The sequence below is a fragment of the Luteimonas padinae genome, assembly GCF_014652935.1.
Lineage (GTDB): Bacteria > Pseudomonadota > Gammaproteobacteria > Xanthomonadales > Xanthomonadaceae > Luteimonas > Luteimonas padinae.
The window spans coordinates 113,705-169,189 of sequence record NZ_BMZT01000009.1; the positions used below are offsets into that span (position 1 = coordinate 113,705).

Sequence of the window (55,485 nt, forward strand, 5' to 3'; positions counted from 1 at the left end):
CGCGGGGCCCGGCGCAGGCGCGGGGCCCGGCGCGGGTGCAGGAGACGGCGTGCCGCCGCCCGCACCCGGGACGTGCACGACCTGGCCGGGATGGATGAGGTCGGGATTGCGGATCTGCGGGTTGGCCGAAAGCAGCGCGTCGAGTCCGACGTTGTTGCGTGCCGCGATGCCCGAAAGCGTGTCGCCGCTGCGCACNGTTGTTGCGTGCCGCGATGCCCGAAAGCGTGTCGCCGCTGCGCACGGTGACGTCATGCGTGGCGCCGGCGCCACCCGGCAGCTTCACCACCTGGCCCGGGTGGATCAGGTCGGGATTGCGGATCTGCGGATTGGCCGAAAGCAGCGCGTCGAGTCCGACGTTGTTGCGCGCCGCGATGCCCGAAAGCGTGTCGCCGCTGCGCACCGTGACTTCGCCGCCACCACCGCCACCGCCCGGCAGGTGCACCGTCTGGCCGGGGTAGATCAGGTCCGGATTGCGGATCTGCGGATTGGCCGCGAGCAGGTCGGCGACCGACAGCTGGTGGCGCGCCGCGATACCCGAGAGCGTGTCGCCGCTGCGCACCGTGACCGAACCGGCGGGCGACGACGATGACGGCGCGCCGGGGCCGTCGTTGCCGCCCGGGCCGGGCGAAGGCGCCGGCGAGGGCCCCGTAGGCGGCGGCGCGTCGCCGTCGATGCGCTGGCGCACGAACGACGTCGCCTCGCCCGCGGTGATGCGGCCGTCGCGGTTGACGTCCAGCGGCGCGTTCATGCGGTAGGCGGCGCTGCCCTGGCTGAACAGCGTCGAATCCGGGTCCGGGCGCGGGCTGCCGTAGAGCACGGTGGTGTAGACGCCCTCGAGCGTGTTGAGGTCGCCGGGATCGGAGCGGTTGTTGAAGTAGCGCTCGACGTACTGGAGCTGGTCCATCGCGCTCATCCGCGCCAGCGCGTCGGTGGACGTGCCCAGCTCGCTGGCGGTCCCGGGCATGAACTGGATCAGGCCGGTGGCGCCGCTGCCGGCGCCGTTGCGCACGCCGGGGCTGAAGCTGCCGCCGGTCTCGAAGCTCATCACCGCCATCAGGTACTCGGGCCGGGTGCCCAGGCGCTGCGCCATGGCCTCGACTTCGCGGATGAAGGCCGGCGTGACGTGGGCGTTGCCCTGCACGCCCTGGATGCGGTTGTAGTCGAAGCCGGAAGGACTGAGATGGTCTCCGGAGGCGTTCTGGACACTCTGGTTGCCGACAGGTGCGACCATCAGGAACTCCCGCTGTCATGCGGCAGGCGCCGCGCATGGCGCCATTACAGGCACGCGCGCCGGGTGTCGCCAGCTAGGTCGGACCCTAAGTGATGACGACCAGCGGCTTCATGCCGCGACCGTCGTCGCATTCATCCGTTGAAGTGCGGATCCACGCGCAGCGCACCCAGGTTGCGCTCGGCGAATCGCCTGGCCAGCTCGGGGGCGGCCTCGCGGATGGCGTCGTAGCTGTCGCGCGAACGCACGTCGGCGCGCAGCACCCAGCCGTCGCCCTCGCGGCTCAGCAGCAGGTCGGTACCCGGCAGGGTGGCGTCGGACATGCGCAGCAGGACGCGGCCATCGCCGTCGGCGCCCGTGGCGCTGCCGCCTGCCGCGAGCTTGCGCACATGGCGTTCGATCAGCTCGGCGACCGCGGTACTCGCGCCGGTGGGCGCAGGCATCGCGGCAGCCGTCTCTCCACCGCCGCGCAGTGCGTGCTGGGCCTGCCACAGCAGGGCCGGATCCAGCAGTTTGGCCTCGCCGTCGCCACCGTCCTGGCCGTGGCCACCGTGCTCGCGTTCGCCGTCGCGCGCGGCATGCACCGCGTCCTCGGTGGCGGTGCGCACCAGCCCGGCCTCGTCGCCCGCCGGTTCGCCGGCGGCCGCCTGTCCCTGCGCCAACTGTTGCTGCGCACCCTGGCGCGCGCCATCCAGCGCGCTGCGGAACCGGTCGGCCTGCGCCGGATCCGCGGGTGTGCGTTCGCGCGACTCGCCGGTGCCTTCGCGGGCGCGGGCGGCTTCCGAGGCCGATGACTGCGTGCGTTCGATGGACATGGTCTTCTCCCGTGTCGGCCGTCAGTGGCCGGCCAGATGGCGCGCCTGCAGCAGGTCCTCGGCGGCCCCTTCCTCCTGGCGTGCTTCGAGCATGGACTGTTCCCCGTTCCAGACCTCGCGCCGCTTCTGCAGCGCATCCAGGCGCGCCTTGGCGCGGAAAAACTCCGCGCGGGCCTCGGCCACGGCGGCTTCCGCGGCGCGCAGCGTCTCCTGGGCCTTGAACAGGCGCTGGCGCGCCGCCTCGGCCTGTTCGCCGAGCAGTTCGATGTGCGCCTCGCGCTGGGCCAGCGCGTTGGGCCACGGCACGCCCGGGGGCGGCGCATCAAGCAGGCGTCCACGCTGCTGCTTCTGCTCGAAATCCAGCGCGATGATCTCGCCCTCCAGCGCCAGGCAGGCGTCGCGGCAGGCCTGCGCTTCGCGCTGGCGCTCGAGCACGCGCTGGCGCGCAGCCTCGGTGCGGTGCTCGCGCAGACGGACCAGCGTGTGCAGCGGATAGCGCTTCACGGAAACAGCGCCTTCAGCGCGGCCGCCGACTGTTCGAACGGCACCAGCTCGTGCGCGGACTGCTGCAGCAGCTTGCGGATGGCGCCGATCTTCTCGATCGCGGCGTCGGCGTCGGGATCTGTGCCGCGCTTGTATTCGCCGAGCTGGATCAGCAGCTCGATGTCCTGGTACTTGGCGAGCAGCTTGCGCAGCTGGCCCGCGCCGCGCAGGTGGGTCTGGTCGACCACGCGCGGCATGGTGCGGCTGAGGCTCACCAGCACGTCGATCGCCGGGTAGTGGTAGGCGGCGGCGAGCTTGCGCGACAGCACGATGTGGCCGTCGAGGATCGAGCGCACCTCTTCCACGATCGGGTCGCCGCCGTCCTCGTCCTCGGCCAGCACGGTGTAGAAGGCGGTGATCGAGCCCTTGTCGTTGTTGCCGGCGCGCTCGAACAGCCGCGGCAGCGCGCTGAACACCGACGGCGGGAAGCCGCGCCGCGCCGGCGGCTCGCCCACCGCGAGGCCCACGTCACGCAGTGCGCGCGCGAAGCGCGTCACCGAGTCGACCAATAGCAGCACGCGCTTGCCCTGGTCGCGGAAATGCTCGGCGATGGCGGTGCCGACCCAGGCCGCGCGGCTGCGCTCCAGCGCCGGGCGGTCCGACGTAGCGACCACGATCACCGACTTGGCCAGCCCTTCCGGACCCAGGTTGTCGTGGATGAACTCGTTGACCTCGCGGCCGCGCTCGCCGACCAGCACGATCACGTTGACGTCCGCATCGCCGCCGCGCGCGAGCATGCCCAGCAGCGTGCTCTTGCCGCCGCCGGCGACGGCGAAGATGCCGATGCGCTGGCCTTCGCCGGCGGTCATGGTGGTGTCGATGGCGCGCACGCCGGTGGAGAACGGACGCTCGATCAGGCTGCGCGCCAGCGGATTGGGCGAGGCGGCGTAGATCGGCGCATCGACGGTGGCGCCGACCGGGCCAAGGTCGTCGATCGGTTCGCCATGCGCATCGAGGATGCGGCCGAGCAGGCCCGGCCCGACCCGCACCGCCGCCTGGCGCCCGCTGGCGTAGACCTCGGTGGTCGCGGACACGCCGTCGAGCGCGCCAAGTGGGGTCAGCAGCGTGAGCTGCTTCGACACGCCCACCACCTCGGCGGCCAGCCGGAACGTCGGATCGCCTTCGCCGCGAGGATTGCGCAGCTCGCACAGCTCACCGATCGAGGCCTTGAGCCCGGTCGCGCGGATGAGCGTGCCGTAGGCCTCGGCCACGCGGCCGACGCGCTCGATCGACTGCACCCTGGCCAGCGCATGCAGCAGCGGATCGGGGCCGGCGGCCGCATCCGCGAATGGCGCCGGCGAGGTGGCGCTCATGCCTGCCGCCCCGCATGGGCGGCACTGCCCGCGAGCGCGGTGCGGATGGCCTCGATCTGCTGGGCGACGCCGGCGCGGACCTCACCGGCCTCCGACACCACCACGCAGCTGGTGGGCTCCAGGCTGGGATCGTCCACCAGCTCGATCACGCCCACCGCCGGATGCGCCTGGCGCACCGCGCCCAGGCCCGCGCTGACGCTGTCGCGCACGCTGGGATGCACGCGGATCAGCAGGAACTGCTCGGCCTGCGCCGCCTCCACCGCCTGCATCACCAGCGGCGGCACCACGCTGCGGGCGTCGAAGCCGGGGGCGATGCGGTCGACGATCGCGCAGGCCAGCTCGGTGACGCGGCTGGACGCCTCGCCAAGCACGCGCGCACGGCGCTCGTTGAGCGCGGCCAGCTGTTCGGTCATCTGCAGCTCGGCCGCGGCGATGCCTTCGGCGAAACCCTGCGCATGGCCCTGCTCGCGGGCCCGGGCAAGGTCCGCGACCGCTTCCTCGTACAGGCCGTTGACGCGGTCGAGCAGCGCGTCGAGCTCGCCCAGCTTCGCCCACGCCACGGCCGGCACCACGCTCGCGCCGAGCGAGCGCGAGAACCGGCGCTGCTCGAACACGGCCACGCCGCCCGACGGGGCCGCGGCCGGCCGGGTGCTGGAGGCGTCGCTTCGGGTTTCGGCGTTCATCGTGTATCCGTCCGCGCGCTCATGCCGCGCGTGTTTCGTGGTGCGTGTAGACCCGCAGCACCGGCTTCTCCGGCAGGCGTGCAAGGGTGTCGTCGGCGGCGCCGGGCGGATGCAGCAGCCGGCACCAGTCGGCAAGCGCCGGATCGCGCCGGCGCGCCCAGGCCTGCAGTTCGGCGCGGCCCTGCCGGTCGAAGAGGTCGTGCAGCGGGGCCGGATCGTCGCCGGCCATCGCCGCGTCCAGCGCCTCCCGGAAGCCGGCCGTCGCGTCGCCGAGCCGGTCCGGCGGCAGCCTGCCGTCCCAGACCGACTGGTCGAGGGCCAGCAGGTAGCTGTTGCCCAACGTCGCCTTCAGGCGGCGCACCGGCTCCCGGCGCACCTCGGCGCGGATCGGTGGCGCGTGGGCGAGGATGCCGAGATCGCGGCACAGCGCGTCCACGCGCGCGCGGCGCCAGCGGCCGCGGATGGCCTCCGGGTCGCGCGACGGATCGGGCGCGAGCAGTGCCAGCGCCGGCCCGCCAGCAAGCCAGGCCGCAAGCAGGCGGCGGCCCAGCGCGCTGCCGCGCGCGCGCGCGGCCAGGTCGGGATCGAGCGGCGTTCCGGCATCGTCCAGCCACCCCGCGTCGACCTCGGCCAGCAGCGCCCGCAGCGACATGCCTCAGCCGTTCCAGACCTGGCCGGGTGCCTGCTTGTCCTGCGTCGCACCGCGCAGGCGGCCACGGAAGGCCACCAGCAATCCGAGCAGCACCACCACGCCGGCCGCGATCGCGAGCGCCACCGGGCTGATCGCCGACAGCGCCGGGCCCTGCGGCCGCTGCGCCGGCATCGCCGGGGCCTCGGCGAACTTGACCGTCACCTTGTTCAGATCGGTCAGGCCCTTCACCGAATCCTTCATCAGCAGTTTGATGTCGGTTTCGCGGTCGCGCATGCTGGCGCCCGGGGCCTCGAAGATCGCCACCGCCACCGTGGAATCCTGGCTGGTGCCACCGAGCGGGTCACGCTCGGCAAGGGTCACGTGCACGCGCGCGTCGACCACGCCCGGAAAGCGCGACAGGGTATCGGCGAGCTCCTGCTGCAGCGCGCACTGCTCGCGCCCGCGCTCCTCGGTGGAGGAGGACGCGAAGCCTTCCTTCTTGAACACGTCGCAGCCGTTGGCGAACTGCTCGCGCGGCAGCCCCTTCGCGGCCAGCACCTGCATCGCATAGGGGAAGTCGGACGTCGCGACGCGGATTTCCCAGCCCGTCTTCGACGGCGACGGGTTCTTGTCGGCGTCCACGCCGGCGGCGATGAGCGCGCCCATCACCTGGTTGGCCTGGACTTCGTCGAGCTGGCTGTACAGCGGCTTGCCGCCGCATGCGGCGAGCAGCGCGGCCGCCGCGAGCGCGGCAAATGCCGCGCGCGGCGACCGCGACCACGGGAGGAACTTCATGGACAGGCCCCCGCGGTCAGGACTGCTGCCGGAACAGCTGCTGGATGCCGTCCGAGGTCCGGTTGGCAACGTTCGACGTCAGTTCCGCCTGGAACAGGAACTGATGGCACTTCATCGTCATCTCCATCATCTGCCCGGGCGTGAGCTCGGCGATGTTGCCGCTCATGCTCCGCGACAGCGCGTTGATGTTGTCCGCGCCGGTGTTGAGGTTGTTGATGGCCTCGATCAGCGCCCGCGTGCCCTCGGAGGGCTGCGCCGGCGTGATGTCGGCGACCTGCGGAGTGCCGCCCACCTGCTGCGGGCCCGAGGCCCCGCCACTGCGCTCGAGCGCCGCGGCGAAATCACGGACGTCGTAGGGCGTGGCATGCGACAGCCCCCCCGTTCCCTGCGGGCCGGCCTGCCCGGCCATCGCCGGGTCCATGGCCGCCACCTGGATGGCTTCGATCATCTCGATCTCCTGTTGCGGCGCTTAGCCGCGCTTGCCCAGCGTCTCCAGCGCCTGGCCCACGCTGTTCTGCGAGGTCGAGGCGTTGTTCGACATGAACTGCATCTTGAGGCTGGCGGCGGTCAGCTGGACCATCGACGAAGGCTGGTCGTCGCCGGCGCCGATGTTGGCCGACATGTCGGTGATGACGGCCGCCTGCGAGTCGAGCGTCTGGCCCCAGGCGCGCGACATGGCTTCATACCAGCTGCCACGGTCGCCGGCGGACGAACCGCCGCGGATGCCGCCGGCGCCGCTGGTGGCCGCCGCGCCCGCGATGAACTGGCCAAGGCCCGGGGTTCCTGCTGCGATATTGGTCATGGTTCTCTCCTTTCCCTTCTGTGTTGTCTTCGGTGGTGTGTCCAGGTGCCCGCGCTCCCACGCGGTGCGTGCTACATCCGCAGCGGCGTGACGTCGCTGCGCACGTTCGAGAAATCCTTCGGCTCGTGCTCGTCCGCGCCCGCGGCCGGCGCGGGTTCGGGCTTCAGGCGCTCCAGGCTGCCGTCCGGACGCAGCGCGTGCGCCGCGCCCTCGGTGATCGACACCAGGGTGCCGATGCCCGGCAGTTCCGCGCCGACCTCGTAGCGGTCGCCCTTGCCCGACACCAGGTGCGGGTTGTCGCCGCGCACGATCGACGCGACGCGGATGCGCGCCGGCTTCGGCGGCGCGGCCGGTGCCTGCCGGCGCGCGGCGGCGGACGCGGACAGGTCGACCGGGATCACGCGGACAACGCCCTTGACCTCGCGCATCGCGCGCGAGAACGACGCGGCGCGCAGCGCGGCCTCGTCCTCGAAGGCACCGGTGACTTCGACGTCGCCGTTGCCCAGGTAGCGCGTGCGCGCGGTGATGCCCTGGCCACGCAGGATCTCGGCGACGTCGCCGGCGATGTCGTCGCCGGTGCGCAGCTCCAGTCGCGCGTCGATCTGCTCCTCGGCGATCCGGCGCGCGATGCGCTCGCGCGTGGCGGTATCGGCGACCGTGCCGGTCAGGACCAGCCGGCCCTGAGGATCCAGCGAGGCCCGGCCGTCGTCGATGCCGTATTCGGGCACCAGCTGCTGCAGCTGTGCGCGACCGTCGGGTGCCTCCTCTTTCTGCGGCATGACCGCGGCGAAGATCGCCAGCGAGGCCAGCGACAGCACCGCGATCGCGGCGATGGCCGGCAGCCGGCGGGTATAGGGCCGCGCGGCCCGCTCCGGCGCCGGGCGCGGGCCCAGGCCGCCGGGCACATGGCGCTCCCAGCCGGCATCGTCGGCGGCGCCGAAGGCGATCGCGGCCTCGCCGATGCCCACGCGCTGCACGCGGTCGAGCTCGACCGGATCGCCCGGATGGATCATCGCGGTGCCCACGTGCAGAGGCGCGTCCAGCGCGCGCAGCGAGAAGCGGCCGTCGAGGAAGCTCAGCAGGGCGTGGTGCGAGGCGACGCCGGCATCGGCCAGCACCATGTCGCAGTCCTCGCCGCTGCCGATCAGGATCATCTCGCCGCCGTCCAGCTCGCGCTCGGCGCCGGAATGCAGGCCCGACACGACGCGCAGCACGACGCCGCGGTCCATCCGTGCCTCCTCGTCTTCCCGGTCCTTGCCCATGCAACCCTCCGTTGATCGAATCCTGCGACTGCCTCGTTACCCTGCGGTGAAGCGCCCGTTCAGGCGTTCACCTGCCCGGCCTGCACGATGCGCAGGTCGGGCGCGAGCTCCTGGTACGACAGCACCGGCAGCTCGAAGAAATCGACTTCCATCAGCTTGCGCAGGTGCCTGCGCACATCCAGCGAACACAGCAGCACCGGCTTCACCCCGGGCGCCTGCCGCGCCAGGTGCGCGCGCACCTCGTTGCCGAGCCGCGCCGCCAGCTCCGGCGAGATCGCCAGCTGGCTCGCGCCCCCGGCCACGCGCACCGACTGCCGCAGCTTGTCCTCGAGCTCGGGATGGATCAGCAGCACGTGCAGCGTGCGCTCGGCATCGGCGTGGCGCTCGGCGATCTCGCGCTTGAGCGCGACGCGCACGTACTCGGTCAGCAGCACCACGTCCTTCTCGCGGCCACCGACGTCGGTGATCGCCTCGAACACGTCGCGCAGGTTGCGGATCGGCACGCCCTCCTCGGCGAGACGGCGCAGAACGTCGGCCACGCGCTGCGGCGCGACCACGCGCAGCATCTCCTTCACCAGGTCCGGGTAGTCGCGCTGCATGCGCGCGAACAGGTTGGCGGTTTCCTGAATGCCGATGAAGCCGCCGAGGCGGCGCTGCAGCGCGGTGCGCGCATGCAAGTCGAGGAGATCTTCCGGCGCGAGCGCATCCGCGGTGCCGGCGGCGACCCAGTCGCCCGCGAGGACCGGGAAGAAGCCGGCCTGGCGGTTGTCGGCCGTGGCCGTGGGCGCGCGCCGGAAGGCGGCGTCGGTCCGCAGCTGGCCGGATGCCAGTCGCGCGCCGAACGCGCTCAGGCGGTAGCCGCCCTCGCCCAGGCCTTCGACCAGGCGCAGCTTCGGCGCCGGCACCGGCACGCCGAACTCGTCGCGCATGCCCTGCGCCACGGCGGAGACGCGCGACAGCAGCACGTCCTGGATCGGCGCCAGCGACGGCGACAGGTCGAGCTGCAGCGGCGCCGGCGGCGCGAGGTCGTCGACCTGTTCGGCCACTTCGGACTGGGCGACCTCGCCCTCCGGCACGCGGAAGGCGCGACGCAGGACCTGGTAGCCGTGGCGGTAGCGCCACGCGCTCATGCCCAGCAGCGCCAGGCCCAGGACCAGGAACACCGGCTTCGGGAAGCCGGGCACCAGCGTCATCAGCAGCGCTAGCAGCCCGGTGATCAGCATCACCCGCGGCTGGCCGCTGATCTGGCGGCCGATGGCCGCGCCCAGGTGCTTGTCGTCGACCTCGCTCGTGGTGCGCGTGACCACCAGGCCGGCGGCGATGGTGGCGAGGATGGCCGGGATCTGCGAGACCAGGCCGTCGCCGATGGTCAGGATGCTGTAGGTGCGGGTGGCGTCGGCCAGCGCCATGTCGCGCTGGAGGACGCCGATGGCGAGGCCGCCGAGCAGGTTGATGATGATGATGACGATGCCGGCGATGGCGTCGCCCTTGACGAACTTCATCGCGCCGTCGAGGGCGCCGTGCAGCTGGCTCTCGGTCTCGAGGTGGCGGCGCTTGCGCTTGGCCTCGTCCTTGTCGATCAGCCCCGAGCGCAGGTCGGAGTCGATCGACAGCTGTTTGCCGGGCATGGCGTCGAGGGTGAAGCGCGCCGAGACCTCGGCCACGCGTTCGGCGCCCTTGGCGATGACGATGAACTGCACCACGGTGATGATCAGGAACACCACCAGGCCGACGACGAGGTTGCCACCGGCGACCATGTTGCCGAAGGTCTCGACGATGTGGCCGCCCTCGGCGTCGAGCAGGATCGAGCGCGTGATCGCGATCGACAGCGCGAGCCGGAACAGCGTGGTGAGCAGCAGCACGCTGGGGAAGCTCGAGAACGCCACCGGCGACGGGATGTAGATGCCCAGCAGCAGCAGGCCGAAGCCGATGGAGATGTTCACCGCCACCAGCGCGTCGATCACCACCAGCGGCAGCGGCAGGATCATCACGCTGATGATCAGCACCGCCGCGACGGCGAGCACGATGTCGCTGTAGCCCAGGCCTGCGCGCTTGCCGTTGGCGGGTGCCGCGAAGAGGTTGTCGATCAGCGCGCGCATGCCTGCATCCCCTTCATGCGGCACGCCGCGGGCGTGGCGTGGCCACTCCCGTTTGCGTGCTCTGCCATGTGATTCGCCTGCCGCATTGATCGCTGACCCCATGCGTCACTTTGTGGCAAATTACGATAGTCTCGTTGCAAGGGCAATCGCGGTAAATTCTGGTCGGGCGTTTCCGGTTCGCACTTCAGGGACAGGGCCAAACGCCTGTAATGGCAGGGAAATTTTGCGGCAACAATTAAATGTGACGACGTTCGCTCTTTATGAGGCCTCGACCTCGGGTTTCCCCGTAGTGACAAGGTCGTCGGCATCAAGGTCGGTGACGAAATTGACGCTCTGGGCACCGACGCCGATGGTGAATACGCGTCCCGAGCGCGACTTCACCAGCACGAGGCGTTCACGCGGACCCAGCGGAAGGATCTGGAGGATCGACAGCGGTGCGTCGGTGCCGGTCAGCTTGTAGCGCCGCCGTACCAGGCGCAGGACGACCAGCAGCCCGGCAATGATGAAAGCCAGGGGCAGCAGGATCGCCAGCAGCTCCCCGGCGACGGACGAGGTCGCCGGAGCTTCGGAGACGGCTTCGGCCGACATGGCAGTGCCACTTGCGAGGGACAGGATGGCGGTGATGGCAGTCAGGGTTTGCTTCGACATGTGGGGACGTTCCGGCCTCGGGGATCGCGCGGAGGGCGCGCGCGCAGCCTACCGCAGCCGCCTGTGCCGCCGTTGCGCGACGGAACCCGCTGCATGACGCCGGCCAGGGGCACCGCAAGCCGCACGCAGGCGGCCCGGGATGGCGATGGGATGGTGGCGTCGATGCTCGAGGCGATCCCGTTCCCCTGCGCCGCATTCACCCGTGGCGATGGCGGCCTGGTCGCCGCCAACCGCAGCTATCGCGATGCCTTCGGCGGCCTCGAAGGACACGACCACCGCGCCCGCCTGCTGGCGTCGCTCAGCGGCGTCGACGGCGATTCCACGGAGTCGTCCCACGAGGTCAACGCGCCGCACAGCAACCGCTGGTACGCGCTGCACTGGGGCATCGCCGAGGTCGCCGGCGCGACGCTGGACATGCTGACGGCGGTCGACATCAGCGCCCGCATCGAGGCCCTGGACTCGCACAAGAGCCAGCAGGAGAAGTTGCTGTTCACCTCGCGGCTGATGTCGGTCGGCGAGATGGCCGCGACGCTCGCGCACGAGCTCAACCAGCCGCTGGCGGCGATCGTGAACTATCTCAACGGCAGCCTGCGCCTGGTCGACCAGGCCGGCGGGCCGGTGCAGGTCGAGCGCGCCCTGGTCGCCGCGCGCACCCAGGCCGAGCACGCCGCCGCGGTGATCTCGCGGGTGCGCGAGTTCGTCCGCGCGCGCGAACCGCGCCGGGACGCGCATGACGTGGCCCAGATCACCGGAACCGTGGTCGAGCTGCTGCGGCTGGAGGCCGAGCGCCTGCAGTTGCGCATCGAACTGGCGCTCGCCGCGGACCTGCCGCCCGTGCATGCCGACCGGGTGATGGTGGAGCAGGTGCTGCTCAACCTGGTGAAGAACGCGATCGAAGCGATGCGCGAGGTGCCCGCGGCGCAGCGCGGCCTGCGCATCGAGGGCCGGGTCAACCTCGATGGCGAAGTCGAAGTGCGCGTCTGCGACCGCGGCGAGGGGCTGAGCGAGGAGCAGGGGCGACAGCTGTTCTCGCCCTTCTTCACGACGAAGAGCGACGGACTCGGCATCGGCCTGGCGATCTGCCGCTCGATCATCGAATACCACGAGGGGCGGCTGTTCTTCGAGCCGCGCGAGGGAGGCGGGAGCGTGTTCGGCTTCACCCTCCCGCCCGCGGACGGGAGGGGATAGGGCATGACGGTGACACGCGTCTACCTGGTGGACGACAACGACGGCTTCCGCGACTCGACCGCATGGCTGCTCGAGACCGCCGGCTTCGAGGTCGAGAGCTTCGCCTCCGGCGCGGCCTTCCTCGAGGCCTACGCCGGCAACCGCCACGGCGATGCCAGCGAATGCCTGGTGTCGGACATCCGCATGCCGGAGATGAGCGGGCTGCAGCTGCAGGACGAGCTCGGCCGGCGCGGCATCCAGCTTCCCCTGGTGTTCGTGACCGCGCACGGCGACGTGCCGCTGGCGGTGGAGGCGATGCGCAAGGGCGCGTCCAACTTCCTCGAGAAGCCGTTCTCGGAGCAGGCGCTGGTCGACGCGCTGCGCACCGCGCTGGCCAATGCGCGCAATCGCGGCAGCGGTGGCGGCATGGCCAACGAACTTCTGGCGAAGCTGAGTCCGCGCGAGCGCCAGGTGCTCGACCTGGTGGTCGCGAGCAAACCGAACAAGATCATCGCCGACATCCTCGGCATCAGCATCAAGACCGTCGAACTGCACAGGGCGAACATGATGGGCAAGCTGGGCGTGCGCTCCCTCCCGGAGCTGATGAAGGTGGCGCTTGGCCACGGCTGAGCGCGGCGCGCGCCAGGCGAAGACGCGGCGGACGCGCGGTCCCGCCGCGCCCCTGCCGGAACCGCCGCCCGTGCGTCCGCTGCGCGGGCTGCTGCCCGCGGTCGATGCGCCCGGCTGCGAGGCGCTGCGCGGATTCTTCTCGGCGCCGCGCTGGTGGCTGCTGGGCGACGGCGCTGCGGTGCAGGTCCGGCCCGCAACGGCCCCCGCCGCCGCGTTCGCGATCGATGCCGAAGGCGCGCGGCTGCGCCTGCACGTCGACGGTCCGGCGACCTCGGGCGACGACGCGGCCCGGCTGCGCTGGAGCGACCATGCCGGCCGCTCGCGCATCCTGGCCTGGAGCCTGGCCCACGAATCCACGCTGCGGCGCTTGAGCGAATGGCTGGGGGTGTCGCTGCTGCCGTCGCTGGATGGCGGTGGCGACGGCGACGACAACGCCGCGGACACGACCACGCTGTGGCTGGAAGTCCGCATCGACGAACCGCCCCGCGATGACGGCGACGACGCGGATGCCGGCGACGCCCTGCCGCCCACGCTCGCGCGCCTGTGCCTGCCCCTGGCCTGGCTGCCGGCGCTGGCGGCGCGCGCCGAGCCGCCGCACGAGGACGACCCCGCACCGTCCGCGGGGCGCTGGCGGGCACTCCAGACCACCGTGCACGTGCTGTTCCCGGTCACGCTGGCCATGCGCGACTGGCGCGCGCTGCGCGAGGGCGACGTGATCATCGCCGGCCACCGCTCGCAGCCGCCCGCCTGCGTGGCCCGCGCCAGCGGCCGCGACTGGCCGCTGGCGCCCGCGCCCGGCGGCTGGACCGTGCGCAGCCACTCCATCCCCGCTCCAGTCCACCACGAGGAATCCCCGATGACCCAGCAGGAACACGACGGCGACGTGCCGGCCGAGGCGCCATCCGCGCCGTCCCCCGACCCCGCGCGCAGCCTGCCGGTCCAGGTGGAGTTCGAACTCGGCCGCACCGAGATGAGCATCGGCGAGCTCGCCGACCTGCAGCCGGGCTACGTGTTCCCGCTCGCGACGCCGCTGGAAGGCGCCAGCGTCACCATCCGTGCCAACGGCCGCATCGCCGGCCGCGGCGAACTGGTCGCCGTGGGCGAGACGCTGGGCGTGCGCCTGCTGTCCTGGAGCTGAGGCATGGACTTCACCACCTTCTCGCCGGCGGTCGTCCTCGTCACCGTCGTCTTCATCGCGCTGGCGCCGTTCGTCGCGGTGATGGTGACCTCGTTCACCAAGATCGTGGTGGTGCTGAGCCTGCTGCGCAACGCGCTGGGCCTGCAGCAGGTGCCGCCGAACGTGGTCATCAACGGCCTGGCGATCGTGCTGTCGGCGTATGTGATGTCGCCGGTGCTGCTGGAAACCCACGCCGCGGTGAGCGCCTACATGGCCGGCGAGCCGCCGCCGGCGCAGATCCAGGCGCAGATCGAGCAGCGTGCGATCGCGCGCGCCGAGCGCCAGGCCGCGCGCCGCGCGCAGGCGCCGCAGGCCGCTGGCGAAGCCGATCCCGCGCCCACACCCGCGGACGACGCGGACCTGGATCCGCCGCCGGCCAGCCCCGCCGCCGCCGATGCCCTGCGTGCCGAAGCCGAAGCCACGACGCGCGGCACCGGTACGCCCGCGGCCGGTCCGGAGGCGGTCGAGCCTGCCGACACCGGCTTCGTCCGCGCCCCGCAGTTCGCGAACGTCGACAACGGCCAGGCACCGCCCGAAGACGCCGGCATCGCCGATGCCGCCGCGGACGACGAGGGCCCGGTGGTGATCACCGCGACAGGCGCGCCGCGTCCGCCGACCCCCGCCGCCGGCGCGCCGATGGACGCCGCGCGCATGCTCGGCATCTTCGAGGCCAGCAAGGAGCCGCTGCGCAGCTTCCTGATCCGCCACTCCAACGACCAGGAGCGCGCCTTCTTCCTGAAGAGCGCGCAGCGCCTGCTGCCCGCCGACCGCCGCGACGACCTCGACGTCGACGATTTCATCGTGGTGATCCCGGCGTTCACCGTCAGCGAGCTCACCACCGCCTTCCAGATCGGCTTCCTGATCTTCCTGCCGTTCCTGATCATCGACCTGGTGGTGGCCAACATCCTGCTGGCGCTGGGCATGATGATGCTCTCGCCGACCACGATCTCGCTGCCGTTCAAGCTGCTGCTGTTCGTGCTGGTCGACGGCTGGGCGAAGCTGGTCCACGGCCTCGTGCTGACGTACGCGGGCGGCTGACGTGAACGAGGTCCTCGAGCTCACCAAGGAAGCGCTGTACCTGGTCATGCTGCTGTCGGGCCCGCCGATCGGCGCCGCGGCGCTGGTGGGCCTGGTGATCGCCTTCCTGCAGGCCGCCACCCAGCTGCAGGAGCAGACCTTCGCCTACGCCTGCAAGTTCGTCGCGATCGTGCTGATGCTGTTCCTGACCGCGGCCCTGATCGGCGGCTCGCTGTACGGCTACACCGAACGCATCTTCCGCGACTTCCCGGGCCTCGTGGTCCGGAACTGACCGGTGTTCGAGCTCCTCGGCAATCCGCTGCTGGCGCTGGCGCTGGTGCTGCCGCGCGTCATCGGCGCCTTCCTGATGCTACCGCTGATGACGCAGCAGACGGTGCCGCCGATGGTGCGCAACAGCTTCATGGTGAGCCTCGGGATCATGGTCCTGCCCGCGGCCCTGGCAGGCACGCCGATGGACAACCTGGGCACGATCGAGTGGCCGATGATCATCCTCAAGGAGGTCTTCATCGGGGTCTCGATCGGCTTCACCTTCGGCATCGTGTTCTGGGCGGTGTCAGCGGTCGGCGGCGTGATGGATACCCAGGTCGGCATGTCGATGGCGCAGATCTTCGATCCCATCCAGGGCCACCAGGTGACCCTGCACGGCGAGTTCCTGTCGCAGCTGGCGACCTGGCTGTTCATGGCCAGTGGCGCCTTCCTCGTGTTCATGGACATCCTGATGTCCAGCTACGCGCTGTGGCCGGTGACGTCCTACTTCCCGGACCTGCCCGCGGTGGGCATGAACCTGTTCGTCGGCCAGTTCAATTTCATGATGACCACGGTGCTGGTGATGGCCGCGCCGGTGATGGTGGTGCTGCTGATCATCGACCTGTCGTTCGGCCTGGTGAACCGCTACGCGCCGCAGCTGAACGTGTTCGCGCTGACGCTGCCGATCAAGGCCTGGCTGGCCACGGCGATGATCCTGATGCTGCTCGGCGTGTACGTGGAGATCCTGCTCGAGCGCCTCGGCAGCAACCGCTATCTGCTGGGCCTGCTGCACCAGGCGCTGGGCTGATCAACCGTCCTCGCCGCGGCGGATGCCCTCGGCCCAGAACAGCACTTCGGCCACCGCATCGAAGAACTCGCTGCCGATGTAGTCGTCGACCTCGACCTTCTCGTGCAGGCCGCGGGCGAGCGGGATGTTCTGCAGCACCGGCACGCCGGCCTCCTCGGCGACGCGCTTGATCTCCTCGGCCTCCGCGCCCTCGCCCTTGGCCACGACCACGGGTAGGTCGGTGACGCCGTCCTCGAACTGCAGCGCGACGGCGATGTGGGTTGGGTTGGTCACCACGACGTTGGATCCCCTCACGGCATTGAGCATGTTCTGCTGCGACCACTCCTGGTGCAGCTGCTTGCGCCGCTGCTTCACGTAGGGGTCGCCCTCGTTTTCCTTGACCTCCTGTTTGATGTCGCGGCGGCTCATGCGCAGCTGCTTCAGGTAGGAGAACTTCTGGTACCACGCGTCCAGCACCGACACGAAGAAGAACACGCCGATGGTCCAGATGCCGATGCGCAGCAGGCCGTGCCAGATCGCCGTGCCCATCGCCTCGGGCGGCGCGGACGGCAGCGCCATCAGGCTGAAGCGCATGCCGTACAGCACCACCCCGCCGATGAAGATCAGCGCCACGCTCTTGAAGAACGCCTTCACCAGTTCGACCAGGTTGTCCATCGAGAACATCTTCTTGATGCCCTCGACGGGATTGAGCTTGGACGCATCCGGCGTGAGCTTCTTCATGCTCGCCACCGGGCCGACTTGCAGGAACTCGACCACCACGCCCAGGAACAGCGCCAGCAGCAGCAGCGGCACGGTCATCGCGACCAGGGTGTCGAAGGCCAGGCGGCCAAGCACCGGCGCGGCTTCGGCGAAGGGCGTGCCGATGGCGTCGAAACTCGCGTTGAACAGCGCCTCCAGCCGGCCCCACATGAAGCCGAGCATCATCCAGCCGCCGACCAGCCAGCCGAGCACCAGCACGGTGCTGGTGAGCTCCTTGCTCTTGCTGACGTTGGCGTCCTTGCGCGCGTCGCGGAGCTTCTTGGCGGTCGGTTGCTCGGTCTTGTCGGCGCCCTGGTCCTTCGCCATCGCATCCTTCCGGGTGTTCGCGCGGGCACGCTAGCATGCGCATGCGCAGCGGTCATGGCCACTGCCGCCTGAACGGATGGCGGCCACTAGGGTCGGCCCGAGGTGGCATGCGGCGGCCACGGCGATACAGTCGCTCCATCGCCCGCAATCCCCCCGACAGCCGCGCAGCATGAGCACCATCGGACCCGACTCCCACCTCAGCCTCGCCTCCGGTCTCCACCGGATCGACGGACAACTGGACGACCTGCGTCGCCAGCAGGGTGGCGATGCGCACGAGGTCCAGGGCGTCCATCACGCGGCGGACGCCGAGGCGGCACCCGCCGCGCTCGCCGACGCCGGTGAGCGGGTGCTCGCGGCACCGGCCTGGGACACCGCCGGCGCCCGCATGCTGGCCGGCGACCTCGGCCTGGAAGGGCGCCTGTCCGCGCTGCCGCTCGCCCAGGCTGCGGAAAGCGCCGTCGACGCCGTCCTCGACGCATTCAGCTGACGCCCACCGGCCTCGTCCAGCCGCGATAATGCCGCGGCCATGACCGAACCGCTGCCCACCCCCGACGCCCTGCGCACCGCCGCCGACCGGCTGGTATCGGCGCTCTCCGCGCATTCCGATCCCGAGTACCGCCTCGCCGTGCTCAAGCGCCTGGTGCGCCGCCTCGGCGAAGAGCAGTACCCGCTGTTCCTGCGCATCGTCGGCGTCGTGGCCGAGAGCGACGACGAGCGCGCGCAGCGCCTGCTGGCCGACACCTTCGGCACCGCGCTGCGGCGCATGGACCTGCCCGGCGGCGCGCTCAGCTCCTGGGGTGCCACCGGCCTCCCCGAGCACGGCGCCCCGGTGGCGGCCAGCGCGCTGTCGGGGCATTTCTTCGGCGCCACGCCGCGGCGCATGCTGGGTCCGGTGGAATACCTGGTGGTCTGGCACCTGCAGCGGACCCAGCGCACGGCACTCTCCGTGGAAGGATTCCAGGCCAGCCTGGCGCGGATGATCACGATGCTCAACCGCAGCGAGGATGCCCGGCGGCTGTACCCGCAGAAGCTGGCCGCCGATGCCCAGAACGAACTCGAGGGCGCCTATACACGTGCGACCCGCGAACGTCTGGCCGCGATCGCCGCCGCCTGGGCCGCGGGCGAGTCGCCAGAGCGCGTGGCCGCCGCCGCGGCCGATGCGCCGGCCACGACCGCGCACGACTGGGTCCTCCGCGACCTGTGACCGCCTTGGCTTGCCGCGGGCCGGCGCCGGCGGCCAAGATGCCCCCTGCCTCCCGGGGAGGGGATGCGATGCCGATGCCACCAACCCTGCGGTCGCTGCTGGCCGCCGCGGCGCTGGCGGGCCTGCTCGCGGCCTGCCGCCCGGTCCCGCCGGCGCCCGACGCCCCGCCGCGGAATGATCTCGGCCGGCCCGCGCTCGCGGTGCAGGCGCTGACCGGGCACATGCGCCGCGGCGACTTCGCCGCCTTCGCCCGCGACGCCGTGCCGCCGTCGCTCCATGCCCGCCTCGACGCCGCCTGGCGGGCCGGCCGGACACGCTGGCCGATGGACGAACTGGCCTTTTCCGACCGCCTGCCCGAGGTCATGACGGCCCTGGCGGCCCCCGACGCCGAGACCGCGCTGGTGGCCGCCTTCGATCGCCAGTTCGCCAACGCCGACCGCGAGATCCGCGCGGCTTCCGCCACCCTGGGCCTGTTCGGCGTCCAGTACGTGGAGCACCAGGGCGACTTCAGCGAGGGCGAGCGCGACCACTACGCGCAGCTGGTGACCGCCGTGGCGCAGTGGGCCTCGAAGGCGCCGCTGGGCGACCCCGCGCTGGCCCACGCCGCCATTCCCCGGCTGGCCGCCGCCGCCCGCGCCGCGGGCCCGACCAGCGCCGAAGGCATCGCCGCGGCCGGCATGGACGCGTCTCTGCAGCGCCTGGGCGCGTTCTCGCTCGAAGCCCGGGCGGTGCTGGCCGGCTACGGCCTCGACCTCGACGCCGCGCTCGACGGGGCCGAGGCCAGCCTGCAGGTCCAGCAGGGCGACCGCGCCACGGTGCGCCTGCGCTACACGCTGGCCGGCAGCGCCATCGACACCGTGCTCGACATGGAGCGCATCGACGGCCGCTGGTACCTGTCCGACTACCTGCGCCACGCCCGCGAGGCCGTCGGGGAAGCGCCCGGCGGCGAGCCGGAGGGGCCGGCCGCGCCCGATCCGGCCGCCACCGCCCCGCCGCAGCCGGTGGCCGCGCCCTGAGCGCCGCCCGGTGGCGGCGCATGGCAGCGGCACCCCGTTGGGCATAATGCCGACGATGCCCAGCCAGCCCTCCCTGTTCGAACACCGCGCCGCGGGCGCTGCCGACACCGGCCCCGACGGCGGTGACCCGTCCTCGCCGGACCTGGAATCCACGGTCCCGGGCGGCGGTCCGCACCGTCCCCGCCCACGGGCCCGCCGCTCCGCGCCGTGGTGGGCGCGCCTGCTCGGCCGCGTGCTGTCGCCCTGGATCGATCTCAGCATCGAGCCGCAGGCGCCCGGCAGCGACATCGACGAACGCCCGGTCTGCTACGTGCTCGAGGACTACGGCCTCTCCAACGCCCTGATCCTCGACCGCGCCTGCCGCGAGGCCGGGCTGCCGTCGCCGCTGGTGCCGCTGGCGGGCGATCCGCTCGGCCGCCGCCGCGCCTACGTCGCGCTGTCGCGCCGCAATGCCGGCAGCGCCCTGGCCCTGGCCACCCAGATCGCCACCCAGCGCAGGCCGGAGAAGAAGAAGAAGAGCCATTCCGATTCGCTGGCGCGCCTGCTCGAGGCCCACCGCGGCGATCCCGCGCTGGACATGCAGCTGGTGCCGGTGTCGATCTTCGTCGGCCGCGCGCCGGACAAGAACAGCGGCTGGTTCTCGGTGCTGTTCTCCGAGAACTGGGCCCTGGTCGGGCGCTTCCGCCGGCTGCTGGCGATCATGCTCAACGGCCGCGACACCCTGGTGCGCTTCGCGCCGCCGGTGGCGGTGCGCGACATCGTGGCCGAAGGCCTGGAGCCCGAGCGCGAGGTGCGCAAGCTCTCGCGCCTGCTGCGCACCCACTTCAACCGCATCCGCGCCGCGGTCATCGGCCCCGACCTGTCGACGCGCCGGCTGCTGGTGGACAAGGTGCTGTCGTCGACGCCCGTGCGCGAGGCCATCGCCGACCAGGCGCGGCGCGAAGGCGGCGACGCGGCGAAGGCCCAGGCCGAAGCCTGGAAGAAGGCGCACGGCTACGCCTACGAGATCGCCGCCGACTACTCGCACCCGGTGGTGCGCTCGGCCAGCTTCCTGCTGACCACGGTCTGGAACCGCATCTTCCGCGGCGTGCTGGTGCACCACCTCGACCAGCTCAAGGCGGTCGCGCCCGGCAACGAAGTGGTCTACGTGCCCTGCCACCGCAGCCACATGGACTACCTGCTGCTGAGCTACCTGCTGTACACGCGCGGCATCGTGCCGCCGCACATCGCCGCCGGCATCAACCTCAACCTGCCGGTGATCGGCACCATCCTGCGCAAGGGCGGCGCCTTCTTCATCCGCCGCAGCTTCCGCGGCAACGCGCTGTACTCGGCGGTGTTCACCGAGTACGTCGCGCAGCTGGTGGCCGGCGGCTATTCGATCGAGTACTTCATCGAGGGCGGGCGCTCGCGCACCGGCCGCCTGCTGCAGCCCAAGGGCGGCATGGTGGCGATGACCGTGCGCGGCTTCCTGCGCCAGCCCACGCGCCCGGTGCTGTTCCAGCCGGTCTACATCGGCTACGAGAAGCTGATGGAGGGCGGCAGCTACCTCGACGAACTCAGCGGCAAGCCCAAGGAGAAGGAGTCGATCTGGGCGCTGCTGTGGGGCATCCCCAAGGTGCTGCGGCAGAACTACGGCCAGGTGGTGGTGAACTTCGGCGAGCCGATCGCGCTGTCCGACATGCTGGCCGAACACGCCAGTGAATGGGACGGCAAGCCGCTGTCGGACGAGGACAAGCCCGCGTGGCTGTCGACCACCGTCGACGCCACCGCGCAGCGCATCCAGGAGCGCGTCAACAGCGCCGCCGACGTCAACCCGATCAACCTGCTGGCGATGGCGCTGCTGTCCACGCCCAAGCACGCCATGGGCGAGGCCGACCTGACCGCGCAGATCCTGCTGTCGAAGAAGCTGCTGGCCGAGGTGCCCTACAGCGCGCTGGTGACGGTGACCCCGCACTCGCCGGCGCAGATCATCGCCCACGGCGAGGAGATCGGCGTGCTCCACCGCGTGGCACATCCGCTGGGCGACGTGCTGCGCGTCGACGGCGACACCGCGGTACTGCTGTCGTATTTCCGCAACAACGTCGTGCACCTGTTCACGGCCTCGGCGTGGATCGCCTGCTGCTTCCTGCACAACCGGCGGATGTCGCGCGACACCCTGCTGCGCATCGGGCGCACGATGTACCCGTTCCTGCAGGGCGAACTGTTCCTGCCCTGGGACGAGGACGGCTTCGCCGCGCGCATCGACGCCACCATCGAGCTCTTCATCCGCGAGGGCCTGCTCGAGCAGGTCAGCGTCGACGACGGCGGCATCCTGGCCCGCCATGCCGGCCAGTCGGACGAGGTCTTCCGCCTGCGCGCGATCGGCCATCCGCTGCAGCAGGCCTTCGAGCGCTACTACATCGCGATCTCGGTGCTGGCCAAGAACGGCAGCGGCACGCTCGGCGCCGGCGAGCTGGAAGGCCTGTGCCAGCTGGCGGCGCAGCGCCTGAGCCTGCTGTACGCGCCGGCGGCGCCGGAGTTCTTCGACAAGGCCCTGTTCCGCGGCTTCATCCAGAAGCTGCGCGAGATGGGCCTGGTGAAGCTCGACCAGAACAGCAAGCTCGCCTTCGACGAGCGCCTGGCCGGATTCGCGCGCGACGCCAAGATCATCCTCGGCCGCGAGCTGCGGCACACGATCGAGAAGATCAGCCCCGAGGCGGCGCGGGAAAGAGAGAACCCGGGCTCGCCACCAGGGGGCTGACACACCTGTATCAACGCGGTCCTCATCGGCCAGCCGCCACCCCCGGAGGCCGGCAATCCGGTCAGCGCCGGGATGACACGGATATCGGACCACCGGCCATGACGCATGGGCGCCGGCCTGCAGCACAATGCCGCGGCGCCGCGGGGGGACAGGGCGCCCAGGGAAAGGTGCAGGGCGCCTCCTGCGAACCGAACGTCCGCGGCGGGTCCGGCCGCGATCCCAAGGAGCATCCGATGCGCTTCCACCACGCCGTCCTGGCGCTCGCCGCCATGGCCATCAACGCCGCCGCCCCGGCCGACGCCCTGGCCCGCGGCAAGGCCACGGCCCAGCCCGACGGCTACCTGTGCTGCAACATGCGCGCGATCGACAACGAGATCTACGACATCAACTACGAGGACGACGGCGCGCGCGTGATCGCCTTCGGCACGCCGCTGGTGCTGACCGGGCAGGGCGCGCGCAAGCTCCGCTTCCAGGTCGACGGCCAGCGCTACGTGCTCGAGAACCACTACAGTCGCGACCTCTCCGAAGCCGCGTTCGTGTCCCGCTACGTGATGGCCGAGGATCCGCGCGTGGCGGCGGCAGGCTTCCCGGAGAAGATCCGCACGGCCATCGCCGCCGGCAAGGTCACCGCGGGCATGAGCCGCGAACAGGTGCGGATGTCGCTGGGCTGGCCGGTGAGCAGCGAAAACCCCGATCTCGAGGCCCCGGTGTGGCGCTACTGGCTGGGCAGCTTCGACGAGTTCCAGGTCGAGTTCGGCGACGACGGCCTGGTGACCGACGTCCTCGCCAGCGCGCTGGACCGCCGCAAGCTCTGGCTGCCCTGAGGAAGGCGCGACGAGCCGGCCTCAGGCCGGCTCGTCCGGGATCAGCGCCGACTCCAGGCGCTCGATGCAGTCCTTCAGCTGGAGCTTGCGCTTCTTCAGGCGCTTGACCATCAGCTCGTCGGCGCCCGTGTCGCACTGCAGCCGCGCGACCGCGGCGTCGAGGTCGCGGTGTTCGGTCCTGAGCTCCTGCAGCCGTGCGGACAGCCGGGCCTGCTCTGCCGGGTCGGAGGTGTGCATGCCGCGAGGGTACACGCTGCGTGTGCGGTTCGCGCCGGGGGCGCACGGGGCGGAGTGGAGCCGGCTAAAATGCACGTCTGATGAGCATCGTCCTGCCCCTCGCCGAACCCGCGCCCCGCGCCCGCCGCGCCGCCCACGAGGCCCAGCGCCTGGGCAAGCGCCTGCGCCACCAGGTCGGTCGCGCCATCGCCGACTTCGGCATGATCGAAGACGGCGACAAGGTGATGGTGTGCCTGTCCGGCGGCAAGGACAGCTACACGATGCTCGACGTCCTGCTGCAGCTGCAGAAGAAGGCGCCGGTGTCGTTCTCGATCACCGCGGTGAACCTCGACCAGAAGCAACCGGGCTTCCCGGAGCACGTGCTTCCGGACTACCTGCGTTCGCTGGGCGTGGACTTCCACATCATCGAGCAGGACACCTACTCGGTGGTCTCGCGCGTGGTGCCCGAGGGCAAGACCATGTGCTCGCTGTGTTCGCGCCTGCGCCGCGGCGCCCTGTACACGTACGCCGCCGAGCACGGCTACACCCGCATCGCGCTCGGCCACCATCGCGACGACATGGTCGCGACCTTCTTCCTCAACCTGTTCTTCCACGCGAAGCTGAGCGGCATGCCGCCGAAGCTGCTCTCCGATGATGGAAAGCACGTGGTGATCCGCCCGCTGGCCTATGTGCGCGAGGACGACATCGCCGCCTACGCGGAGGCGAAGGCCTTCCCGATCATCCCCTGCAACCTCTGCGGCTCGCAGGAGAACCTGCAGCGCAAGCAGGTGCAGAAGATGATGCGCGAATGGGAGCGCGAGACGCCCGGGCGCATCGACCAGATCGCGCGCGCGCTGGGTGACATCCGGCCCTCGCAGCTGGCCGATCCGAAGCTGTTCGATTTCCTCGGGCTCGGCCACCGCGAATCCGCGGCCGTCGCCGACGCCCACGGCTGGCTGGCCGGCGAGCCCCACGACGCGGCGCACGCTGTCCCGCTGCACGCCGGCACCCGGCCCGCCGACGCCGCGCACTCCGACCCGTCGCAGGTCCCAACGCGCCCTGGCGACGCCGCCTGATGCGCCAGCCCCGCAGTCCCCGACCCGCCCGCGCGGGCCGACCGCGCGTCGGCGGCGCAGCGGTGCGCCCATGCTGACTCCCCCTCCCCATCACGGCATCCATTCCGCATGTTCTTCCGCAACCTGACCCTGTTCCGCTTCCCCGTTTCGCTCGACCTCGAAGGCCTCGAGGAGGCCCTGGCGACGCATCCGCTCAAGCCGGTCGGGCCGCTCGAGCTGTCCTCGCGCGGCTTCGTGCCCGCGCTGGGCCGCGACGCCGAAGCGTTCTCGCACCGCGTCGGCGATGCCGCCTGGGTGGCGGTGGGCGGCGAGGACCGGCTGCTGCCGGCCGCCGTGGTCAACGACATGCTCGCGCGCAAGCTCGACGAGGCCGAGGAGCGCGAAGGCCGCCGCCCCGGCGGCCGCGCGCGCAAGCGCATGAAGGACGAGCTGGTGCACGAGCTGCTGCCGCGCGCCTTCGTCCGCCCCTCGCGCACCGACGCCCTGCTCGATCTCAAGCACGGCCTGTGCATCGTCGACACCTCCTCGCGCAAGAGCGCCGAGGCCGTGGTCTCCGCGCTGCGCCAGGCGCTGGGCAGCTTCCCGGCGCTGCCGGCCAACGCCGAAGTCGCGCCGCGCAGCGTACTCACCGGCTGGATCGCCGGCGAACCCCTGCCCGACGGCCTGTCGCTGGGCGAGGAGTGCGAACTCAAGGACGGCAACGACACCGGCGCGGTGGTGAAGTGCCAGCGCCAGGACCTGGGCAGCGACGAGATCAGCCACCACCTCGACGCCGGCAAGCAGGTCACGAAGCTGGCGCTGGTGCTCGACGACCATGTCTCCTTCGTGCTCGGCGAGGATCTCGTGATCCGCAAGCTGAAGTTCCTCGATGGCGCGGTCGATCAGCTGGAAGGCAACGACCGGGACGACATCCGCGCCGAACTCGACGCGCGCTTCGTGCTGATGTCGGCCGAGATTCGCCGCCTGTTCGAGATCCTGGAGCCGGCGCTGAAGCTCTCGCGCGTGGATGCCTGAACAAGACGGGCCCAAGGCAACGCGCACGGATGCGCATCGCCCGCGGCCACGCCGGTAGAATCGCACCATGTCGTCCCTGCTCCGCCTGCTGCTCACGAAGTCCGATGCACCGGGCACCCGCAACGTCCAGCGCGACACCGTCGCGCTCGCGATGGACGATGGCACCGAAGTCGAGGTGGTGCGCGTGCGCGATCCGCGTGCGCGCCGCCTGCGGCTGTCGGTGGACGAGCGCGGCGCGCGCCTGACGCTGCCGCCGCGCGCGAGCGCAGTGTCGGGCACGCGCTTCCTCGAACAGCATCGCGACTGGCTGGCCGCGCAGCTGCGCGCGCACGCCATCGACGACCTGGTCGCGCCGCTCGAGCGCGGCGTGACGCCCGCGCTGCCGCTGCGCGGGACGATGCTGCCGCTGCGCTGGGAGCCGGGCCGCTATGCCTGCGTGGCGCACGAAGGCGATGGCCTGGTGTTCCGCCACACGGGCCGCGGCGGCGACGCCGCGCTCCGCCGCGCACTGCGCGACTTCTACGAGGGCGAGGCGCGCGCCGACATCGGCGGCTGGCTGCCGCGCTACCTGCCCGCGCTGCCGCGCGCGCCGGCGCGCATCCGGCTGAAGGCGATGTCGTCGCAGTGGGGCTCGCTGGCGCCCGACGGCACCCTCGCGCTCGACCTGTCGCTGGTGCTGGGCCGGCCCTCGGCCTTCGAGTACGTGCTGGTGCACGAGCTCTGCCACCTGGTCCACGCCGACCATTCACCCGCGTTCTGGGCCGAGGTCGAGGCCCGCTTCCCCGAGTGGCGGGCCGAGCGCGACTGGTTCCGGATCCACGGCCGCCGGATCAAGGCGATGCTCAGGCTGCTGTCCGGTCCCTCGGCCTGAGGGCGTTCTACCGGTCAGGCACACCGCCACCGGGCCCGACGCCATGCGCCATCCCATGCCTCTGCTGCTGCTCGCCGCCCTTGGAGTGCTGGCCGCATCCGGCTGCCACCGCGCCGCGGACGCCGCCACCGAAGCCGCCATCGAGCGCGCCAGCGGCCAGCAGGTGGACATCGACCGCGATGGCGGCCGCATGCGCATCACCACCGGCGATGGCGAAGCCCTCATCACCGCCGGCGCCGGCGTGGCCCTGCCCGCGGACTTCCCGGACGATCTGTTCCTGCCGTCCAGCTACGGCGTCACCAGCGTGATGGACGTCGGCGATGCGCGCCTGGTGAGCCTGGAGTCCGACGGCGCGGTGGCGTCGATGTTCGAGGACGCGCGCGCGGCGATGGCCGGCAAGGGGTGGTCGCAGATGCTGGCGATGCAGCAGGCCGACAGCGCGATGCTCGGGTTCAGCCAGGGCGGGCGCGAAGCGACCTACACCTTCACCCGGCACGCGGACGGCCCCGTGCTGCTCGGCATCCAGCTGCGTGGCGATCCGCGCCAGTAGGACACGCGATACCGGCCGCGCTCAGCCGCGCAGGAATCCCGCGATCACGGCGGCAACCTCGCCGGGCTGCTCCATGTGCAGGTGGTGGCCGCCCGCCAGCACCACCAGGTCTCCCGCCGGCAGCAGCGCGGCGCGTGCACGGCGCACCGGATCGGGCAGGTAGGGCTGCGCGGGATCGGCGAACACGATCTTCGCCGGGCAGGTGATCCCCGCCACCAGGTCCTCGATCTGCGCCTCGGTCATGCGCACCATGGTCGGCAGGGTCAGGCGCGGGTCGCTGCTCCAGCGCCAGCCGCCCTCCACCGCGTCGGTGCCGCGCTCGACCAGCAGCCGCGCGACGTCCGCGGCCAGGCCGTTGGCCTGCATGCGCGCGCGCACCGCGAGCTCGAGGTCGGGGAACACGCGCAGGCGCTTGCCGGGCAGCGCGCGGGTGGCGGCGACCGCCTCGCGCAGGCGCTCGACGGTGCGACCGGGCACCTCCGCCAGCGCGCCGAGCGCCTCGATCGCCACCAGCCGCTCCACGCGCTCAGGACAGGCCGCGGTGACCAGGCTGGCGATGCCCGCGCCCATCGAATGGCCGAGCAGGGTGAAGCGCTCCCAGCCCAGGGCGTCGGCGATGTCCAGCACGGTGTGCACGGCGCCCGCGAAGGAATAGTCCATGCCGCGCGGCAGGTGGTCGCTGCGGCCGTGGCCGGGCAGGTCCGGCACCACAAGGTCGAGGCCCGGCAGGTGCGGCGCCAGCGGCACGAAGCTGGCGGCGTTGTCGAGCCAGCCGTGCAGCGCCAGCACCCGGGGCGCACCCTCGGTGCCGGCGCGCAGGCCGCGCACCGTGCCGCCCGGCAGCGCGAGTTCGAAGCCGCGCGTCAGCGCCACGCGTCGAACCCGCGCTGCGCCAGCCCGGCGAGCGCGCGCGCATGTGCCGGATCGTCGTTGAGGCAGGGGATGTACGACAGCGTTTCGCCGCCGGCCTCGCGGAAGAAGGTGGCGTTCTGCATCGCGATTTCCTCCAGCGTCTCCAGGCAGTCGGCCGAGAAGCCGGGGCAGACCACGTCGATGCGCTTGACGCCCTCGCCCGGCAGCGCGCGCACGGTGGCATCGGTGGCCGGCGACAGCCACTTGCCGCCGCCGAAGCGCGACTGGAAGGTCAGCTGCCAGTCGCCCTCGCCCAGGCCCAGTTCGGCGGTGATCGCGCGCGCGCTGGCATGGCACTGGCGTTCGTAGGGATCGCCCTGGTCGACCACGCGCTGCGGGATGCCGTGGAAGGAGAACAGCAGCCGGTCGCCGCGGCCCTGCGCCTGCCAGTGGCGGCGGATGGAGTCGGCGACCGCACGCACCCAGTCCGGATCGACGTGGTAGTCCTCGACCATCCGCGCGGCCGGCAGCTCGCGCGCGATGACGTCGGCCACCGAGGCGGTGGTGGTGGTCGAGTACTGCGGATAGAGCGGCAGCACCAGCACGCGGGCGCCCTCCGCGCGCAGCTCGCGCAGGCGGCGGGTGAGCGCGGGCTCGCCGTAGCGCATCGCGTGCTCCACGTGCACGCCGGGCAGCAGCGGCCGCACCGCGTCGGCCAGCCGGCGCGTGTGCACCTCCAGCGGCGAGCCGCCGTCCATCCAGATCGCGGCGTAGTTGTGCGCGACCCGGCGCGAGCGCAGCGGCAGCACCACCAGGCGCAGCAGCGGCAGCCAGAACAGCCGCGGCAGCTGCACCACGCGCGGGTCGGCGAGGAACTCGCCGAGGTAGCGCGACACCGCTTCCGGCGTCGGCGCCGAGGGCGTGCCGAGATTGACCAGCAGCAGGACGTCGCGTGGCGTGGGCGTGGTGTCGGTCATTGGACAGGGCTGGCGTTGGCGAGCGGAGTTGGCGAGCGAAGCACGCAAGTGTACGGACGCCGCCGCCACCGCGCCCGCCGGCCGGGGGAACGCAGAGGCTCATCGCCGATTCATCGCGCCGCGCCTAGCCTCGGGGCGGCGCAGCGCGGTCGACAGCGCGCGCCGCGCCGCGCATCCTCCCAAGCAACCATCCGTCCGGAGTCCCCGATGACCGCCAAGCGCCACCTGCTCCGCCTGCCCGTCCTCGCCACCGCGCTGTGCATCGCGCTGGCCGCCGCGCCCGCCGTCGCCGGCCCCGACGAGGACGCGCGCGCGCTCAACGCGGTGCGCGTGCTCAACGACATCCAGGCGATCCCGGAGTCCGCGATCCCCGAGAAGCTGTTCGACGAGGGCCGCGCGATCGTGGTCGTGCCCGACACCATCAAGGCCGGCCTGGTGATCGGCGGCCGCCGCGGCCACGGCCTGATGTCGGTGAAGAACCCCGACGGCACCTGGTCCAACCCCAGCTTCGTCAAGCTCACCGGCGGCAGCATCGGCTTCCAGGCCGGCGTGCAGTCGTCCGACGTGGTGCTGGTGTTCCGCAGCGACCGCGGGCTGGAGTCGATCGTCAACGGCAAGTTCACCCTTGGTGCCGACGCCGCGGTCGCGGCGGGCCCGGTCGGCCGCAACGCCTCCACCGCCACCGACGGCGAGCTCAAGGCCGAGATCTGGTCGTGGTCGCGCGCGCGCGGCCTGTTCGCGGGCATCGCGCTCGACGGCGCGGTGCTGTCGATCGACGACGCGGCCAACGAGGCCGTCTACGGCCGCGACACCACGCCGAGGATGATCTTCGAAGGCCGCGCCGGCGGCCAGCCGTCGGCGGCGGTGGTCGAGTTCCGCGACGGCCTGGAGGAAGCCACCGCCTTGGCCCGCGCCAACCGCGGCACCGAGGGCGGCGCTGCGCGCACCCATGCCACGGCCGTCGCGGCGCCGGCGGCTCCCCAGTCGCCGATGGTCGAAACCGCGCCGATCGGGGCAAGCACCGCACCCGCGCAGGCGCCCAGCGCCTTCGAGCCGGTCGATGCCTCGCCGGTCACCTCCGAGCCGCTGCCGGCCGACGACCTGCCGGCGCCGCTGCCGGATCCGATCGACTGAGCGATCCCGCCGTCGCCCGCGGCCGCACCGCGGGCAACTTGGTATCCTGAGCCCCCGAACACATCCAGGACTCGCGGCAATGGGCAGCTTCAGCATCTGGCATTGGATCATCGTCCTGGTGGTCGTGCTGCTGATCTTCGGCACCAAGCGCCTGCGCGGCGCCGGCCGCGACCTCGGCGAGGCGGTCAAGGGCTTCAAGAAGGGCATGGCCGACGAGGACGACAGGCCGGCCGGCCAGCTCGGCGACCAGACCCGCGAGGGCGAGCGCAAGGCCGAGCGCGACAGCGACTCCGTCCAGCGCTGATCCCCGGCGCGGCGTCCGGGCATGTTCGACCTCGGTTTCGGCGAGCTGCTGCTGATCGCGCTGGTGGCGCTGGTGGTCCTGGGTCCCGAGCGGCTGCCCAAGGCCGCGCGCTTCGCCGGCCTGTGGGTGCGGCGCGCGCGCGCGCAGTGGTACTCGGTGCGCTCCGAGCTCGAACGCGAGCTGGCCGCCGAGGAGCTCAAGCGCAACCTCGACTCGGTGCGTACCGCCGCCACGGACTTCGAGAAGCAGGCGCGCGGCGCGGTCGATGAACTCGACGCCAGCGTGCGCAAGGCCGAAGCGGACACCCGAAGCGGGCTGAAGGCACTGCGCAACGATCTCGAGGGCCGCGTCGAACCCGGCGCCAGCGGCGCCACGCCGGCCGATGCAGACACCGCCACCGATGCGCCGGATCCGGCCACCTCGCCGCCGGCGATCCCGGCCGCTCCATCCGATGCCAACGCCCCGCCCGCGGGCCCACCCGGAGGCGACGATGGCCGGCGCTGACGGCGAAGGCCACCTCTTCGACCACCTGCTCGAGCTGCGCTCGCGGATCCTGCGCGGGATCGTCGGCCTGGGCGTGGTGCTGGCCGCGCTGCTGCCGTTCGCCAACAAGCTGTACGCGCGGCTGTCGCAGCCGCTGGTCGACAAGCTGCCCGAGGGTGCGCACCTGATCGCGGTCGAGGTCGCCTCGCCGTTCTTCGCGCCGCTCAAGCTGGCGTTCTTCGCCGCGCTGGTGCTGAGCATGCCCTGGCTGCTCTACCAGGCCTGGGCCTTCGTCGCGCCTGGCCTGTACAAGCGCGAGAAGAACCTGGCCCTGCCGCTGCTGGCCAGTTCGCTGCTGCTGTTCTACGCCGGCTGCGCCTTCGCCTTCTTCGTGGTGCTGCCGTCGGTGTTCGGCTTCCTCACCATGGTCACGCCCGAAGGCGTGGCGATGATGACCGACATCAACGCCTACCTCGACTTCGTGCTGGTGATCTTCCTCGCCTTCGGACTGAGCTTCGAGCTGCCTGTGGCGCTGGTGATCCTGGTGCTGATGGGCTGGGTGACGCCGGCGCAGCTGAGGGAGGCGCGCGGCTACGCGATCGTGGGCATCTTCATCCTCGCCGCGATCATCACCCCGCCGGACGTGGTCTCGCAGCTGATGCTGGCGATCCCGATGTGCCTGCTGTACGAGGCCGGGATCGTGGCCTCGCGCATGCTCGCGCCGCGGACGGCGGGCAGCGACGCCGGCACCGGCTGATGCGCCCCGCCGGCTTCTGGCGACGCTGCGCGGCCTGGTCGCTCGATGCGCTGCCGGTCGGCCTGGCGGCGCTGGCACTCGCACTGCCGTTCCGGTCGCCGCGCACCGGCGCGGACGCGCTGGCCGCGGCCTGGGCCCAGCTGGTCGACGCGCTCGCACACCGGGTGGCGGACGCGGTCACCGGCGCGCACGGTGAATCCGGCGCGGGCGCGCTGTATGTCCTGTTCCGCGGCGCCCTGCGCGATCCGGTGCTGCTCACGGCGGCGGAAGGCGTGCAGGCAGCGCTGGTGGCGCTCGCGATCCCGCCGCTGCCGGGCTTCGTCACCCTGTTCCTGGCCTGGTGCGTGGGCTTCGAGCGCTCGCCGCTGCGCGCGACCCCGGGCAAGCGCGCGCTCGGCCTGCGCGTGGCCGCGGCGGACGGGCGCGTGCCCGGTACCGGGCGGCTGCTGCTGCGCTTCTTCGCCGGCAGCCTGTCGTGGCTGAGCCTCAACATCGGCCACCTGCTCGCGGCCATCCCGCCCGCGCATGCCGCACTGCATGACCGCATCAGCGCGACGCGCGTGGTGATGGCTCCGGACACCCCGGACGCGCTGCCGCCGTGGGCGCGGGCCTGGCTGTGGATCCTGGCCGCCGCGCTGCTGCTGGCCACCGCCTGGGCAGCGGCCGCGATGGGCGCCTCGTTGCAGGCCGCGCTGGACCGCGCGCTCTGGGGCTGAGCGCCGTCCGGCGTCAGGCGGCGACGTGGCTGCCGTCGTCGCGGCCGGCGCCGGCACCGTCGCCGCAGATGTCGCGCCACATGGCGTACATCACGCCGAAGCTCACCACGACCATCACCAGCACCACCAGCAGGTAGACCGGGATGCCGATGACCATCGCGGCCACCATCGCGGCGCCGCTGCCGCCGGCGAGGCCGCCGAACAGCACCGCCAGCAGGCCGATCACCAGGCCGAACACCAGCATCGCCACCAGGCCCAGCAGCATCAGCACCACCAGCGGCAGCACGTTGCGCACGGCACCGGCGGCCCCGTCGGCCAGCGCACCGCCGACGCCGCGGTTGCGCAGCGCCACCTGGCCCAGCGCGATCGCCTGCGCCGCATAGGTCAGCACGCCGACCACCATCACCACCGCCAGCAGGCGGCCGAAGCCGGGCGGCATCTCCGCGACCTGTTCGGGCGTGACCGCGCTCGCCGAAGCCATGTTTTCGAGGTACCAGCGGCCGGCGTCGGGCGCGACCAGCATCACGCCGCCGGCGATCAGCAGGTACTGCAGCAGCGCCAGCGCCACCAGGATCACCATCGCCTGCACCCAGGCGCCGCGATCGGCGAAGCCCGAGAAGACCTGCGTCGCGGTAGCGGGGCGCCCGTCCTCGACGGCATCGATCAGGCGCAGGTAGCCGACCATCAGCGCGGCCATCAGTGCCAGCAGTGGCAGGGTGACCAGCACGCTGCCGGCCATCTGCGCGCCGCCGCCCGCCGGCATCACCAGGGCGAGCAGCACGCTCAGCGCCATCGCCGCGGCGAACACCACCGCCAGCAGCAGCGCAGCGCCGCCGAAGATCGCCTTCGGATTGCTGCCGCCAAGGTTCACCGCGGCCATCAGCCAGCGCCAGCCCGCGGCCGGGCCCATCGTGCGTGTCGTCATCCCGTTCCCCGGTTGCGGTGTCTGTCAGCGTGGCGGCGCCACGCCGTCCATCGTACCTGATGGCTCAGGCATGGCGGCGCGCGCGACGCACGAACCGGCGCAGCACGCGGCGCGCGTCCGGCGCCGCGCGCACCGCGGCATGCATCGCGGCCGCGTCGCGGCCTTCGGCGGCCAGCGCCTCGCGGCGTGCGGCGATGTAACCGCGCATGTGCATGGCGCTGAATTCGGGGTGGAACTGCACGCCCCAGGCATCGTTGCCCCAGCGGAAGGCGTGGGCGTCGTCGAGGTCGGAAACCGCGAGCACGGTGGCGCCCGGCGGCGGCGCGAGCACGCTCTGCAGGTGGGTGGACTGCGCCGCGAAGCGCGCGGGCAGGCCGGCGAACAGCGGGTCGTCGCCGGCGTGCGGATGCAGGTCGATGTCGACCGTGCCCATCTCGCGCCCGCGCGGGTTGTCGCCGACCTCGCCACCGAGCGCGTGCGCCAGCAGCTGGTGGCCGTAGCAGATGCCGAACACGTGGGCACCGTCGTGGGTGGCGTCGCGCAGCCAGTCGGCGGTGCGCTCGCTCCAGGGCTCGCGGTCGCTGACCATCGCGCCGGAGCCGGTGACCAGCACGCCGGCGTAGTCGCGGTGCGACGGCGGGACCTCGCCCGACTGCACGTCCACCGCCTCCAGCTCGTCGCGCGCCAGCCCGGCGGCGGTGCGGATCCAGTGCGGAAACACGCCGTGGCGGCGCATCGAAGGCACCGGGCGGCCGGTCTCGAGGACCAGGAAGGGGCGTCTGTGTCGGGTCATGCTCGGCAACCGGGAAGGTGCGCGGCGCGGGCCGCGCAGGGTCGGCCGCTATACTAGCCCGCCCTCGGACCACGCCGCGCAGGCGACACGGACGCGCATGACCGCACCCACGTTCCAGCAGCTGATCCAGCGCCTCAACGAGTTCTGGGCAGGCCAGGGCTGCGTGCTCGTCCAGCCGCTCGACCTCGAGGTCGGCGCCGGCACCTTCCACCCCGCCACCTTCCTGCGCTCGCTCGGCCCGGAGCCGTGGAACGCCGCCTACGTGCAGCCCTGCCGCCGCCCCACCGACGGCCGCTACGGCGAGAACCCCAACCGCCTGCAGCGCTACTACCAGTACCAGGTGGTGATGAAGCCGGCGCCGGACAACATCGTCGAGCTGTACTTCGACTCGCTCAAGGCGCTCGGCGTCGATCCGCTGGTGCACGACCTGCGCCTGGTCGAGGACAACTGGGAATCGCCCACGCTCGGCGCCTGGGGCCTGGGCTGGGAGGTCTGGCTCAACGGCATGGAAGTGACCCAGTTCACCTGGTTCCAGCAGGCCGGCGGCCTGGAGTGCCGCCCGGTGCTGGGCGAGATCACCTACGGCCTCGAGCGCCTGTGCATGTACCTGCAGAACGTCGACGACGTCTTCGATCTGGTGTGGACGCACGGTCCCGACGGCACGCCGGTCACCTACCGCGACGTCTACCACCAGAACGAAGTCGAGCAGAGCACCTACAACTTCGAGCACGCCGACGTGGCCGAACTGTTTCACCGCTTCGACGCCTGCGAGGCCGAGGCGATGAAGCTGGTCGGGCTCGGCCTGCCGCTGCCCGCCTACGAGCAGGTGATGAAGGCCAGCCACAGCTTCAACATGCTCGACGCCCGCCGTGCGATCTCGGTCACCGAGCGCCAGCGCTACATCCTGCGCGTGCGCAAGCTGTCGCAGGCCGTGGCCGAAGCCTATTTCGCGCAGCGCGAGAAGCTCGGCTTCCCCGGTCTGAAGCCGGCCAGCCGCGCCGCCTGACAAGGACGACAGATGCTCGACATCCTCACGCCCGCGTTCGTGTTCGCCTGGTCCGCACCCGTCGCCTTCGGTTTCTTCGCCGCGTACTGGGCGCAGCAGACCGGACGCAACCCGTGGCTGTGGCTGCTGTTCGGCGCCCTGCTGATGCCCGTGGCCGGCATCGTCCTGCTGATGCTCAACCGGGACCGCGCGCCCACCCCTGCAGGCCATGACGCCAGCGAACTGCTGGCGCTCAGGAAGGACCTTCCGTGAACGATACCGCTCCGCTCCTGATCGAACTCGGCACCGACGAGCTCCCCGTCAACGCCCTGCCCGGCCTGGCCCGCGCCTTCCTCGACGGCGTGCAGGGCGCGCTGTCGCGCCGCGGCATCGCCTTCGCCGAAGGCGCCCGCCCGCTGTACACGCCGCGCCGGCTGGCCGTCCTGCTGGAGGACGTCGCCACCACCCAGCCCGAGCAGGCCTCGGAAGTCCTCGGCCCCTATCTCAACATCGCGCTCGACGCCGACGACCAGCCCACGCGCGCCCTGCAGGGCTTCGCGCAGAAGGCGGGCGTCGAATGGACGGCGCTGGAACGCACCACCGACCAGAAGGGCGAGCGCTTCGTGCACCGCTCGGTGACGCCGGGCGCGGCCACCCGCGACCTGCTGCAGGCGGTGATCGACGAGGCCATCGCCGCGATGCCGATCCCCAAGCCGATGCGCTGGGGCGCGCACGCTCACGCATTCGCGCGGCCGGTGCACTGGCTGGTCGCGCTGCTGGGCGAGGACGTGGTGCCGGCGAGCGCCTTCGGCATCGCGTCCGACCGCATGAGCCGCGGCCACCGCTTCATGCACGACAAGCCGGTGTGGATCGGCCACCCGGGCGACTACGTCGACGCCCTGCGCGCGGCGAAGGTGCTGGTGGATCCGGACGCGCGCCGCGACGCGATCGTCGAAGGCGTGCAGGCCGCGGCCAGCGCCTCCGGCGGCGTGGCGCGCATCGAGGCCGGCAACCTCGCCCAGGTCGAATGCCTGGTCGAGTGGCCGCATGCCGTGGCCTGTTCGTTCGAGCCGGAGTTCCTCGCGGTGCCGCAGGAAGCGCTGGTGGCGACGATGGAGGCCAACCAGAAGTTCTTCCCGGTACTCGACGCCGAGGGGCGGCTCACCGAGCGCTTCATCGGCGTGGCCAACATCGTCTCCCGCGACGAGGCCGAGGTGCGCAAGGGCTACGAACGCGTGATCCGCCCGCGCTTCGCCGACGCCAAGTTCTTCTTCGTCGAGGACATGAAGCAGGGGCTTTCGGCGATGAACGAGGGCCTGGCCACGGTGACCTGGCAGGCGAAGCTGGGCAGCGTGGCCGACAAGGCCGCGCGCGTGGCGACGCTGGCCCAAGCGCTGGCGCCGGCGGCCGGCATCGAACCTGCGCTGGCGCGCCGGGCCGCGCTGCTGTCCAAGGCCGACCTGCAGTCGCGCATGGTCAACGAGTTCCCCGAGCTGCAGGGCATCGCCGGCCGCTACTACGCGATCCAGGACCCGGCCCTGGCCGACCTGTCGCACGACGACCGCGACGCCCTGGCCAACGCGCTCGACGAGGCCTGGCAGCCGCGCGGCGCCGGCGACACCATCGCGCCCTCGCCGCTGGGCCGGCTGCTGTCCGTGGCCGAGCGCGTGGACACGTTGGCCGGTGGCTTCGCCGCGGGGCTGAAGCCCACCGGCAACAAGGATCCCTTCGCCCTCCGCCGCGCCGCGCTCGGCCTGGCGCGCACGATCATCGAAGGCAGGCTGGAGCTTGACCTGCCGGCGGCGCTGGCCACCGCGATCACCGCCCTGCCCGCGGCCGCGCGACCGGCCGACGCCGCCGCGCTGGCCGGCGAGCTGTACGACTTCGTCCTCGACCGCCTGCGCGGCTACTACGCCGAGCGCGGCGTGCCGGCGCAGCAGTTCAGCGCCGTGGCCGCGCTGCGTCCGGCGTCGCTGCGCGATTTCGACCGCCGCCTCGAAGCCATCGCCAGCTTCGCGCGCCTGCCCGAGGCGGAAGCGCTGGCGGCGGCCGACAAGCGCATCCGCAACATCCTGCGCAAGGCCGGGGATGCGGTGGCCGACGAGGTCGATGCGGCACTGCTGGTCGAACCCGCCGAGCAGGCGCTGTCGGTCGCGGTCGAGGCTGCCTGGGCCGAGGCCGGCCCCGCGCTGGACGGCGGCGACTACGTGGCGGCGCTCGCGCGCCTGGCCCGCCTGCGTCCCGAGGTCGACGCCTTCTTCGACGCGGTGATGGTCAACGCCGACGACCCTGCGCTGCGCGGCAACCGCCTGGCGCTGCTGCAGCGGCTGGCAAAGCGCCTGGGCGCGGTCGCGGAGCTGGGGCAGCTGTCGACGTAACCGGCGCAATCCTGCACGCGTTAATGGATCCTGCACGCAACGCCGGTATCCTGCCGCGATGCCTGCATTCCCCCTTGCCGCTGCCATCCTGTTGCTGTCCGCCTTCGCCGGCAGCGTCCACGCCGCCAGCGTGTCCTCGGTCGAGATCACCGGCCTCGACGAGGAGATGGAGGAGAACGTCCGCACCTCGCTCTCGCTGGTCGACGCCATCGGCAGCGAGGTGACCTGGCGGCGGCTGGCCTACATGATGCGCGCCGCCGGCGACGAGACCCGCGAGGCGCTGGAGCCCTTCGGCTACTACTCGCCGCGGATCGTGGTCGAGCGCGTGCGCGGCGGCGAGCGCGGCGTCGTGCTCGACACCGCCGCGCAGGAGGAACAGGAGGCGTCGGACAGCGCCGCGGCGACCGCGCAGGCGGTACGCGAAGCCGGCAGCACCGCACGCGCCGCCGGCGACGCCCAGGCGCCGGTGTCGGTGGTGATCACGGTGGAGCCGGGCGAGCCGGTGCGGGTTCGCCGCGCCGACATCGCCATCCTCGGCGACGGCCACGACGACCGCTACCTGCAGGAGGAGCTGGACGACTTCATCCCGCGCGAGGGCTCGATCCTCGACCACAGCGCCTACGAGTCCAGCAAGACCCGGATCAGCCGCCGCCTCGCCGAGCGCGGCTATTTCGACGCCGACTTCAGCGCGCGCCGCGTGGCGGTCACGCGTGCCGAGCAGGCCGCCGACATCGAACTGGTGTGGACCAGCGGCGAGCGCTACGACATGGGCCCGACGCGCTTCGTGCAGGCGCCGACGGAGGTGGTCGACCCCGCGCTCCTGGAGCGCCTGGTGTACTGGAACGAAGGCGAGTACTACCACCAGGGCCGGCTCGACCGCCTGCGCACCTCGCTCACCCGCCTCGACTACTTCAGCCGCATCGACATCACCCCGCGCCCCGAGGACGCGATCGACGGCGAGGTGCCGGTGGACGTGGCGCTCACGCCCGCCAAGCGCGACGTCTACACCGCCGGCCTGAGCTACGGCACCGACAGCGGCCCCGGCATCCGGCTCGGGCAGGAGCGCCGCTACGTCAACCGCCGCGGCCACAAGGCGCTGTGGCAGCTGGACTACGCGCGCAAGCGCAAGACGCTGTCGCTGCAGTACCGCATCCCCGCCTTCCGCTGGCTCGACGGCTGGTACACGGTAGGGCTGCAGGCCGCCGACGAGCAGACCGACTACATCGATACCCGCCGCGTCGAATTCGCCGCCAGCCGCAGCGGCCAGTACAGCCGCAACCTCAACCTGGTGGCCTCGATGCACGCGCTGCGCGAGCGCTGGGCCTACGAGTACGAGGACGACGGCGATCCGTCGACGCCGGCGCTCTACCGCTATGCCACGTTCACCTATCCCTCGCTGCGCGCGACCTACGTCGACCTCGACGACACCCTGTTCCCGCGCAGCGGCTACAGCGGCAGCCTGATGCTGCGTGGCGGCGTCGAGGGCGCGGGCTCGGAGGCCAGCTTCTTCCAGGCCCACGCGCGCGCGCACTGGTACCTCGGCTTCGGCGAAAGCGACCGCCTGATCCTGCGCGGCGAATGGGGACGCACCGAAACCGATGCGCTGGTCGACATGCCGCCGAGCCTGCGCTTCTACGCCGGCGGCGACGGCAGCATCCGCGGCTACGAGTGGCGCGAGGTCGGCCCGCGCGTGGTCGACGCCGACGACGACGGCTTCGCGCTGGGCGCGCGCCACGTGGTCACCGCGAGCGCCGAATACGAGCACTACTTCGGCGGCGGCCCCTGGGGCATGGCGGCCTTCGTCGACACCGGCAGCGCCTTCGACGGCTCGCCGGAGCTGCGCACCGGCGTCGGCGTCGGCCTGCGCTGGCAGACGCCGGTGGGCCCGCTGCGGCTGGACATCGCGCGCGGCCTCGACGATCCGGATTCGCCCTTCACCCTGCACCTCAACATCGGCACGAACCTCTGATGGCGCGCACGCAGGGACAACCCGATGTCAGCCCGGAAGAGCGCGAGGCGCGGATCCGCGAACTGCGCGCGCGTCGCAAGGCGCGCATGCGCACGCTGGCGCTGCGCAGCGCCGTCGGCACCACCGTGCTGGTGGTGCTGCTGCTGGTCGCGGGCTGGTGGCTGCTGGGCACGCTGGGCGGCCGCGACTTCCTGCTCGCACAGGTGGTGGCGCGGCTGCCCGCCGGCACCACGCTGGAATGGCGCGAGGCCGAAGGCCCGGCATCGGGCCCGCTGACGCTGCACGACGTGGTCTTCCAGCAGCTGGTCTGCCCCGAGGTCGACGACCAGCCGGTGCCCTACGGCCAGTGCGCCGCGCCCAACGCGCTGCGCTTCAGCGCGAAGCGGATCACCCTGGACCCGGCGCTGCGGCCGCTGCTCGGGCGGACCCTGCGGCTGGATGCCGCGCAGGTGGAAGGCGCGCTGCTGGAGCTGCCGCCGTCCGACGACGGCGAGCCGTTCTCGCTGCCGCGCTGGCCCGAGGTGCTGCCGCAGGTCGAGCCGCCGCTGGGCCTGCAGGCGGACACCATCGAGATCGACGGCTTCCGGGTGCTGCGCGGTGGCGAGCCGATGATCGACATCGCCGACGTGCGCGGCGGCGTCGAGGCGCAGCGCGGCCTGCTGCGGCTGCGCCGGGTGCTGGTGCACAGCGACCGCGGCGACCTGCTGGCCGACGGCGAGTACGCCCCCGCGGACGACTACCGCATGGACCTCACCGTCTCGGCCCTGCTGCCGGCGCCGGCCGGCAGCACCCGGCCGCGCCTGGGCCTGGTGGCGCGCGGCGACGTCTCGGCGCTGGACGTGGCGTTGTCGGGACACGCGCCGGCACCGGTTCGGGCACGCCTCGGCCTGCGCGGCGCCGGCGCGCCCGACTGGACCTTCAGCGCCGCGAGCGAAGCCCTGGACCCGGCGCTGCTCGCGGGCCTGGGCGAGCCCGGCACCCCCGTGGCCTTCGACCTCTCCGCGCACGGCACCGGCGGGCGCGCGCAGCTGCAGGGCGAGCTGGCCTACGGCGACCTCCAGGCCACCATCCAGCCCTCGGTCGCCAGCCTCGAGGAGCAGGTGCTGGAGTTCGACCCGCTGGTGGTCGACCTGCTCGAGGGCCGGGTCAGCGTCACCGGCCGCGGCGACTTCGCCGATCCCCACGCCGCCGACCTGCGCTACGCCGTGGTCGCCCGCGGCCTGGCCTGGGCGCCGACGCCCGAGGACGGAGCCGCGCCCGATCCGGCGGCCACGATCCGTGCCGACGCCGACCTCGGCATCGCCGGCACCGCGGCGCTGTGGGCGATCGTCGGCGATGCGCGCCTGCAGCGCGGCGACGAGCGCGCCGAGGTCGAGCTCAAGGGCCGCGGCAACCAGCAGCGCATCGACATCGGCACCCTCGTCGCGCGCACGCCCACCGGGCGCCTGGACGGCAGCGGGCACGTCACCTGGGCGCCGGCGCTGGCCTGGGACTTCAGCGCCGCGCTGACCGGGTTCGACCCGGGCTATTTCGCGCCGGGCTTCGACGGCGCCATCGACGGACGCCTCGCGACCACCGGCGGCACCCGCGACGACGGCGGCCTCGACCTGCGCGCCGACGTCGAAGACCTGGGCGGGCGCCTGCGCGGGCGCGCGCTCGGCGGCCGCGCCGGGTTCGCCATGCGCGGCGCCACGCCCGGCGGCACCGACGCCGCGAGCTTCGAGGGCGACGCGGCGCTGTCGATCGGCCAGAGCCGCATCGACGCCCGCGGCCGCGTCGACGACCGCATCGACATCCAGGCCTCGCTGGATCCGCTGCGCCTTGACGACCTGCTGCCCGGCGCCGCAGGCCGGCTCGACGGCCGCGTGAGCGTGGCCGGTGGCCGCGACAGCCCCGACCTGCGCGCGGACCTCGCCGGCACCGGTCTGCGCTACGGCGACTACACGGCCGAGCGCCTGCAGCTGCGCGGGCAGCTGCCCTGGCGCGGCGGCGGCGGCGAACTCGACGTCGAGGCCGGCGGCGTGCAGGCCGGGGTCGCGCTGGACTCGCTGTCGGTGCAGGCGCGCGGCGCGGTGGAGGACCTGCGCTTCGACGCCAGCGCGCGCGGCGACATCGGCAGCGCCTCGCTCTCGGGCAGCGCGCGGCGCGGCGGCAATGGACGCTGGCAGGGCACGCTCGCCGCGCTGCAGGCCGCGCCCGCGGTCGGCGCCACCTGGCAGCTGGGCCAGGCGGCGGTGTTCGCGCAGACCGCCGGCGGCTTCACGCTGTCGCCGGCCTGCCTGGACTCCGACGTCGGCGGCCACCTGTGCGCCAGCGCCGACTGGCCGCGGCAAGGCCTCGACATCGACGGCGAGGCCCTGCCGCTGGCCCTGGTCGGCCCCTACCTGCCGACGCAGGACAGCGGACGGCCCTGGCACCTGGACGGCAGCATCGACATCGACGCCCGCCTGCGGCCCGCGGGCCGGGCCTGGCAGGGACACTTCAACGTCGCCTCCAGCGAAGGCGCGTTGCGCACCAGCCCGCGCTCGCGCCGCAACGTGCTGTCCTACAGCGGCCTGGCGCTGGACGCGGTGTTCGACGCCAACCGCATCGACGCCAGCCTCGGCCTCGGCTTCAACGGCAACGGCCGCATCGCCGCGCGCCTGCGCACCGGTTGGGACGCGTACGCGCCGCTGGAAGGCGAGGTGACCGCGGCCACCAGCGAGCTGACCTGGCTGGAGCTGTTTTCGCCCGACATCGTCTCGCCCACCGGCCGCCTGGAAGCCGACGTCAGCCTGTCCGGCACGCGCGCGGCGCCGGCGCTGGGCGGCTACGCCACGCTGGCGGACTTCGCGGCCGAGATCCCGTCGCTGGCGATCGCCATCGTCGATGGCCAGGCGCGGCTGGACGCGCAGCCCGACGGCAACGCCCGCATCAGCGGCAGCCTGGGCACCGGCGGCGAGGGCCGGCTGGCAATCGACGGCAGCCTCGGCTGGCGCAGCCCGGGCGCGCCGCTGCAGCTGCATGTGAGCGGCAACGACGTGCTGGTGTCCGACACCCGCGACCTGCGCGCCGTCGCCAGCCCCGACATCGAAGTGCGCTACGCCGCCGGCCGCCCGCTGCAGGTGACCGGCCGGGTGCTGGTGCCCAGCGCGCGCATGGACCTGGAGCGCCTGAGCGACGGCGTCTCCGCCTCGCCCGACGTGGTGGTGCTGGATCCGGTGGATCCCGAGGACGGGCCGTCGATGCCGATGGAGCTCGACCTGACCCTGGCGATGGGCGACGACGTGAGCATGAACGGCTTCGGCCTGGAGGGCGAACTGACCGGCGAGCTGCGCGTGCTGTCGCGCGCCGGCCGCGAGATGACCGGTCACGGCCTGCTGGAAGTCGGCGGCCGCTACGAGGCCTACGGCCAGGAGCTCGCGATCACCCGCGGGCGGCTGTCGTGGTCGAACACGCCGGTGTCCGATCCGCTGCTCGACATCCGCGCCGAGCGCCGCGTCGGCGACGTCACCGCCGGCATCGACGTCAGCGGCCGCGCCTCGGCGCCGCGCGCGCAGGTGTGGACCGATCCGGCCAGCGACGAGTCCGAAGCGCTGGCCCTGCTCGCGCTGGGTCGCCCGCTGTCGAGCCTCAGCGGCCGCCAGGCCAGCGACATCGACGCCGCCTCGGCCGCGCTCAACGCCGGCGGCAGCCTGCTTGCCGGACAGATCGGCAAGCGCATAGGCCTGGACGACGCCGGCGTGATGGAGTCGCGCACGCTCGGCGGCAGCGTGTTCGGGATCGGCAAGCAGCTGTCGCCGCGTCTCTACGTCGGCTTCGGCGTATCCCTGCTGGGCACCGGCCAGGTGCTGACGCTGAAGTACCTGCTGCGCAAGGGTTTCGACGTCGAGATCGAGTCGAGCACGCTGGAGAGCCGCGGCTCGATCAACTACCGCCACGAGCGCTGAGCACGAGCACCTGCGCACGCACCCCTTGCTGCGCACATTCCCCTGCCGCGCATACCCCCTGTAGGAGCAGCTACAGCTGCGACCGCGACCGCCCGTGAAACCGGTCGCTGCCGGTGAATCCGGTCGCAGCTGTAGCTGCTCCCACAGGGATCGACGATGGGTGACGGGCGATCGGCGGTGGGCGATGGGGGCGGGAAGCGGCGCTCGCTATCGCGCCGGTACGATCCGCGCGCTGCGCAGGCTGGCGACGCCGTCCTCGACGTCGGTCCAGACCAGGTGGGCGACGCCACCGGCCACGGCCAGCTGCGGGAAGCCGGTGCCGCGGCCGCGGCCGGCGAGGCGCGCGACCTCGAGCCGCTGGTACTCGGTCGCGAGATCGGGCGAGCGCCGCGACAGCCACAGCGACTGGCCGTCGCCGTCCTCGCGCAGCCACGCGATCCACGCCTGGGACTCGTCCAGGGCCACGGCGACGCGGCCGTGCACCGCCTCGCCGGCATCGATCACCACCGGCGCGGCGAAGCTGTCGCCCGCGTCCGCGCTGTGCGCCACGCGCACCTCGGGCACGTCGCCGGCGGCGGCCGTGTACCAGGCCACCACGGCGGACTCGCCGCGCGCCGCCACCGCCGGCCCGTTGACCGGGCAGGCCGGCATCACCCAGCCGTCGGCGTGCACCGGCGCCGGCGCGGTCCAGGCCTCGCCGTCCAGCCGCGTGGCCATGATGTCGCGCACCTCGCCCTCGGCACGCCCGCGATAGACCAGCAGCGGCCCGCGCGCGGTGACCGCGGCGCTGGTCTGGCAGCAGTCGCAGACGCTGGCATCGATCTCGACCTCGCCGTTGCCGCGCAGCGCGGCGTCGAAGCCGGCCGCGCGCAGGGTCATCGCGCCGGCGGCACCGTGCGCGCCGCCGCCGTGCGCACTGGCCTCGCCCTGCTGCACCGAAGATCCGCCGGCTTCATCGGCGGAACCGCCCGCCGCAGCCCCACCGTGGCCCGTTGCGACGTCCGCCGCCGCCTCGTGTGCACCCGCGGTGTCGCGTCCGTCCAGCCAGGCGATGCCGAGGCCGCCGCCCGGCCGCGGCCACATCGAGACGAAGCCGTGCTCGGTCTGCGTGCCGTCGGCGTGCGGACGCACCGGCTCGCTCCAGCGCCGGCCGCCGTCGCGCGAGACCGCGAGCACCACGTCATAGGCATAGGGCGCCTCGCCGTTCTTCTGCAGCCAGTGCGCCCACAGCGCGCCGTCGGCGGTGGCCATGATGTGCGGGGTGTCGGCCCAGTTGACGAACATGCTGTTGCCGACCGCGATGGTGGTCGGCGCGGTTTCCCAGCGCGCGCCGGCGAGGTCGTAGCTGGAGAACTGGAAGATGTGTCGGCGCCCGGGCTGCGAGTTGGTCCACGACAGCAGCAGCTTGCCGCCCTCCACGGCGACCAGGTCGGGCAGCGCGGAGCCGGGCAGCATCGCCGGCAGCGGCCACTCGGCAACCACGCGTTCGGCCATGGGATCGGCCATGGCGCTGGCGGGGGCGTCGACGCCGGGCGCCGGCGCCTCGCCGCCGCAGCCGGTGGCGAGGCCCAGCACGGCAAGGGCAAGGATGGCGGTGCGCATGGCCGCAGCGTACCGTGGCGGCGACCATGTTCACCACCGTCGCCGCCTATTCCGACCCGATGGAAGCGCAGCTCGCGCTCGGCCTGCTGCAGGCCGAAGGCATTCCCGCGCGCCTGGACGACATCGGCACCGCGATCGCCAACTGGGAGTGGCGGCTGGCGATCGGCGGCATCCGGCTGCGCGTGCCCGACGCGCAGGCGATCCATGCGCGGCGGGTGCTGGCGGCGCTCGAGGCCGGCGAGTACGCGCTGGACGACGAAGGCCTCGACGATGGCAGCGGCGGCGATGACGGCGGCGGCGACGGCGAGCGCAACGCCGGCATGCCGGGCAGCGGCCGCGACCGCGGCCATCCCTCGCCGGGCAAGGACAAGGGCGCGCTGCAGGCGCCGAGCCGCGAGACGCTCTCCAGCCGCATCGCCTGGGCGGCGTACATGCTGCTGGGCGTGCCGCTGCCCTGGCGGCGGCGCCGCGACGATGGAAGCCGGGTCCGCGAGCTCTGAACACGCGGATCGCGCGGATCGCGCAGCGCCGCGGCCCTGCAACACCCCGCCGCACGTGACACCTGCCGGCACGGCCTGCGCCTGACCCGCGCATGCCGCGCTGTCAACGGGTACCGCACGCCGGCACGCGGGGCGACAATCGGCGCCTCCGCGGCATCCGCCGCATGACGCAAGACCACTGATGTCCGAAGTCTCACCCGCGCTCGCGCGCAAGATCGCCCAGACCATCGCCGACGAGATCGGTGCCCAGCACAGCCAGGTCGAATCGGCCGTGGGCCTGCTCGACGAAGGCGCGACCGTGCCCTTCATCGCCCGCTACCGCAAGGAAGTCACCGGCGGCCTGGACGACACCCAGCTGCGCGACCTCGAGACCCGCCTGACCTACCTGCGCGAGATGGAGGACCGCCGCGCCGCGATCCTTGCCAGCATCGACGAACAGGGCAAGCTCACCGACGAACTGCGCGCCGACATCGAGGCCGCCGACAGCAAGTCGCGCCTGGAAGACCTCTACCTGCCCTACAAGCAGAAGCGCCGCACCCGCGCCCAGATCGCGCGCGAAGGCGGGCTGGAGCCGCTGGCCGACGGCCTGCTGGCCGATCCGTCGCAGGTGCCGGAAACCTTCGCGCTGCAGTTCGTCGACGCCGACAAGGGCGTGGCCGACGCCAAGGCCGCGCTGGACGGCGCGCGCGCGATCCTGCTCGAGCGCTGGGGCGAGGACGCCGCGCTGATCGGCGAGCTGCGTGCTTGGCTTGCGGACTGCGGCGTGATCCGCTCGAAGGTGGCCGAAGGCAAGGAGGCCGCGGGCGAGAAGTTCCAGGACTATTTCGACCACGCCGAGCCGCTGGCGAAAATCCCCTCGCACCGCCTGCTGGCGCTGTTCCGCGGCCGCCGCGAGGAGTTCCTGCAGCTCGAGCTCGAACCCGGCAGCGACGTCGACGCCGGCAACGCCTACGCCGAAGGCCGCATCGCCCTGCACGCCGGCATCCAGGCCGCGGGCCGCGCCGCCGACGCCTGGCTGCTCAACGCCTGCCGCCTGGCCTGGCGCGCGAAGCTGCAGCTGCATCTGATGCTGGACCTGTTCGCGCAGGCCCGCGAGCAGGCCGAGGCCGAGGCGATCGCGGTGTTCGGCGACAACCTCAAGGACCTGCTGCTGGCCGCGCCCGCCGGCCCGAAGGCCGTGCTCGGCCTCGACCCGGGCCTGCGCACCGGCGTCAAGGTCGCGGTGGTCGACGCCACCGGCAAGCTGGTCGCCACCGACACCATCTACCCGCACGAGCCGCGCCGGCAGTGGGACGCATCGCTGGCCACGCTGAAGAAGCTCTGCAGCGCGCACGGTGTGCAGCTGGTGGCCATCGGCAACGGCACCGCGAGCCGCGAGACCGACCGTCTTGCCGGCGACCTGCTGAAGCTCGTGCCGGAGCTGGCGATGCAGAAGATCGTGGTGAGCGAGGCCGGTGCCTCGGTGTATTCGGCGTCCGAGCTGGCGGCGAAGGAATTCCCGGACCTCGACGTCTCGCTGCGTGGCGCGGTGTCGATCGCGCGCCGCCTGCAGGATCCGCTGGCCGAACTGGTGAAGATCGAGCCGAAGGCGATCGGCGTCGGCCAGTACCAGCACGACGTCGACCAGTACAAGCTCGCACGCGCGCTCGATGCGCGCGTCGAGGACTGCGTGAACGCGGTCGGTGTGCACGTCAACACCGCATCCGGCGCGCTGCTGTCGCGCGTGTCCGGGCTGTCGTCGACGGTGGCTGCGAACATCGTCGCCCACCGCGACGCCAACGGGCCGTTCAAGCGCCGCCGCGACCTGCTGAAGGTGCCGCGCCTGGGCGAGAAGACCTTCGAGCAGTGCGCCGGCTTCCTGCGCATCGCCGACGGCGACGAGCCGCTGGACGCCTCGGCCGTGCACCCCGAGGCCTATCCGGTGGTCGAACGCATCGTCGCCGCCACCGGCAAGCCGATCCAGGCCCTGGTGGGCGACGGCGGCTTCGTGCGTTCGCTCAAGGCCCGCGACTTTGTCGACGAGCGCTTCGGCGAGCCCACCGTGCGCGACATCCTGGCCGAGCTGGAAAAGCCCGGCCGCGACCCGCGCCCCGAGTTCAAGGCCGCGAAGTTCGCCGACGGCGTGGAGGACATCAAGGACCTGCGCGAAGGCATGATCCTGGAAGGCGTGGTCAGCAACGTCGCGGCGTTTGGCGCCTTCGTCGACATCGGCGTGCACCAGGACGGCCTGGTCCACATCTCGGCGCTGTCCGACCGCTACGTGAAGGATCCGCGCGAAGTGGTGAAGGCCGGCGACATCGTCAGGGTGAAGGTGCTGGAGGTGGATGTCGCCCGCAAGCGCATCGCGCTCACGCGCCGGCTGGACGACAGCCCGGCGCCGCGCGATGCGCGGCAGGAAGCGCGCGATGGCCGCCACCGTGCCGGCGGCCCGCGTGGTGGTGGCCCCGGCCATCGGCCGGGCGGCGGACGCCCGGGCAGTGGCGGTGGCGCAGCGAAGCCCTCCGCTGCCCCCGCCAACAACGCCCTGGCCGAAGCCTTCGCCCGCGCCCGGCGCGGCTGAACCGACGGCCTCCCTCCGCCCCCGCGCTCCGCGGGGGCGCCTGCACGGCCTCAGCCCGCCACGACCCGGTTCCTGCCGCTGCGCTTGGCCTCGTACAGGCGCTCGTCCGCACGCCGCAGCAGATCGTCGGGCTTCTCGCCGGAGGCCTGCTGCACCAGGCCAACGCTGATGGTGCACGCCAGGTCGTCGCCAAGGGAGGCCAGGCGCATCGCGGCGATGTCCATGCGCGCCTGCTCCAGGCGGGGCAATGCCTCCTCCCGCGCCATGTCGCGCAGCACCACGAGGAACTCCTCGCCGCCGGTACGACCGACGAACACCGACGGATGCTGCAGCGAAGCGAGCAGGTGCGCGGCCACCTGCGCCAGCACCTCGTCCCCGGCCTGGTGCCCGTAGCGGTCGTTGATCGGCTTGAAGCGATCGACGTCCACCAGCGCCACGCACAGCGGGGTGCCGGCGTCCTCCGCCCGCTCCACTGCCGATTCCAGGAAGAGGTCGCAGGCGCGGCGGTTGGGCAGCCCGGTCAGGGCGTCGTGGTGGGCCTGGTGGGCGAGCTGCGTCAGCAGCTGTTCGCGCTCGCGCGAGGCCTGTTCGAGTTCGGCGTTCTTCTCGCGCAGCTCCTCGGTGCGCTGCGCCACGACCGACTCCAGCCGCCGCCGCCGCCGGCTCTGCCGGCGTCCCAGGAAGGCGTGCAGGCCGGCGAACAGCAACGCCAGCAGCACCAGGCCCAGGAGGTGCGTGCCCGTGCGCTGCCACCAGGGCGCCTCGACCTGAAGCTCCACCTGCGCCTGGTTCACCGGACGCGACCAGTCCACGGGTGCACGCGCCACCTGGACCTCGAAGCGCAGCGTGCCTGCCGGGAGGTTGGTGTAGGCCACCTGCCCCGATTCCGCGGCCTCGATCCAGTCCCGGTCCACGCCCTGCATCCGGTAGCGGTAGCGCAGGCTGTTCGGGCTGCGCTGGCTGACGCCGGTGAACTGGACCTCCACGCGCCCCCCCCGGCGGCACCTCGGTGCCGGGAAGGCCGTTCACCGTGACCCGGTCGATCACCAGCGATATCGGGCCTTTGCCGGCGTCGACCACGCGGGCGGGGTCGAACACCGCGATCCCGGACGCGGTCGGCATCCACAGCTCGCCGCTGGCCATGCGCCAGCCCGCCGGGGAGCTGCCGCCGTTGCTCTGCCGGCTGGGCATGCCGTCATCGCCGGTGAAGGCCTGGACATCCAGCTGCGCGGACACCCCGCGGTCGATGTCGTCGAAGGTACTGCGCGGGATCCGGAACACCCCGCCGTTGGTGCTGGTCCAGAGATTGCCGAAGTCGTCGGAAAGCACGCGGAACAGGGCGCTTCCCGTCAGGCCGTGGCGGCGGCCGTACAGGGTGAAGCGACCCTCGCGCAGGCGCAGCAGGCCGCGGTCGCTGGCGATCCACAGCGTGCCGTCCGGATCGGACAGGAAGTCGAAGGCGGACTCGGCCGGAAAGTCCTCCTCCGGTTCCAGCACCACCACGCGGCCGTCCGGCCCGCGGCGCGCCATGCCCCCGATGAGACCGATCCAGAGCGTGCCGTCGCCCGCCCTGTGCAGGGCGCGCACCGGCAGCGCCGGCAGGCCGGGCAAGGGCTGCTCGTCCGCCTGCCCATCGCGCCAGGCCTTGAGCCCGCGCTCGCTGCCCACCCACAGCGTCCCGTCGGGATCTTCGAGCACTGCGCGCACGTGTTCGGTGGCAAGGGTGCTGCCGGCAGGCGCCAGCGGCCTCAACGGCGCCCCGGCACCGGGACCGACATGCATCACGCCGCGGTTGTAGGTCCCCGCCCAGACCCCGCCGTCGGACGCCAGCGCCAGCGCCAGCACCGAAGCCGACGGGCGGCCGGGCCGGGGCATCACGGCCTCGACCCGGCCGTCGCTCATCCGGCTCAGGCCGCCGGAGTGCCCGATCCAGGCCTGGCCGTCGGCGGTTTCCACGATGCTGCGGACGTATTCGTTGCGCAGCCCCTGTTCACGGCCGATGCCCCAGACCGGCCCGTCGCTGATGCGGAATAGGCCGTGCGTGGTGCCCATCCAGATCAGGCCCTCGCGCCCCTCGAACAGGGCACCCGAAGCAAAGCCCTCGATCCCGTGCTGCCGCCCGAGCTGCTGCCACCTGCCCCGCCAGTAGCGCAGCAGCGTGCTGTCGGTGGCCGCCACCCAGAGCGCACCCTGCCGGTCCTGGATCAGCCCTTCGACGGTCTCCCTGCGCAAATGCTCGAGGCGACCCTCGCGCAGGCGCCAGACCCCGTGTTCGCCGGCGATCCAGGTGTCGCCCTCGGAGGACCGGAGCAGCCCGCGCACTTCGCCTGCGGGCAGTCCCAGGCGTTCGCCCAGCCCTTCCACCCGCCCCTCGTGCCAGCGGTGCAGCCCGCGCCGGCTGCCCACCCACAGGCTGCCGTCATCACGCGCCAGCAGCGACATCACCGCGAGCTCGGCCAGCGCCGCGCCGCCCTCCATGCGGACGCAACCGGCCGCGCCGAGGCGGTACAGGCCATCGCGGGCCGCGATCCAGTAGCCGTCATCGACGGCCGGCGCCACCTGGATCACGTCAAGCTCCGGAAAGTCCCCGCATGCGGGCCGGGCACGGCCCCCGTCGGGCACCTGCACCAGTCCAAGGCTGTCGACGTTGACCAGCATGCCGTCGTCGTCGTGCCGCAGCAGCCGCGAAGCCAGGCGGCGGCCATCGGCGTGGTTCAGCGCGTCGACATGACGGAACCTGCGCCCGTCGAAGCGCACCGTGCCTTCCCAGGTCGCGACCCACAGGAAGCCGTCGTCGTCCTGGCTGATGGCGTGCACCTGGCCATGCGGCAGGCCGTCGTCGGCGTTCCAGCGGGTGACGGAATAGCGCTCGGGCGGCAGCTCGGGATCCAGCGCCTGCGCCGGACCCGCGATCGATCCCAGGCCAAGGGCCAGCCACGCGCAAGCGGACAGCCAGGCCCGCCCGCCTGATCGTCCCGTCATGTCTGGAATGGTTGGCCGCGCACCCGCCATGCCCGTTCAGCGCGCCCCTGTTCGCGGCAAACGCTTCATTCTAGCAAGCCGCTTCCATCACCAGCCGCATTTTGGAACGCTGCGCACCGCCCCCATCTGCTGCCCTGATGAACACGAATATCCCCACCAGCGCGCGTCCGCCGGACCGCGACGACCCGCGCCCGCAGCCTCCCGAAGCACCATTGCCCAGCGACTGCTGCGACAGCGGCTGCGACCCTTGCGTCAACGACACCTATGCCGAAGAGCTGCAGTACTACCGCGAGCAGCTGGCGAAATGGCTGGAGCGGCACCCGGACCAGGCCTGAGGCCACCGCGTCCGCAGCGCATAATCACGGGCATGGGACAACCGCATGAACCGCCGCCGCCTCCACCCGACCTGAGGAAGTACGCCTGGCTGGCGATCGCCACCGCCGTGCTGACGGTCCTGCTCAAGGGCAGCGCCTGGCTGGTCACCGGCTCGGTCGGCCTGCTGTCGGACGCCGCGGAATCGCTGGTCAACCTGGTGGCGGCCATCGTCGCCCTGGTCTCGCTGACCATCGCCGCCCGGCCGGCCGACGACGACCACCACTTCGGGCACGGCAAGGCGGAGTACTTCTCGGCGGCGCTGGAAGGGATCATGGTGTTCGTCGCCGCGGCGTCGATCATCTACCTGGGCATCGAGCGCCTGCTGGCCCCGCGGCCGCTGGAGGCGGTGGGCATCGGCCTGGCCATCTCGGCAGCCGCTGCGGTCCTCAACGGCATCGTCGGGCGGATCCTGATCGACGTCGGCACCCGGCACCGCTCCATCACCCTGCGCGCCGACGGCAAGCACCTGATGACCGACGTGTACACCACGATCGGCGTGGTGCTGGGCCTGGGGCTGGCCTGGCTCACGGGCTGGCTCTGGCTGGACCCGGTGATCGCGATCCTGGTGGGCCTGAACATCCTGGTCACCGGCTACCGGCTGATCTCGGAGTCCACCGCGGGCCTGATGGACGGCTCGCTGTCGACGGAGGACAACGCCAGGATCCTGGCCATCCTCGAGGCCCGTACCGAAAAGGGCCGAATCGAGTTCCACGCGGTGCGCACCCGTGAATCCGGCGCGCGCCAGTTCATGGAGATGCACATGCTGGTGCCCGGCGACTGGTCGGTGCAGCGCGGCCACGACGCCATGGAGGACCTGGTCGACGAGATCGTGGCGGCGTTCCCGGCGATGCGCGTGACCGGGCACCTGGAACCGATCGCCGATCCGCGCAGCTACGAAGACATGAGCCTGTAGGCCGGCGCGCCCCGCCGCTGCAGGGACGCGCTCAGGCGACGCGGCTGCGGCGCGCGCGCTCCAGGTGCACCAGCAGCAGCGAGATCGCCGCCGGCGTCATGCCGGGAATGCGCTGCGCCTGGCCGATGGTCTGCGGCCGCACCTGCTCCAGCTTCTGCCGCAGCTCGGCCGACAGGCCGCGCACCGCGGCGTAGTCGAAGCCGTCGCCGATCGCGGTCTCTTCGGCGCCGCGCTGGCGCGCGATCTCCTCGCGCTGGCGCTCCAGGTAGCCGGAATACTTGGCCTCGATCTCGACCTGCTCGGCCACGGCCGCGTCATCCACCGCCGGGCCGAAGGACGGCACCGCAGCCAGCGTCGCGTAGTCCAGCTCCGGGCGCCGCAGCAGGTCCAGGCCGCTGCATTCGCGGCTGATGTCTATTCCCAGCGCGGCCGAGGCGTCGCGGCCGATGGCGTTGTTGGGCGAGGCCCACAGCGCGCCCAGGCGCTGCGTTTCCGCCGCCACCGCGTCGCGCTTGCGCGCGAACGCGTCCCAGCGCGCGTCATCCACGATCCCGAGTTCGCGGCCCACCGGCGTCAGCCGCAGGTCGGCGTTGTCCTCGCGCAGCTGCAGGCGGTACTCGGCGCGGCTGGTGAACATGCGGTAGGGCTCGGTGGTGCCGTGGGTCACCAGGTCGTCAACCAGCACGCCGATGTAGGCCTGGTCGCGGCGCGGCGCCCAGCCGTCGTGGCCCTGCACTGCGCGCGCGGCGTTGGCGCCGGCGAGCAGGCCCTGGGCCGCGGCCTCCTCGTAGCCGGTGGTGCCGTTGATCTGGCCGGCGAAGTACAGGCCGGACACGGCCTTGGTCTCCAGCGTGGCCTTCAGCCCGCGCGGGTCGAAGTAGTCGTATTCGATCGCATAGCCGGGCCGGGTGATGTGCGCGCGCTCGAAGCCCTGCACCGAGCGCACCAGCTCGAGCTGCACGTCGAAGGGCAGGGACGTCGAGATGCCGTTGGGATAGATCTCGGCCACGCCCAGGCCCTCGGGCTCGACGAAGACCTGGTGGCTGTCCTTTTCGGCGAAGCGCACCACCTTGTCCTCGATCGACGGGCAGTAGCGCGGCCCGGTGCCCTCGATCTGCCCGGAGTACATCGGCGAGCGGTGCAGCGCGCCGCGGATGATGTCGTGGGTGCGCTGCGTGGTCTGGGTGATCCAGCAGGACACCTGGCGCGGATGGTCGTCGCGCGTGCCCATGAAGGAGAACACCGGACGCGGGTCGTCGCCGGGCTGCTCCACCATCACCGAGTAGTCGAGCGTGCGGCCGTCGATGCGCGGCGGCGTGCCGGTCTTGAGGCGGTCGACCACGAACGGACCTTCGCGCAGGCGCTCGGCCAGGCGCACCGAGGGCGGATCGCCCATGCGGCCGCCGGCATGCTGCGCTTCGCCGACGTGGATGCGGCCGGCGAGGAAGGTGCCGGCGGTCAGGACCACGGCCGGCGCCTCGAAGCGCAGCCCGGTGTTGGTCACCGCGCCGCGCACGGCGCCGCCTTCGATCACCAGGTCGTCGACTGCCGCCTGGAACACGGTCAGGTTCGGCTGCGCTTCCACCGCGCGGCGGATGAAGGCGCGGTACAGCGCGCGGTCGGCCTGGCAGCGCGTCGCGCGCACCGCAGGACCCTTGGACGCGTTGAGTCGCCGCCACTGGATGCCCGCGGCATCGGCGGCGCGCGCCATGACGCCGCCCAGCGCGTCGATTTCGCGCACCAGGTGGCCCTTGGCGATGCCGCCGATCGCGGGATTGCAGCTCATCGCACCGATGGTCTCGATGCTGTGGGTGAGCAGCAGCGTGCGCGCGCCGGCGCGCGCGGCGGCCAGCGCGGCTTCGGTGCCGGCGTGGCCGCCGCCGATCACGATGACGTCGTGGCGATGGAAGTCGTGATGCATCTCGCAATTATCGCGCTTGGCCGCGCTGGTGCGGCGGACGGACGGAAGTTGGCACGCATCCTGCGTTCGATACAGGCGCACCCGGGATGGCAATCGCCTAGGGGGGCGTGGCCGGAGATTGGAACAGGGCTGGCCAGCCGCATCCCGGGGAAGCGAAGGGGCCGAACGTCGGGGGACGTTCGGCCCCGTTTTTTTTCGGCGGGCCCTGGTGGCCCGCGATGCCGGGAAAGGCGCCGACACCCGGCAGGAGCGGAACAGGGGGGATCCGGGCTCCCCCGCCGGGTGTCGACATTGGTCACCCCGGATTACGTCAGGAAGCGACGCAACCGGTCAGTCGGCCCTAGCTTGCGACGACTGCGGTCCCGGCGCAAGCGCTCCGACAGCCCCGGAGCGCGACGCCGGTCGCGTTACCGCTCTTCCTGCGAGGACGCACGGACGCGCTGCGGCGAAACCCGGCTCGGCCGCTGCGGTGCGACCCGGACTGGCGTCGCCGGCCTGGGCGCGGCCTGCCTCACCGGGCTCGCGATGCGGCTGGCAGGGCCCTGCCGGGGCGGAGCCTGCCGCACGGGCGCGACCACGCGGGACGGCGCATCCGGCCGCGACACGGCCCGCGGGGCCGGCCCGGGGCGCAGGCGGGGGGTCTCGCGCGGCATCTGGGTCCCGGCGCCCGGTGAGCGGAGGTCGCCGCCCCGCAGCCTGCTGCGGTCCACGGGCATCGCACCCGGTACCGGGGCGCGCTGGCCCGGCAGCGGCGTGCTTCGGGGCGCAGGCCGGACCTGTCTCACCTCGCCGGGCGAGCGCAGGCGATTGCGCGGCGGCTCCACCGCCTCGCGTCCGGGAGTGACAGCCGGCGGCGGCCGCCGCAGCTGCGAGCGGCGGGCCTCACGCAGCCGCTCGATCTCCTCCGCCGAGCGCAACCTGTTGCCCGGGTTGGGGCCGCTGCCGTCCGGCGGCCGCACGTCGGGCCGCTGGTGGCCGTCCGGGCGCGGCCGATAGGGAGGCCGGTGGTGGTACCCGGGCCGGTCGTACCAGCCCGGGTAATAGCCGCCGTACCACGGGTAGCCCCAGTTGCCGTACAGCCCGCCGTAGTAACCGGTGCCACGGTAATAGCCCGGCCCGCCGTAACCGCGGCCGTAGCCGCCGTAGTACGGATCGTAGTAACCGGAGTAGCCGTAGGGCACGGCATCACCGTAGTAATAGTCGCCGTAGCCCTGGCTGCTGTAGCCGCCGTATTCGCTGTAGCCATAGCCGGTCGCGCAACCTGCCAGGAGGGCGGCTGATGCGAGGCCGATGAGGATCTTGCGCATGTTCGCGTCCCCTGTGTGGTTGCCGTCACAGGGTCGACCCAAGGCATTGAATTGCGGCTTAACCCTTGCCCCAAGCGTGCCCGTTGCTGAACGCAGCCCGCAAGTCCGCTAGTCTGGCGGGCATGCCCGCAGCCGCCACGTTCGACGACGTCCTGGCCGCCGCCGCCCGGATCGCACCCCATGCACAGCCGACACCGGTGCTGCGCTCCAGCGCGATCGACGCGCTGGCCGGCTGCCGCCTGGCGTTCAAGGCCGAACACCTGCAGCGCGCCGGCGCCTTCAAGTTCCGCGGCGCCTGCAACGCGGTGTGGGCACTCACGGACGAACAGGCGCGGCACGGCGTCGCCACCCACTCCTCCGGCAACCACGGCGCCGCGCTCGCGCTGGCCGCGGCCACGCGTCGCATCGCCTGCCACGTCGTGGTGCCGCGCGGCGCGGTGGCCAGCAAGCTCGCCGCGATCGCCGGCTACGGCGCGGTCCTGCATCGCTGCGATCCGGGCATCGCCGCGCGCGAAGTCGCCTGCGCAACGGTGGTGCAGGCCACCGGCGCGCGGCTGGTCCATCCCTACGCGGACGCGGCCGTGATCGCCGGCCAGGGCACGGCGGCGCTGGAGCTGCTGGCGTCGGCCGGACCGCTGGATGCGGTGGTGGTGCCGGTCGGC

Annotated in this window: 53 protein-coding genes and 2 pseudogenes (2 of these 55 only partly in view); 32 read left to right on the forward strand and 23 right to left on the reverse strand. The window is 72.4% G+C overall.

Annotation, left to right across the window (positions count from 1 at the left end):
* Positions 1-195, reverse strand: the 5' end (the start) of a protein-coding gene (locus IE168_RS14555; protein WP_229823443.1) for a M23 family metallopeptidase. Its footprint begins 489 nt before the window's first position; the window shows 195 of its 684 coding nt (coding positions 1-195); the start codon lies at positions 193-195; its stop codon lies beyond the left edge, outside the window.
* A gap of 290 nt (positions 196-485) precedes the next feature.
* Between IE168_RS14555 and IE168_RS14560 the strand changes: the two genes are divergently transcribed.
* A complete protein-coding gene (locus tag IE168_RS14560) occupies positions 486-755 on the forward strand; it encodes a hypothetical protein (RefSeq protein WP_229823444.1) in 270 nt (89 codons plus the stop codon).
* Between the two features lie 207 nt (positions 756-962).
* Entirely contained in the window at positions 963-1,160 is a 198-nt protein-coding gene (locus IE168_RS14565; RefSeq protein WP_229823446.1) for a hypothetical protein, read from the forward strand.
* Positions 1,161-1,362: 202 nt separating this feature from the next.
* Here the strand turns inward: IE168_RS14565 and IE168_RS11440 are convergent, their stop codons facing one another.
* The 11 genes from IE168_RS11440 to IE168_RS11490 all read right to left on the reverse strand — a co-directional run bounded on the left by IE168_RS11440 (position 1,363) and on the right by IE168_RS11490 (position 10,819).
* Entirely contained in the window at positions 1,363-2,043 is a 681-nt protein-coding gene (locus IE168_RS11440; RefSeq protein ID WP_189498339.1) for a hypothetical protein, read from the reverse strand.
* A 21-nt stretch (positions 2,044-2,064) separates the two neighbouring features.
* Positions 2,065-2,547 carry a hypothetical protein gene (locus tag IE168_RS11445; protein ID WP_189498341.1) on the reverse strand — a complete coding sequence of 161 codons (483 nt, stop codon included), beginning with the start codon at positions 2,545-2,547 and terminating at the stop codon, positions 2,065-2,067.
* Complete coding sequence (locus IE168_RS11450; RefSeq protein ID WP_189498343.1) at positions 2,544-3,899, reverse strand: FliI/YscN family ATPase; 1,356 nt, start codon at positions 3,897-3,899, stop codon at positions 2,544-2,546. The genes IE168_RS11445 and IE168_RS11450 overlap by 4 nt, the downstream gene beginning before the upstream one ends.
* Positions 3,896-4,582 carry a FliH/SctL family protein gene (locus IE168_RS11455; RefSeq protein WP_189498345.1) on the reverse strand — a complete coding sequence of 229 codons (687 nt, stop codon included), beginning with the start codon at positions 4,580-4,582 and terminating at the stop codon, positions 3,896-3,898. The genes IE168_RS11450 and IE168_RS11455 overlap by 4 nt, the downstream gene beginning before the upstream one ends.
* A 19-nt stretch (positions 4,583-4,601) precedes the next feature.
* Complete coding sequence (locus IE168_RS11460; protein WP_189498347.1) at positions 4,602-5,234, reverse strand: hypothetical protein; 633 nt, start codon at positions 5,232-5,234, stop codon at positions 4,602-4,604.
* A 3-nt stretch (positions 5,235-5,237) separates the two neighbouring features.
* Entirely contained in the window at positions 5,238-6,008 is a 771-nt protein-coding gene (locus tag IE168_RS14720) for an EscJ/YscJ/HrcJ family type III secretion inner membrane ring protein (RefSeq protein WP_189498349.1), read from the reverse strand.
* Between the two features lie 16 nt (positions 6,009-6,024).
* Entirely contained in the window at positions 6,025-6,456 is a 432-nt protein-coding gene (locus tag IE168_RS11470; RefSeq protein ID WP_189498351.1) for an EscI/YscI/HrpB family type III secretion system inner rod protein, read from the reverse strand.
* Between the two features lie 21 nt (positions 6,457-6,477).
* Positions 6,478-6,810 (reverse strand): hypothetical protein, encoded by a 333-nt coding sequence (locus IE168_RS11475; protein ID WP_229823448.1) that lies wholly within the window; start codon positions 6,808-6,810, stop codon positions 6,478-6,480.
* A gap of 71 nt (positions 6,811-6,881) precedes the next feature.
* Complete coding sequence (gene sctD, locus IE168_RS11480) at positions 6,882-8,072, reverse strand: type III secretion system inner membrane ring subunit SctD (protein ID WP_189498353.1); 1,191 nt, start codon at positions 8,070-8,072, stop codon at positions 6,882-6,884.
* 59 nt (positions 8,073-8,131) lie between these two features.
* Entirely contained in the window at positions 8,132-10,171 is a 2,040-nt protein-coding gene (sctV, locus tag IE168_RS11485) for a type III secretion system export apparatus subunit SctV (protein WP_189498355.1), read from the reverse strand.
* A 258-nt stretch (positions 10,172-10,429) separates the two neighbouring features.
* Positions 10,430-10,819: a flagellar biosynthetic protein FliO gene (locus tag IE168_RS11490; protein ID WP_189498357.1), complete on the reverse strand. Its 390-nt coding sequence runs from the start codon at positions 10,817-10,819 to the stop codon at positions 10,430-10,432.
* 93 nt (positions 10,820-10,912) lie between these two features.
* Between IE168_RS11490 and IE168_RS11495 the strand changes: the two genes are divergently transcribed.
* The 6 genes from IE168_RS11495 to sctT all read left to right on the forward strand — a co-directional run bounded on the left by IE168_RS11495 (position 10,913) and on the right by sctT (position 15,885).
* The gene (locus IE168_RS11495; RefSeq protein WP_189498358.1) at positions 10,913-12,007 is read left to right on the forward strand and encodes a sensor histidine kinase; all 1,095 of its coding nucleotides are present in this window, start codon (positions 10,913-10,915) and stop codon (positions 12,005-12,007) included.
* A gap of 3 nt (positions 12,008-12,010) precedes the next feature.
* Positions 12,011-12,616: a response regulator transcription factor gene (locus IE168_RS14750; RefSeq protein WP_189498360.1), complete on the forward strand. Its 606-nt coding sequence runs from the start codon at positions 12,011-12,013 to the stop codon at positions 12,614-12,616.
* A gap of 70 nt (positions 12,617-12,686) precedes the next feature.
* Positions 12,687-13,754, forward strand: coding sequence for a type III secretion system cytoplasmic ring protein SctQ (gene sctQ, locus IE168_RS11505; RefSeq protein ID WP_189498362.1), 1,068 nt, complete (start codon positions 12,687-12,689; stop codon positions 13,752-13,754).
* Between the two features lie 3 nt (positions 13,755-13,757).
* A complete protein-coding gene (locus IE168_RS14775) occupies positions 13,758-14,831 on the forward strand; it encodes an EscR/YscR/HrcR family type III secretion system export apparatus protein (RefSeq protein WP_343224899.1) in 1,074 nt (357 codons plus the stop codon).
* A gap of 1 nt (position 14,832) precedes the next feature.
* Positions 14,833-15,102 (forward strand): type III secretion system export apparatus subunit SctS, encoded by a 270-nt coding sequence (sctS, locus tag IE168_RS11520; protein WP_229823451.1) that lies wholly within the window; start codon positions 14,833-14,835, stop codon positions 15,100-15,102.
* Positions 15,103-15,105: 3 nt separating this feature from the next.
* On the forward strand, positions 15,106-15,885 hold the full coding sequence (gene sctT, locus IE168_RS11525) for a type III secretion system export apparatus subunit SctT (RefSeq protein WP_189498364.1): 780 nt from the start codon (positions 15,106-15,108) through the stop codon (positions 15,883-15,885).
* Here the strand turns inward: sctT and sctU are convergent, their stop codons facing one another.
* The gene (sctU, locus tag IE168_RS11530) at positions 15,886-16,950 is read right to left on the reverse strand and encodes a type III secretion system export apparatus subunit SctU (RefSeq protein WP_189498366.1); all 1,065 of its coding nucleotides are present in this window, start codon (positions 16,948-16,950) and stop codon (positions 15,886-15,888) included. It lies immediately after the preceding gene.
* 169 nt (positions 16,951-17,119) lie between these two features.
* Here sctU and IE168_RS11535 point away from each other — a divergent pair, with 169 nt between their 5' ends.
* From IE168_RS11535 to IE168_RS11555, 5 genes are all read left to right on the forward strand, one after another.
* Positions 17,120-17,437 carry a hypothetical protein gene (locus IE168_RS11535; protein WP_189498369.1) on the forward strand — a complete coding sequence of 106 codons (318 nt, stop codon included), beginning with the start codon at positions 17,120-17,122 and terminating at the stop codon, positions 17,435-17,437.
* A 39-nt stretch (positions 17,438-17,476) separates the two neighbouring features.
* The gene (locus IE168_RS11540) at positions 17,477-18,154 is read left to right on the forward strand and encodes a hypothetical protein (protein ID WP_189498371.1); all 678 of its coding nucleotides are present in this window, start codon (positions 17,477-17,479) and stop codon (positions 18,152-18,154) included.
* 74 nt (positions 18,155-18,228) lie between these two features.
* Positions 18,229-19,170, forward strand: coding sequence for a hypothetical protein (locus IE168_RS11545; RefSeq protein ID WP_189498373.1), 942 nt, complete (start codon positions 18,229-18,231; stop codon positions 19,168-19,170).
* A gap of 55 nt (positions 19,171-19,225) precedes the next feature.
* On the forward strand, positions 19,226-21,910 hold the full coding sequence (plsB, locus tag IE168_RS11550) for a glycerol-3-phosphate 1-O-acyltransferase PlsB (RefSeq protein WP_189498375.1): 2,685 nt from the start codon (positions 19,226-19,228) through the stop codon (positions 21,908-21,910).
* A 233-nt stretch (positions 21,911-22,143) separates the two neighbouring features.
* Entirely contained in the window at positions 22,144-22,734 is a 591-nt protein-coding gene (locus IE168_RS11555) for a hypothetical protein (protein WP_189498377.1), read from the forward strand.
* Between the two features lie 21 nt (positions 22,735-22,755).
* Here the strand turns inward: IE168_RS11555 and IE168_RS11560 are convergent, their stop codons facing one another.
* Positions 22,756-22,971 carry a YdcH family protein gene (locus IE168_RS11560; protein WP_189498380.1) on the reverse strand — a complete coding sequence of 72 codons (216 nt, stop codon included), beginning with the start codon at positions 22,969-22,971 and terminating at the stop codon, positions 22,756-22,758.
* 80 nt (positions 22,972-23,051) lie between these two features.
* On the opposite strand from IE168_RS11560, the pseudogene ttcA reads away from it, so the two are divergent.
* The 4 genes and pseudogenes from ttcA to IE168_RS11580 all read left to right on the forward strand — a co-directional run.
* Positions 23,052-23,933: pseudogene (gene ttcA, locus IE168_RS11565) on the forward strand (tRNA 2-thiocytidine(32) synthetase TtcA); the annotation flags it as partial.
* A gap of 201 nt (positions 23,934-24,134) precedes the next feature.
* Positions 24,135-25,040, forward strand: coding sequence for a recombination-associated protein RdgC (locus tag IE168_RS11570; protein WP_189498384.1), 906 nt, complete (start codon positions 24,135-24,137; stop codon positions 25,038-25,040).
* 67 nt (positions 25,041-25,107) lie between these two features.
* Entirely contained in the window at positions 25,108-25,911 is an 804-nt protein-coding gene (locus IE168_RS11575; RefSeq protein ID WP_189498386.1) for a YgjP family zinc-dependent metalloprotease, read from the forward strand.
* A 55-nt stretch (positions 25,912-25,966) separates the two neighbouring features.
* Positions 25,967-26,461: a hypothetical protein gene (locus tag IE168_RS11580; protein ID WP_189498388.1), complete on the forward strand. Its 495-nt coding sequence runs from the start codon at positions 25,967-25,969 to the stop codon at positions 26,459-26,461.
* Positions 26,462-26,482: 21 nt separating this feature from the next.
* Here the strand turns inward: IE168_RS11580 and IE168_RS11585 are convergent, their stop codons facing one another.
* Entirely contained in the window at positions 26,483-27,328 is an 846-nt protein-coding gene (locus IE168_RS11585) for an alpha/beta fold hydrolase (RefSeq protein ID WP_189498475.1), read from the reverse strand.
* Positions 27,325-28,290 carry a ferrochelatase gene (gene hemH, locus IE168_RS11590; protein WP_189498390.1) on the reverse strand — a complete coding sequence of 322 codons (966 nt, stop codon included), beginning with the start codon at positions 28,288-28,290 and terminating at the stop codon, positions 27,325-27,327. Before hemH ends, IE168_RS11585 begins: the two co-directional genes overlap by 4 nt.
* 207 nt (positions 28,291-28,497) lie before the next feature.
* Here hemH and IE168_RS11595 point away from each other — a divergent pair, with 207 nt between their 5' ends.
* The 5 genes from IE168_RS11595 to IE168_RS11615 all read left to right on the forward strand — a co-directional run bounded on the left by IE168_RS11595 (position 28,498) and on the right by IE168_RS11615 (position 31,684).
* Complete coding sequence (locus IE168_RS11595; RefSeq protein WP_189498392.1) at positions 28,498-29,424, forward strand: lipid-binding SYLF domain-containing protein; 927 nt, start codon at positions 28,498-28,500, stop codon at positions 29,422-29,424.
* A 79-nt stretch (positions 29,425-29,503) separates the two neighbouring features.
* Complete coding sequence (gene tatA, locus IE168_RS11600) at positions 29,504-29,728, forward strand: Sec-independent protein translocase subunit TatA (protein WP_189498394.1); 225 nt, start codon at positions 29,504-29,506, stop codon at positions 29,726-29,728.
* A gap of 21 nt (positions 29,729-29,749) precedes the next feature.
* On the forward strand, positions 29,750-30,232 hold the full coding sequence (tatB, locus tag IE168_RS11605) for a Sec-independent protein translocase protein TatB (RefSeq protein WP_189498396.1): 483 nt from the start codon (positions 29,750-29,752) through the stop codon (positions 30,230-30,232).
* Positions 30,219-30,968: a twin-arginine translocase subunit TatC gene (gene tatC, locus IE168_RS11610; RefSeq protein WP_189498398.1), complete on the forward strand. Its 750-nt coding sequence runs from the start codon at positions 30,219-30,221 to the stop codon at positions 30,966-30,968. The genes tatB and tatC overlap by 14 nt, the downstream gene beginning before the upstream one ends.
* A complete protein-coding gene (locus tag IE168_RS11615; RefSeq protein WP_189498400.1) occupies positions 30,968-31,684 on the forward strand; it encodes an RDD family protein in 717 nt (238 codons plus the stop codon). The genes tatC and IE168_RS11615 overlap by 1 nt, the downstream gene beginning before the upstream one ends.
* Before the next feature lie 13 nt (positions 31,685-31,697).
* Here IE168_RS11615 and IE168_RS11620 read toward each other — a convergent pair whose 3' ends face one another.
* Both IE168_RS11620 and IE168_RS11625 read right to left on the reverse strand, forming a co-directional pair.
* Positions 31,698-32,609, reverse strand: a complete 912-nt coding sequence (locus tag IE168_RS11620) for a hypothetical protein (RefSeq protein ID WP_189498402.1) — start codon at positions 32,607-32,609, stop codon at positions 31,698-31,700.
* A gap of 64 nt (positions 32,610-32,673) precedes the next feature.
* On the reverse strand, positions 32,674-33,402 hold the full coding sequence (locus IE168_RS11625; RefSeq protein ID WP_189498404.1) for a glutamine amidotransferase: 729 nt from the start codon (positions 33,400-33,402) through the stop codon (positions 32,674-32,676).
* A gap of 97 nt (positions 33,403-33,499) precedes the next feature.
* Between IE168_RS11625 and glyQ the strand changes: the two genes are divergently transcribed.
* From glyQ to IE168_RS11650, 5 genes are read left to right on the forward strand one after another with little or no spacing between them, the layout of a single operon-like run.
* Positions 33,500-34,408: a glycine--tRNA ligase subunit alpha gene (glyQ, locus tag IE168_RS11630; protein ID WP_189498406.1), complete on the forward strand. Its 909-nt coding sequence runs from the start codon at positions 33,500-33,502 to the stop codon at positions 34,406-34,408.
* Between the two features lie 12 nt (positions 34,409-34,420).
* On the forward strand, positions 34,421-34,660 hold the full coding sequence (locus IE168_RS11635) for a hypothetical protein (RefSeq protein ID WP_189498408.1): 240 nt from the start codon (positions 34,421-34,423) through the stop codon (positions 34,658-34,660).
* Entirely contained in the window at positions 34,657-36,765 is a 2,109-nt protein-coding gene (gene glyS / locus IE168_RS11640) for a glycine--tRNA ligase subunit beta (RefSeq protein ID WP_189498410.1), read from the forward strand. Before IE168_RS11635 ends, glyS begins: the two co-directional genes overlap by 4 nt.
* A gap of 58 nt (positions 36,766-36,823) precedes the next feature.
* A complete protein-coding gene (locus IE168_RS11645; protein ID WP_229823452.1) occupies positions 36,824-38,734 on the forward strand; it encodes an autotransporter assembly complex protein TamA in 1,911 nt (636 codons plus the stop codon).
* Positions 38,734-42,663, forward strand: a complete 3,930-nt coding sequence (locus IE168_RS11650; RefSeq protein WP_189498412.1) for a translocation/assembly module TamB domain-containing protein — start codon at positions 38,734-38,736, stop codon at positions 42,661-42,663. The genes IE168_RS11645 and IE168_RS11650 overlap by 1 nt, the downstream gene beginning before the upstream one ends.
* A gap of 207 nt (positions 42,664-42,870) precedes the next feature.
* Here IE168_RS11650 and IE168_RS11655 read toward each other — a convergent pair whose 3' ends face one another.
* Complete coding sequence (locus IE168_RS11655; RefSeq protein WP_189498414.1) at positions 42,871-44,265, reverse strand: sialidase family protein; 1,395 nt, start codon at positions 44,263-44,265, stop codon at positions 42,871-42,873.
* Positions 44,266-44,291: 26 nt separating this feature from the next.
* On the opposite strand from IE168_RS11655, the gene IE168_RS11660 reads away from it, so the two are divergent.
* Together IE168_RS11660 and IE168_RS11665 are read left to right on the forward strand one after the other, a co-directional pair.
* Positions 44,292-44,765: a putative signal transducing protein gene (locus IE168_RS11660; RefSeq protein ID WP_189498416.1), complete on the forward strand. Its 474-nt coding sequence runs from the start codon at positions 44,292-44,294 to the stop codon at positions 44,763-44,765.
* A gap of 181 nt (positions 44,766-44,946) precedes the next feature.
* Complete coding sequence (locus tag IE168_RS11665; protein WP_189498418.1) at positions 44,947-47,325, forward strand: Tex family protein; 2,379 nt, start codon at positions 44,947-44,949, stop codon at positions 47,323-47,325.
* Positions 47,326-47,375: 50 nt separating this feature from the next.
* Here the strand turns inward: IE168_RS11665 and IE168_RS11670 are convergent, their stop codons facing one another.
* On the reverse strand, positions 47,376-48,311 hold the full coding sequence (locus IE168_RS11670) for a GGDEF domain-containing protein (protein WP_189498420.1): 936 nt from the start codon (positions 48,309-48,311) through the stop codon (positions 47,376-47,378).
* Between the two features lie 700 nt (positions 48,312-49,011).
* Positions 49,012-50,337: pseudogene (locus IE168_RS14855) on the reverse strand (ligand-binding sensor domain-containing protein); the annotation flags it as partial.
* A 107-nt stretch (positions 50,338-50,444) separates the two neighbouring features.
* Between IE168_RS14855 and IE168_RS11685 the strand changes: the two are divergent.
* Positions 50,445-50,642 carry an oxidoreductase-like domain-containing protein gene (locus tag IE168_RS11685; RefSeq protein ID WP_189498422.1) on the forward strand — a complete coding sequence of 66 codons (198 nt, stop codon included), beginning with the start codon at positions 50,445-50,447 and terminating at the stop codon, positions 50,640-50,642.
* A gap of 32 nt (positions 50,643-50,674) precedes the next feature.
* Positions 50,675-51,595, forward strand: a complete 921-nt coding sequence (locus IE168_RS11690) for a cation diffusion facilitator family transporter (RefSeq protein WP_229823461.1) — start codon at positions 50,675-50,677, stop codon at positions 51,593-51,595.
* A gap of 31 nt (positions 51,596-51,626) precedes the next feature.
* On the opposite strand, the gene mnmG is transcribed toward IE168_RS11690, so the two are convergent.
* Both mnmG and IE168_RS11700 read right to left on the reverse strand, forming a co-directional pair.
* On the reverse strand, positions 51,627-53,516 hold the full coding sequence (mnmG, locus tag IE168_RS11695; protein ID WP_189498426.1) for a tRNA uridine-5-carboxymethylaminomethyl(34) synthesis enzyme MnmG: 1,890 nt from the start codon (positions 53,514-53,516) through the stop codon (positions 51,627-51,629).
* A 407-nt stretch (positions 53,517-53,923) separates the two neighbouring features.
* Complete coding sequence (locus IE168_RS11700) at positions 53,924-54,823, reverse strand: hypothetical protein (protein ID WP_189498428.1); 900 nt, start codon at positions 54,821-54,823, stop codon at positions 53,924-53,926.
* A gap of 122 nt (positions 54,824-54,945) precedes the next feature.
* Here IE168_RS11700 and IE168_RS11705 point away from each other — a divergent pair, with 122 nt between their 5' ends.
* A protein-coding gene (locus IE168_RS11705) for a pyridoxal-phosphate dependent enzyme (protein ID WP_189498430.1) crosses the window boundary here: on the forward strand, positions 54,946-55,485 show its 5' portion. The gene runs 420 nt beyond the window's last position; 540 of the gene's 960 nt are visible here — the first part of the coding sequence; it begins with the start codon at positions 54,946-54,948; the stop codon falls past the right edge of the window.

What these genes read in the sequence shown, in the direction of transcription:
- IE168_RS11490 (WP_189498357.1), bottom strand. Translation starts at nt 10,819, where the DNA reads ATGTCGAAGCAAACCCTGACTGCCATCACCGCCATCCTGTCCCTCGCA.
- IE168_RS11470 (WP_189498351.1), bottom strand. Translation starts at nt 6,456, where the DNA reads ATGATCGAAGCCATCCAGGTGGCGGCCATGGACCCGGCGATGGCCGGG.
- IE168_RS11555 (WP_189498377.1), top strand. Translation starts at nt 22,144, where the DNA reads ATGCGCTTCCACCACGCCGTCCTGGCGCTCGCCGCCATGGCCATCAAC.
- mnmG (WP_189498426.1), bottom strand. Translation starts at nt 53,516, where the DNA reads ATGCATCACGACTTCCATCGCCACGACGTCATCGTGATCGGCGGCGGC.
- IE168_RS11615 (WP_189498400.1), top strand. Translation starts at nt 30,968, where the DNA reads ATGCGCCCCGCCGGCTTCTGGCGACGCTGCGCGGCCTGGTCGCTCGAT.
- sctD (WP_189498353.1), bottom strand. Translation starts at nt 8,072, where the DNA reads ATGGGCAAGGACCGGGAAGACGAGGAGGCACGGATGGACCGCGGCGTC.
- IE168_RS11575 (WP_189498386.1), top strand. Translation starts at nt 25,108, where the DNA reads ATGTCGTCCCTGCTCCGCCTGCTGCTCACGAAGTCCGATGCACCGGGC.
- IE168_RS11560 (WP_189498380.1), bottom strand. Translation starts at nt 22,971, where the DNA reads ATGCACACCTCCGACCCGGCAGAGCAGGCCCGGCTGTCCGCACGGCTG.
- tatB (WP_189498396.1), top strand. Translation starts at nt 29,750, where the DNA reads ATGTTCGACCTCGGTTTCGGCGAGCTGCTGCTGATCGCGCTGGTGGCG.
- glyQ (WP_189498406.1), top strand. Translation starts at nt 33,500, where the DNA reads ATGACCGCACCCACGTTCCAGCAGCTGATCCAGCGCCTCAACGAGTTC.
- IE168_RS11495 (WP_189498358.1), top strand. Translation starts at nt 10,913, where the DNA reads ATGACGCCGGCCAGGGGCACCGCAAGCCGCACGCAGGCGGCCCGGGAT.
- IE168_RS14565 (WP_229823446.1), top strand. Translation starts at nt 963, where the DNA reads ATGAACTGGATCAGGCCGGTGGCGCCGCTGCCGGCGCCGTTGCGCACG.
- IE168_RS11690 (WP_229823461.1), top strand. Translation starts at nt 50,675, where the DNA reads ATGGGACAACCGCATGAACCGCCGCCGCCTCCACCCGACCTGAGGAAG.
- IE168_RS11700 (WP_189498428.1), bottom strand. Translation starts at nt 54,823, where the DNA reads ATGCGCAAGATCCTCATCGGCCTCGCATCAGCCGCCCTCCTGGCAGGT.
- IE168_RS14775 (WP_343224899.1), top strand. Translation starts at nt 13,758, where the DNA reads ATGGACTTCACCACCTTCTCGCCGGCGGTCGTCCTCGTCACCGTCGTC.
- IE168_RS11535 (WP_189498369.1), top strand. Translation starts at nt 17,120, where the DNA reads ATGAGCACCATCGGACCCGACTCCCACCTCAGCCTCGCCTCCGGTCTC.
- IE168_RS11440 (WP_189498339.1), bottom strand. Translation starts at nt 2,043, where the DNA reads ATGTCCATCGAACGCACGCAGTCATCGGCCTCGGAAGCCGCCCGCGCC.
- IE168_RS11460 (WP_189498347.1), bottom strand. Translation starts at nt 5,234, where the DNA reads ATGTCGCTGCGGGCGCTGCTGGCCGAGGTCGACGCGGGGTGGCTGGAC.
- IE168_RS11475 (WP_229823448.1), bottom strand. Translation starts at nt 6,810, where the DNA reads ATGACCAATATCGCAGCAGGAACCCCGGGCCTTGGCCAGTTCATCGCG.
- IE168_RS11635 (WP_189498408.1), top strand. Translation starts at nt 34,421, where the DNA reads ATGCTCGACATCCTCACGCCCGCGTTCGTGTTCGCCTGGTCCGCACCC.
- sctU (WP_189498366.1), bottom strand. Translation starts at nt 16,950, where the DNA reads ATGGCGAAGGACCAGGGCGCCGACAAGACCGAGCAACCGACCGCCAAG.
- IE168_RS11620 (WP_189498402.1), bottom strand. Translation starts at nt 32,609, where the DNA reads ATGACGACACGCACGATGGGCCCGGCCGCGGGCTGGCGCTGGCTGATG.
- IE168_RS11685 (WP_189498422.1), top strand. Translation starts at nt 50,445, where the DNA reads ATGAACACGAATATCCCCACCAGCGCGCGTCCGCCGGACCGCGACGAC.
- IE168_RS14720 (WP_189498349.1), bottom strand. Translation starts at nt 6,008, where the DNA reads ATGAAGTTCCTCCCGTGGTCGCGGTCGCCGCGCGCGGCATTTGCCGCG.
- IE168_RS11570 (WP_189498384.1), top strand. Translation starts at nt 24,135, where the DNA reads ATGTTCTTCCGCAACCTGACCCTGTTCCGCTTCCCCGTTTCGCTCGAC.
- tatC (WP_189498398.1), top strand. Translation starts at nt 30,219, where the DNA reads ATGGCCGGCGCTGACGGCGAAGGCCACCTCTTCGACCACCTGCTCGAG.
- IE168_RS11655 (WP_189498414.1), bottom strand. Translation starts at nt 44,265, where the DNA reads ATGCGCACCGCCATCCTTGCCCTTGCCGTGCTGGGCCTCGCCACCGGC.
- plsB (WP_189498375.1), top strand. Translation starts at nt 19,226, where the DNA reads ATGCCCAGCCAGCCCTCCCTGTTCGAACACCGCGCCGCGGGCGCTGCC.
- IE168_RS11660 (WP_189498416.1), top strand. Translation starts at nt 44,292, where the DNA reads ATGTTCACCACCGTCGCCGCCTATTCCGACCCGATGGAAGCGCAGCTC.
- hemH (WP_189498390.1), bottom strand. Translation starts at nt 28,290, where the DNA reads ATGACCGACACCACGCCCACGCCACGCGACGTCCTGCTGCTGGTCAAT.
- IE168_RS11650 (WP_189498412.1), top strand. Translation starts at nt 38,734, where the DNA reads ATGGCGCGCACGCAGGGACAACCCGATGTCAGCCCGGAAGAGCGCGAG.
- IE168_RS11450 (WP_189498343.1), bottom strand. Translation starts at nt 3,899, where the DNA reads ATGAGCGCCACCTCGCCGGCGCCATTCGCGGATGCGGCCGCCGGCCCC.
- tatA (WP_189498394.1), top strand. Translation starts at nt 29,504, where the DNA reads ATGGGCAGCTTCAGCATCTGGCATTGGATCATCGTCCTGGTGGTCGTG.
- IE168_RS11580 (WP_189498388.1), top strand. Translation starts at nt 25,967, where the DNA reads ATGCCTCTGCTGCTGCTCGCCGCCCTTGGAGTGCTGGCCGCATCCGGC.
- IE168_RS11545 (WP_189498373.1), top strand. Translation starts at nt 18,229, where the DNA reads ATGCCACCAACCCTGCGGTCGCTGCTGGCCGCCGCGGCGCTGGCGGGC.
- IE168_RS11540 (WP_189498371.1), top strand. Translation starts at nt 17,477, where the DNA reads ATGACCGAACCGCTGCCCACCCCCGACGCCCTGCGCACCGCCGCCGAC.
- sctV (WP_189498355.1), bottom strand. Translation starts at nt 10,171, where the DNA reads ATGCGCGCGCTGATCGACAACCTCTTCGCGGCACCCGCCAACGGCAAG.
- IE168_RS11455 (WP_189498345.1), bottom strand. Translation starts at nt 4,582, where the DNA reads ATGAACGCCGAAACCCGAAGCGACGCCTCCAGCACCCGGCCGGCCGCG.
- IE168_RS11625 (WP_189498404.1), bottom strand. Translation starts at nt 33,402, where the DNA reads ATGACCCGACACAGACGCCCCTTCCTGGTCCTCGAGACCGGCCGCCCG.
- IE168_RS11665 (WP_189498418.1), top strand. Translation starts at nt 44,947, where the DNA reads ATGTCCGAAGTCTCACCCGCGCTCGCGCGCAAGATCGCCCAGACCATC.
- IE168_RS11595 (WP_189498392.1), top strand. Translation starts at nt 28,498, where the DNA reads ATGACCGCCAAGCGCCACCTGCTCCGCCTGCCCGTCCTCGCCACCGCG.
- IE168_RS11645 (WP_229823452.1), top strand. Translation starts at nt 36,824, where the DNA reads ATGCCTGCATTCCCCCTTGCCGCTGCCATCCTGTTGCTGTCCGCCTTC.
- IE168_RS14750 (WP_189498360.1), top strand. Translation starts at nt 12,011, where the DNA reads ATGACGGTGACACGCGTCTACCTGGTGGACGACAACGACGGCTTCCGC.